Here is a 56616-nt window from a genome sequence, read left to right on the forward strand (position 1 = left end):
CCGCACTCCGCGCGCCCCGGTGTGCGCGGCGCGGCATGTGCGGGTCTCCCCGCGACGCGCGACTACGCGATACCGTGGCGTTCCTTTTCCCCACATGATCCTCGTGGCCGCCCTGGAGGTTCCGTGGTACAGGCGTACATCCTGATCCAGACGGAGGTCGGCAAAGCGTCGACCGTCGCCGACACGATCAGCAAGATCCCTGGGGTCATCCAGGCCGAGGACGTGACGGGCCCCTATGACGTCATCGTCCGCGCCCAGGCCGACACCGTGGATGATCTCGGCCGGCTGGTGGTCGCCAAAGTCCAGCAAGTGGACGGCATCACCCGCACGCTGACCTGCCCGGTCGTGCACCTGTAGCCCCCGTCTGCCCTCGGCCGGTGTGCTCCTCGCGGCACCGGCGCTCCGTTGTGTCGGGCTGCCCGTCCCGGTCGTGTCGTTGATCGCCGTGGCGGGCTGCTCCTCAGCAGACGACGGCGGATCAGCGGCGGTTCCCGGCCCGGGCGCGACCGTCACGAAGCCGTGCCGGAACCTGGACGGGGCGCCGCGGAAGGTGGACGGTCCCGGCTGCCGGGACCCCGAGCCCGCCCCGCCGCCGACGGCGGGCCGGGCAGCCCGGCGATCATACTGCGCTGCGGTGTTCACCGGCCGCCCTGGACGGCGCACCCGCGATCAAGGGGGCGACCCCCCTGGGGGGTCGCCCCCTTGGGGGTGCCGTGCGCGTCAGCGAAGGCCGGTCGGCCTGCGCAGTGCCGCCTGGATCAGGCGGTCCACCAGCTCCGGGTACGCGATGCCGCTCGCCTGCCACATCGCCGGGTACATCGAGATCGGCGTGAATCCGGGGAGGGTGTTGATCTCGTTGATGACGAAGTGGCCGTCCTCCGTGAGGAAGAAGTCCGCGCGGACCAGGCCCTCGCAGGAGGCGGCCTCGAAGGCGTCGACGGCGAGACGCCGGACCTCTGCGGTCTCCTCCTCCGTCAGCGGCGCCGGGACGATACCCGGCGTCGAGTCGATGTACTTGGCCTCGAAGTCGTAGTACGCGTGCGTCTCGGGCGGCGGGATCTCGGCGGGCACGGAGGCGCGGGGGCCGTCCTCGAACTCCAGCACGCCGCACTCGATCTCGCGGCCCCGCAGCGCGGCCTCGACGAGGATCTTCGGGTCGTGGCTCTGGGCCTCGGCGATCGCCTCGTCCAGGCCGGTCAGGTCGTCGACCTTGGTGATGCCGATGGAGGAGCCCGCGCGGGCCGGCTTCACGAAGAGCGGCCAGCCGTGCTCACCGGCGAAGTCGATGATCTTCTTGCGGGCGGCGGGCTCGTCGAGCTGCCACTCGCGCGGCCGGATCACCACGTACGGGCCGACCCGCAGCCCGAAGGAGGTGAACACCCGCTTCATGTACTCCTTGTCCTGGCCGACGGCCGAGGCGAGGACGCCCGAGCCGACGTACGGGACGCCGGACAGCTCCAGCAGACCCTGGAGGGTGCCGTCCTCGCCGTACGGGCCGTGCAGGACGGGGAAGACGACGTCGACCTCGCCGAGCGCCTTGGGCACCGAACCGGGCTCGCTGTAGACGACCTCGCGGTTGGCCGGGTCGACGGGGAGCACCACGCCGCCCTCCTGGGACTCGGCGAGTTCCTCGACGGTCGGCGTGCGACGGTCGGTGATCGCCATGCGCTCCGGCTCGTCGGCGGTGAGCGCCCAACGGCCGTCCCGGGTGATGCCGATCGGCAGGACGTCGTACTTCGTCCGGTCGATGGCACGCAGGACGGCGCCGGCCGTGACCACGGAGATCCCGTGTTCCGAGCTGCGGCCGCCGAAGACGACGGCCACGCGCGGCTTGCGGGACGGCTGCTCAGGGCTCTGGGGGAGGTTCTCGGTGCTCATATCGCGATGAGAGTACCCGTTGGTAGTGCGGCCGTCAGCGCCCGCACGGCCGGTATCGCTCAGCGTCGCTCGGACTTGGCGGAGCGCGACATCAGCTCCTTGAGGGCGACCACGGGCGGCTTGCCCTCGTGCACGATGTCGACGACCGTCTCCGTGATCGGCATGTCGACGCCGTGCCGACGCGCCAAGTCCGCAACGGACTCACAGGACTTGACGCCCTCGGCGGTCTGCTTGGTGACCGCGATGGTCTCCTGGAGGGTCATGCCCTTGCCGAGGTTGGTGCCGAAGGTGTGGTTGCGGGAGAGCGGCGAGGAGCAGGTCGCCACCAGGTCGCCGAGGCCCGCGAGCCCGGAGAAGGTGAGCGGATCGGCGCCCATGGCCAGGCCCAGTCGGGTGGTCTCGGCGAGGCCGCGGGTGATGAGCGAGCCCTTGGCGTTGTCGCCGAGGCCCATGCCGTCCGCGATGCCGACAGCGAGGCCGATGACGTTCTTGACGGCACCGCCCAGTTCGCAGCCGACGACGTCGGTGTTGGTGTACGGGCGGAAGTACGGGGTGTGGCAGGCGGCCTGGAGCCGCTGGGCGACGGCCTCGTCGGTGCAGGCGACCACGGAGGCGGCCGGCATGCGGGAAGCGATCTCCCGTGCCAGATTGGGGCCGGTGACGACGGCGATCCGGTCCTGCCCGACCTTGGCGACGTCATCGATGACCTCGCTCATCCGCATGGCGGAACCGAGTTCGACGCCCTTCATGAGCGAGACGAGGACGGTGTCGGGGGCCAGCAGCGGCACCCATTCGGCGAGGTTGGCGCGCAGCGTCTGGGAGGGGACGGAGAGCACGGTGAAGTCGGCGTCGGCGGCGGCCTCGGCGGGGTCCGTGGTGGCGCGCACGTTCCGCGGGAGCTCCAGGCCCGGCAGATAGTCCACGTTGGTCCGGGTGGAGTTGATGGCGTCCGCGACCTCCGGGCGGCGCGCCCACAGCGTGACCTCGCACCCCGCGTCGGCGAGCACCATGCCGAAGGCCGTGCCCCATGAACCGGCGCTGAACACGGCCGCCTTGACCGGCTTGCTCACTTGCCCTGCCCCTCTTCCTGTGGTTCCTGTTCCCGCAGGGCTCCATTGTGCTGACCGGGCAGCTGGTGCTCGACCGCCGCCGCGGTCCTGCGCCGCTGCTCGATGCGCTCCCGCTTCGGGTCGTAGGGCGTCTCGGGCGCCTTCTCGCCGCGGATCTCCTCCAGCTGGCGCGTGATGGCGGCCATGATGACCTCCGTGGCGTCCTTCAGCAGGTCGGGGGTCATCTCCTTGTCGTAGAAGCGGGAGAGGTCGACGGGCGGCCCCGCGAGCACATGGTGCGTCTTGCGCGGCAGGACGTGGGGCTTCTTGGCGTACGGCGGCAGCAGCTCGTTGGCGCCCCACTGCGCCACGGGGATCACCGGGCACTTGGTCTGGAGGGCGACCCGCGCGGCGCCGGTCTTGCCGGTCATGGGCCACTGGTCGGGGTCCCGGGTGATGGTGCCCTCCGGGTAGAAGGCGACGCACTCGCCCCGCTCCACGGCGTCGATCGCGGCGCGGAAGGCGCTCAGCGCGTCCGTGGTCTCGCGGTAGACGGGGATCTGTCCGGTGCCGCGCATCGCGGCGCCCACGAATCCCTTCTTGAAAAGACCGCTCTTCGCGAGGAATCGCGGAACGCGGCCGCTGTTGTACTGAAAGTGCGCGTACGCGAAGGGGTCCGCGTGCGAATTGTGGTTCACCGCGGTGATAAATCCGCCGTCGGCAGGAATGTTCTCCATTCCGCGCCAGTCCCGCTTGATCAGAATCACCAGCGGCGGTTTGCACAGGACCGCGGCGAAGCGGTACCAGAAGCCGATTCTGCGGCGGGACACTCGGACACCTTCCTCTAGGGGGCCAGGGGGGGCCAGGGGGCTCCTCGCCCGGGGAGCCGCACAAGTGTCGCCCCGGACCGCCGGTCTGTCGAGAACACCGTACGCCCCACCCTGCGGACTTCCGTTGCCCCCAGGTGACAATGGCGGCGACAAGAGAGGGACGGAACACCCGTGCAGTGGACCCTGGCCGTACCCCTGAAACCCTTGGCGCGGGCCAAGAGCAGGCTCGCGGACACCGCCGACGACGGCGTGCGCCCCGGCCTGGCCCTCGCCTTCGCGCAGGACACGGTGGCCGCGGCGCTGGCCTGTACGGCGGTGCACGATGTGGTGGTCGTCACGGACGATCCGCTGGCCGGGCGTGAGCTGGCGGCGCTCGGCGCCCGGATCGTCCCCGACGATCCCGCGGCCGACCCGGCCACCGACCCGGCCGACGGCCTGAACGCGGCGCTGCGGCACGCGGCGACCCTCGCACGCACCGCCCGGCCGTACGCCCCGGTGGCCACGCTGAACGCCGATCTGCCGGCGCTGCGCCCGGACGAACTCGCCCGCGTCCTCGACGCCGCCGCCGCGTTCCCGCGGGCGTTCCTCGCGGACGCCGCCGGCACCGGGACCACGCTGCTCGCCGCCGCTCCCGGCCGGGCGCTGCGCCCGGCGTTCGGCCCCGGCTCCCGGCTCGCCCACCGCCGCTCCGGCGCCGTGGAACTCGTGCTCGACGATGTCGACTCGGTACGCCAGGACGTCGACACCGGGGACGACCTGCGTGCCGCCCTCTGTCTCGGTGTGGGCCCCCGTACGGCCGCCGCGGCCGCGCGCCTGCTGATACCCGGCCAGTAGGCTGCGTCCATGCAGGCCACCGCGTACACCTACGACGCCGCCACCCGCTCCGGCCAGGTCCTCCTGGACGACGGCACCCCCGTGCCCTTCGACGCCCCGGCCTTCGACGCGGGGGGCCTGCGCCTCCTCCGCCCCGGCCAGCGCGTCCGCATCGAGACGGAGGGCACGGGCGACGCCCTCCGCGTCACGTTGATCACGTTGCAGACCTTCTGAGGCGGGCCGGTCGGACGCTCCGCCGAAGGGGCACGGGGGAACCGGGAATTCTCAACGAACCCTTACCCCGAGAACGCCGCGGGCCGGGCTCCGACTAGGAGCCCGGCCCGGCGCGTGTGAGTATCCAGCGCCCCCTGCTAGCGAGCGGCAGTCTTCTTCGCCGTGGTCTTTCGAGCCGACGACTTCTTGGCCGGGGCCTTCTTCGCGGTGGCCTTCTTGGCGGGGGCCTTCGCCGCGGTGGTCTTCTTCGCCGCGGTCGACTTCGCGGCCGTGGTCTTCTTCGCCGCGGTCGACTTCGCCGCCGTGGTCTTCTTCGCGGTGGTCTTCTTCGCCGTCGTCTTCTTCGCCGCCGCCGTGGTCTTCTTGGCGGGCGTCGTCTTACGGGCCGTGGTGGCCTTCTTCGCGGTCGTCGTCTTCTTCGCGGCCGCCTTCTTGACCGTCGCCGAGGCGCCGCCGCTCAGGCTGCCCTTGGGGGCCTTCTTGACGGCGACCTCGCCGCCGCGGGGCAGCTTCTTGGAGCCGCTCACCAGGTCCTTGAAGCCCTGACCTGCGCGGAAGCGGGGCACGGAGGTCTTCTTGACCCGAACCCGCTCACCCGTCTGCGGGTTGCGGGCGTAACGGGCGGGACGCTCGACCTTCTCGAACGAACCGAAGCCGGTGACCGAGACCCTCTCACCCGCGACCGTCGCCCGGACGATGGCGTCCAGGACGGCGTCGACCGCGTCGGCGGCCTGCTGACGGCCACCGAGCTTGTCCGCAATCGCTTCTACGAGCTGCGCCTTGTTCACGTCTTCCCCTTCGGAGACATCGCCAGAACGAAAGTGTTCAAGCTTTTCGCACGTTAGGCAGATATATACCGCAAATCAAACACGAAACGGGCTTATCACCCTTGTGCCGCAACGGACTCGGCTGTCACGGAGTGGCTTCAGCGTTCCCCGGTGGGCATTCGCCCCTCGTCGAGGTCCACCGTGAAGCTCTCCAGACGCCTTGCCGCGTCGGCGAGATCGTGCTTGGCCACGGCCGTAATGACCAGCAGCTTCCGGGTCAGCGCCATCCGTACGCCCTCCGGGACTTGCAGTGCGCGCACCCTTGCGTGCGCTTCCTTGAGTTGGCCCGCGACCGCCGCATAGAGCTCGAGTTGGCCGTCGTGTTCCATGCACAGATTGTGCCATCTGGGGCGAGTTGTCGCCTGCCCAGGGGGCAACTGCCGTCTCCCGGGGGCCTGTAGAGCACCCCCATCCAATGCCGCACGATGATGCGCGTACCCCGGTAATCACCTTTGTAACTAGGGGAGTTGAAACCTTTCTGCACCCCACTTCCAAGGTGCTGTACTCCAAACATGGCTGTACCCCCAACCGTGCACGATTGGGGGTACAGAGGGGTGTGGCGGTGGCTGGAATCCGTCTTGCGCGGGCCTGCCCGGGGGTGGTCCGCGCGGTGGATCAGACCGGAAGCGTCCGCGGCTTGTACGACGGCCGCTTGGCCTCGTACGCGGCGATGTCGGCCTCGTTCTGGAGGGTGATGGAGATGTCGTCCAGCCCGTTCAGCAGCCGCCAGCGGGAGTTCTCGTCCAGCTCGAAGGAGGCGGTGATGCCCTCGGCACGCACCTGTCGGGTCTCCAGGTCGACCGTCACCTCGGCCTGGGGGTCCTTCTCGGTGAGCTCCCACAGCGCGTCCACGATCTTCTGCTCCAGCACGACCGTGAGCAGGCCGTTCTTGAGCGAGTTGCCGCGGAAGATGTCGGCGAACCGGGAGGAGATCACGGCCTTGAAGCCGTAGTTCTGCAGCGCCCACACCGCGTGCTCACGGGAGGAGCCGGTGCCGAAGTCGGGGCCGGCGACCAGGACCGTGGCGCCCTCGCGCTCCGGCTGGTTGAGGATGAAGGTCTCGTCCTTGCGCCAGGCCTCGAACAGCCCGTCCTCGAAGCCGTCCCTGGTCACCTTCTTGAGCCAGTGGGCGGGGATGATCTGGTCGGTGTCGACGTTGCTGCGGCGCAGCGGGACGGCCCGGCCGGTGTGCGTGGTGAATGCTTCCATGACTCTCAGACTCCAGCGGGCGCGGGGGCGTCGGACAGGTCGGCGGGCGAGGCCAGGTGGCCCAGCACGGCGGTCGCGGCGGCGACCTGCGGCGAGACCAGGTGCGTACGTCCGCCCTTGCCCTGCCGGCCCTCGAAGTTGCGGTTGGAGGTGGACGCGGAGCGCTCACCGGGGGCCAGCTGGTCCGGGTTCATGCCCAGGCACATGGAGCAGCCGGCGTGCCGCCACTCGGCGCCGGCCTCCTTGAAGACGACGTCGAGGCCCTCGGAGACGGCCTGGAGACCGACCCGCGCCGAGCCGGGGACGACCAGCATCCGTACGCCGTCGGCGACTTTGCGGCCCTTGACCAGCTCGGCGGCGGCGCGCAGGTCCTCGATGCGGCCGTTGGTGCAGGAACCTACGAAGACGGTGTCCACCTTGATGGAGCGCAGCGGCTGCCCGGCCTCCAACCCCATGTACTCCAGGGCCTTTTCGGCGGCCAGGCGCTCCGAAGCGTCTTCGTACGAAGCCGGATCGGGGACGTCCGCCGAAAGCGGCGCACCCTGGCCGGGGTTGGTGCCCCAGGTGACGAACGGCGACAGCTCGGCGGCGTCGATCACGACCTCGGCGTCGAACTCGGCGTCGTCGTCCGTCCTGAGGGTCTTCCAGTACGCGACGGCCGCGTCCCAGTCCTCGCCCTTGGGGGCGTGCGGACGGCCCTCCAGGTAGTCGAACGTGGTCTGGTCGGGGGCGATCATGCCCGCGCGGGCACCGGCCTCGATCGACATGTTGCAGATGGTCATGCGGGCCTCCATCGAGAGCTTCTCGATGGCGGAGCCCCGGTACTCCAGGACGTAGCCCTGGCCGCCGCCCGTGCCGATCCTGGCGATGATCGCGAGGATCAGGTCCTTGGCGGTGACGCCGTCGGGCAGCTCGCCGTCGACCGTGATGGCCATGGTCTTCGGGCGGGCCATGGGCAGCGTCTGGGTGGCCAGCACATGCTCCACCTGGGAGGTGCCGATGCCGAACGCCAGACCGCCGAAGGCGCCGTGCGTGGAGGTGTGGGAGTCGCCGCAGACGACCGTCATCCCGGGCTGGGTCAGACCCAGCTGCGGGCCCACGACGTGGACGACACCCTGCTCGACGTCGCCCAGCGGGTGCAGCCGCACGCCGAACTCGGCGGCGTTGTTCCGCAGCGTCTCCAGCTGCACGCGGGAGACGGGGTCCGCGATGGGCTTGTCGATGTCGAGGGTGGGGGTGTTGTGGTCCTCGGTCGCGATGGTCAGGTCGAGCCGGCGGACCTTCCGCCCGCTCTTGCGGAGACCGTCGAAGGCCTGGGGGCTGGTCACCTCGTGCAGCAGGTGCAAGTCGATGAAGAGGAGGTCGGGCTCGCCCTCGGCGCGCCGGACGACGTGGTCGTCCCAGACCTTCTCCGCGAGTGTCCTACCCATCGCTTTCCCTCCGGCCGACGCCTCAGCGCGTCGACCCAACTAGATCTCGGAGGTGGCGAGCGTGTGCGCATCCCCTCGTCGCACGCGCCTGCCGCCGGGCTCGTCGGTCCGCGAGCCTCTGTTGTTCTGCTTCCAGAGTGGCAAGGTCCACGTGAAATTGAACTTGCGTTTCACAGAGTGAGACGCGAGTATCGTTGCATGGACAACAGTAGCGGCGTCGGCGTTCTGGACAAGGCGGCCCTGGTCCTGAGCGCTCTGGAGTCCGGTCCGGCCACCCTCGCGGGTCTGGTCGGGGCCACCGGACTCGCACGGCCCACGGCCCACCGCCTGGCCGTGGCTCTGGAACACCACCGCATGGTGGCACGGGACATGCAGGGCCGTTTCATCCTCGGCCCGAGGCTGGCCGAGCTGGCCGCGGCCGCCGGTGAGGACCGCCTCCTCGCCACGGCGGGCCCGGTGCTCACGCATCTCAGGGATGTGACGGGCGAGAGCGCCCAGCTCTATCGCCGCCAGGGCGACATGCGCATCTGCGTCGCCGCGGCGGAGCGGCTGTCCGGCCTGCGGGACACGGTGCCGGTCGGTTCGACGCTCACGATGAAGGCCGGCTCCTCGGCGCAGATCCTCATGGCCTGGGAGGAGCCCGAGCGCCTCCACCGCGGCCTCCAGGGCGCCCGTTTCACCGCGACCGCCCTGTCCGGGGTGCGCCGCCGTGGCTGGGCCCAGTCGATCGGCGAGCGCGAGCCGGGCGTGGCCTCGGTCTCGGCCCCGGTCCGCGGCCCCTCCAACCGCGTGGTCGCCGCGGTCTCGGTCTCCGGGCCGATCGAGCGCCTGACCCGCCACCCCGGCCGTATGCACGCCCAAGCGGTGATCGACGCCGCGTCCCGACTCTCCGAAGCCCTGCGCCGCTCGGGCTGACCCTCCCCCCTGCCGTACGACCACGAAAAAGGCCTGCCTCAACGCCGCGGCAGGCCTTTTCTCGTGCGGCCGACCCCCTCGGGCGTCGACCGTGGTGCGCCCCTCGTCAGGCGTCCACCCGCCGGTGGGCGAACCGCTCCTTCGCGGACCGGCCCCGCTTCTCGATCGGCAGTACCCCCGTGGCCGCCGCGAGACCGAAGGCCGGCATGTCCGCGTAGATCGACTCGTACGACCCCTCCGGCACCACGTACGTCTCGTGCCAGAGCCCCACGTGTCCGCGGCCCTTCCCCTTGCGCTCCTTGCGGTTCATCGCCGCCCACGCCACGCGGTGGAACGCGTCGGGCGCGTGCGCGTAGCCGTAGAGCTTCTCCTTGGACTCCCAGTACTGGACGACGTAGTACGTCCGCGGCGAGGCCGTGAGCAGGACGGCGTTCAGGAGCCCCCGGCCCGGGTCCTCGCGCAGTTCGCGCAGCATCCGGGGCATCGCGGCCAGCACCGGCATCCAGTGGTGGACGGCCCAGAAGTGGTTGATGCGCACGCCGATGAGCAGGACCACCACATCGCCCTCGGCGGCAGCGGTGGTCCGTCCGGCGACGACCGTCTTTCCCGACATGACTCCCCCTCGTTGGCGAGCGGCACTATCCGACCGCCCATGCTTGGATAGTGGCACTTCCCAAGAAGGGGTGCAAGAGAGATGCGGCTGTCGGAGTTGAGCGCACGCAGCGGGGTGTCCACCGCGACGATCAAGTACTACCTGCGCGAAGGGCTGTTGGCGCCGGGTCGGCAGCTGAACGCGACGACGGCGGAGTACGACGAGACGCATCTGCGCCGATTGCGGCTGGTGCGGGCGTTGATCCAGGTGGGGCGGGTGCCGGTGGCGAGCGCCAGGGAGGTGCTCAAGCACGTCGACGACGAGTCACTGGGCCGCACCATCCGCCTCGGCGCGGCACTGTGGGCGCTCCCCCAGGCCCCCGACCCGGACGAGGAGGACCCGGCCACGGCCGCCGCGACGGCGGAGGTGGACCGGCTGCTGCGGACGCTGGGCTGGGACGCGGCGCGGGAGATCGGCGCGCTCTCCCCCGTGCACCGTTCCCTGGTGGCGCTGGTGGCCACGCAGATCCGGCTGGGGTATCCGTGCGACGCCGAAACCATGGCTCCGTACGCCGAGTTGATGCGTCAGGCGGCGGCACGGGACCTGGACCGCATGGAGACGTACGAGTCCGACACGGAGATGGTCGAGTCGGCGGTGTCCTCGGCGGTGCTGTTCGAGCCGGTGCTGCGGGCGCTGCACCGGCTGGCACAGGAGGAGGAGTCGGCCCGACGGTACGGCCTCGAGTGAGCGGGCCCCGGGCGGGCGGAGGCGGCGTCCCGCCGGCTCCGCCGCTCCGGAGGCGGGCACGACGAAGGCCCTCCGCCGAAGCGAAGGGCCTTCTGTGGTGTACCCCCGACCGGATTCGAACCGGCGCTACCGCCTTGAGAGGGCGGCGTGCTAGGCCGCTACACAACGGGGGCGTGGAGCCTGCTGGCGTTCAGTACTACACCGCCGCAGGTCCGAGCTGGTCTACCTGGACTCGAACCAAGACTAACTGAACCAGAATCAGTCGTGCTGCCAATTACACCATAGACCAATGTGGTTTAGACCAGTCAGTACCCCCGACCGGATTCGAACCGGCGCTACCGCCTTGAGAGGGCGGCGTGCTAGGCCGCTACACAACGGGGGCCCTAGCGATCCTGCATCGAAGTGAGCGGGTGCGACCCGAACTCTCCTCGCGGGAAGGATCTGTACCCCCGACCGGATTCGAACCGGCGCTACTGCCTTGAGAGGGCAGCGTGCTAGGCCGCTACACAACGGGGGCTTGCGGATGTGATCCGCTGGCGCAGATAAGCTCTGCGAGCTGGCCTACCTGGACTCGAACCAAGACTAACTGAACCAGAATCAGTCGTGCTGCCAATTACACCATAGGCCACTGGAACGCAAGCCCCTGAGGGATCTTGTTCTAGTTTGCGCTTCCGGTTCCGGCCTTTCGGCCCGCTCCCCGGCGGCGCAGAAAGAACATTACCCGAAGGTGGACGGCGCTCCAAAACGAGTATCGGAGCCGAGGATCGCGGGGAGTTCGGCGAGGGTGGCGATGCGGTGCGGTCCGACCGGTGGGTCGACGGTCGCGTAGAGGCCGCCGCGATCGATCCAGACCGACAGCAGGCCCGCCTCGGCGGCGCCCTGTCCGTCGATCTCCGGGTGGTCGCCGACGTACGCGACCTCGCCCGGCGGCAGGTCCAGGGACTCGCAGGCGGCGTGGAAGGCCTCGGCGGCCGGCTTGTGGACACCCAGCTGCTCGGCGCACAGGACCGTCTCGAAGCGGTCCCACACCCCGAGGGCGCGCAGCTTGCGCTCCTGCACGGGGAGGCTGGAGTTGGAGAGCACCGCGTGCCGGTGGGTCGAGGCGAGCGCGTCCAGGACGGGCAGGACATCGGGGAAGAGCGCCCAGGCCCGCTCGTAGTGGACGATGTAGCGCTCGAACCAGGCGTCGGCCTCGGCGTCGGTGAGCGGTCGGCCGTGGAAGTCGCGCACCCGGTCGCGCCGGGTGGCCTCCCAGTCGCCCTCGCCCGCCGCGTACCGCCGCCAGTGCAGGCTCGTGAGTTCGCGCCAGCGGTCGAGGGCCTCCTCGACGGAGCCGTAACGGCGCAGCTCCTCGGCCGCCAGATGCGCCCGCATCCCGGTGCGGTCGGCCGTGGTGTAGTCGAAGAGAGTGTCGTCGACGTCCCAGACCACGGCCTTGATGTTCATGGTCCGACGGTAGCCCGAGGCCGGCCGTCCTGTCCGGCGGATGACGAAGGGGCGGCACCCGGAACTCCGGGTGCCGCCCCTCGCGTACGGGCGTTACGCGGCCAGCTTGGCCAGGGCCGCGTCGATGCGGGCGAGGGTCTTCTCCTTGCCCAGGATCTCCAGGGACTCGAAGAGGGGCAGGCCGACCGTGCGGCCCGTGACGGCCACGCGGACGGGGGCCTGGGCCTTGCCGAGCTTGAGGCCGTGGGCCTCGCCGGCGGCCAGGACGGCCTCCTTGAGGGACTCGGCCGAGGTCCAGTCGGCGGACTCCAGCTTCTCCCTCGCGGTGCGCAGCAGCGCGTCGGAGCCCTCCTTCATCGCCTTCTGCCAGGACGCCTCGTCCTCGACCGGCTCCGGCAGGAACAGGAAGTCGACGTTGTCGGTGATCTCCGAGAGGACCTTCAGCCGGGTCTGCGCGTGCGGGGCGACGGCCTGCCACTTGGCCTCGTCGAAGTCCTCCGGGGCCCAGGGCGCGAAGGGGGCCTTCAGCCAGGGGGCGCAGCGCTCGGTGAAGTCCGTCACGCTCAGCATGCGGATGTGGTCCGCGTTGATCGCCTCGGCCTTCTTCAGGTCGAAGCGGGCCGGGTTGGGGTTCACGTCGGCGACGTCGAAGGCGGCGACCATCTCCTCGATCGTGAAGATGTCCTTGTCCGCGGAGAGCGACCAGCCGAGGAGGGAGAGGTAGTTCAGCAGGCCCTCGGGGAGGAAGCCGCGCTCCCGGTAGAGGTTCAGGCTGGACTGCGGGTCGCGCTTGGAGAGCTTCTTGTTGCCCTCGCCCATCACGTAGGGCAGGTGGCCGAAGGAGGGGATCTCCTTGGCGACGCCCAGGTCGATCAACGCCTTGTAGAGCGCGATCTGACGCGGCGTCGAGGAGAGCAGGTCCTCGCCGCGCAGGACGTGGGTGATCTCCATCAGGGCGTCGTCGACCGGGTTGACCAGCGTGTACAGCGGGGCGCCGTTCGCGCGGACGATGCCGTAGTCCGGGACGTTCTCCGGGGTGAAGGTCAGCTCGCCGCGGACCAGGTCGGTGAAGGTGATCGTCTCGTCGGGCATCCGGAAGCGGACGATCGGCTCACGGCCCTCCGCCTCGTACCGGGCCTTCTGCTCGGGGGTGACCTCGCGGCACTTGCCGTCGTAGCCGGAGGGCCGGCCCGCGGCGCGGGCGGCGTCACGGCGCTCCTCCAGCTCGGAGGCGGTGCAGTAGCAGTGGTAGGCGTGACCGGCGTCCTGGAGCTTCCTGGCGATCTCCGTGTACGTCTCCATGCGCTGCGACTGGCGGTACGGCGCGTGCGGGCCGCCGACCTCGGGGCCCTCGTCCCAGGTGAAGCCCAGCCAGCGCAGCGAGTCCAGGAGCTGCTCGTAGGACTCCTCGGAGTCGCGGGCCGCGTCGGTGTCCTCGATGCGGAAGACGAACGTGCCGCCGGTGTGGCGGGCGAACGCCCAGTTGAACAGGGCCGTGCGGACCAGACCCACATGGGGGTTGCCGGTCGGGGACGGACAGAAACGTACGCGGACGGAGCCGTTAGCCACGCTTGATCACCTTGTTGGTGAGAGTGCCGATGCCTTCGATGGTGACGGCGACCTCGTCGCCGACGTTGAGGGGGCCGACCCCTGCCGGGGTGCCCGTGAGGATGACGTCGCCCGGGAGCAGCGTCATGGCCTCGGTGATGTTGACGATCAGGTCCTCGATGGAGTGGATCATCTCGCTCGTGCGGCCGAGCTGGCGCTGGCCGCCGTTGACCGTGAGCTGGATGGTCAGGTCCGAGGGGTCCAGTTCGGTCTCGACCCAGGGGCCGAGCGGGCAGGACGTGTCGAAGCCCTTGGCCCGGGCCCACTGCTTCTCGCGCCGTTGGACGTCACGGGCGGTGATGTCGTTGGCGCAGGTGTAGCCGAAGATCACGTCCTTGACGCGTTCGCGCGGGACCTCGCGGCACATCCGGCCGATGACCACGGCGAGCTCGGCCTCGTGGTGGAGTTCCTGCGAGAAGGACGGGTACTGGATCTCGTCGCCGGGGCCGATCACCGAGGTGGCCGGCTTGAAGAAGGCGAACGGGGCGTCGGGGACCTCGTTGCCGAGTTCCCGGGCGTGCTCGGCGTAGTTGCGGCCGAAGGCGACGACCTTGTTGGGGAGCACCGGCGGCAGCAGCCTGACCCGTGTCCTCGAATCAGGGGTCAGCGGGACCTTCGTGCCGGAGAGCTCGAAGTCCGTGAACGGGATGCCCTTGATGATGTCGAGGACGAGTTCGTCCGGCTTGTCGCCCTCGACCGCTCCGAAGGCTACGTTCCCGTCGATGGAGAACCTGGCGATGCGCACGGGATCCTCGTGCCCCTTTGACTGAGCTGGCTGGAGTCTGACGCTCCAGGCTAACGCGGCAGGGGAGGCCGGCCTCGCGCATTGACGGGCGCGGTCGGCCGTATCCACGGGAAAGGGCGCCCTGGTCGTGGTGCCGGGCGCCCTTTGTCCGCGTACCTGAAGCAGCGGTCTTCCTTTTTCGCGGGATTCACGGGATCCGTCCTGAGCACATGGCGGATTCCCTGCGTACTTGAGCCTGCAACTACTCTGCGGACTGGACGGGAACCTTCATGAGGACCGTCCGACGGGGATTCGCGGTCTGGGAGGGGAGGTCGACGGAGTGCTCCTGCTCCGGCGTGCGCAGGTCCTCGGCGTCGGCGAGGTGGGCCAGCGTGGTGCGCCGGGGGTTGGCTATCGTGCGGAACATCATCGTCGTCTTCACTGTTGTCCAAGACCTCGTCGTGAGCGGGCGCCGGGCCGGACCGCATGGGCCGCCCCACGGGCGCGGGTTGTCGGATTCGCCATCCCTGTAAAGCGTCAGGCTAAACATCCGATTCCCGGGCCAGGGCGTGATGAAGACATGATCACCGTGTGAGTTTGCTCACCTACTCATGGGCAAATCAGGCAATCCGGATTCTCCCTCCACCCTGACAAACCGGACATCAGCCAACTGAATCAGGCATTCCGCTCCTGATCATGGCGACTGGGACACCCCCCGTGCACCCCGGTATCGCGGGAGTTTGCCCGCTTTGCTGTGAATCGGCCTCCACATCCGGTGACGCACTCCTCACGCGCTGTCACTGTGAACAGACCGTTATCCGTTGGCCTTGTTGCAGATCCGGCACTGTGCTGGAATTCCACGAACCGCCGCAGGATCGTGCCGGTGCGCAGGGGCGCAAAGCAGCGCCGGGCGGCGGCGGAAGGGGGAGCCAGCGCCGGTCACTCACGACCACAAACAGGGGACGTAATTCAGGGCGCCCCCAAGACGCCGACACCGTCCCGCCGTTCATTCGGCGGGGCGCCTGGTCCAGAGGTTGCGAAGCTAGTGCAGGGACGTTTCAAGAGGGATGGCAGCGCTTCGGCGGAGCCGGAGCCACACAACGGAACCGGTAACGGTTCCTCCCCCCAGCACGCCCAGAACCCGGGTCCGGCGGAGATCGGCGACGGCGGTGAGCGCTCCGGGCGCACCGGCGCGTCCGCTCCTCCCACGCCCGGCAAGCCCAAGGGCGACACGGCCGGCGTGACCGGCCCCGGATCACGAGTAGCCCTGCGCAACTGGCGCATCTCCACTCGTCTCGTCTCGCTGCTCGCCCTCCCCGTGGTGGCGGCGACCTCGCTGGGCGCACTGCGCATCGGCGACAACGTGGACGACATCCAGCAGCTCGACAACATGCGGCTGCTGACCGACATGACCAAGCAGGCGACCGAGCTCGCCGACGCGCTGCAGAACGAGCGCGACCTCTCCGCCGGTCCCCTCGCGCGGGGTCTCGACGCCAGCGACTTCACGGTCAAGGGCGCCCGCCAGAAGACGGACCAGGCCCGCGTCCAGTTCGCCGACGCGACCCAGGAGGCCGACAGCTCGAGCACCGCCCAGAACCTCCCCGGTGTCCGCGAGAGCCTCGTCCGCGTCACGCGAGCGCTGAACGACCTCAACACCGTCCGCAACAAGGCCTACGCCGACCCGAAGAACTCCACGCAGACGGTCGAGGCGTACCACCGTCTGATCATCCAGCTGCTGGAACTCTCCCAGGACATGGCGGAGGCCACCAGCAACCCGGACATGATCAAGCGCACCCGCGCCCTGGCCGCGTTCTCCTCGGCCAAGGAGTACGCGTCCGTGCAGCGCGCGATCATCGCCGCGGCCCTGCCCTCGAACAGGGACACCTTCGGCAACCTCTCCGAGAACGACCGGCTCTACGCGAAGTCGGCGCTGGACAACGAGGAGTCCGACCGCACCACCTTCTCCGACATCTACGGTGACGGCGCCGAGGAGCTCACCAAGCCGATCGACGACGCCAGCCCCACCATCGAGGCGTCCGACCTCTACGCGGACCGGGTGCTCGCCAGCTCCGGCGGTCTGCGCGGCCAGGACAAGCGCTCGTACAAGGACTGGACCGACGACTCCGGCACCAAGATCGAGCGGATGGAGAAGATCGAGGGCTCGCTCCTCGAGGAGATGGAGCAGGCCGCCCGCGCGCTCCGTGCGGACGCCGAGCAAGAGGCGATCATCTCCGGTGCGCTCATCCTGCTCGTCCTCGGTGTCTCCCTGGTCGGCGCGTTCGTCGTGGCCCGCTCCATGATCCGCTCGCTGCGCAGGCTCCAGGACACGGCGACCAAGGTCGCCCAGGACCGCCTGCCCGAGCTGGTCAAGCAGCTGTCGGAGTCGGACCCGCAGGACGTCGACACCTCCGTGGAGTCCGTCGGTGTGCACTCACGGGACGAGATCGGCCAGGTGGCCGCGGCCTTCGACGACGTGCACCGCGAGGCGGTCCGCCTCGCCGCCGAGCAGGCCCTCCTCCGGGGCAACGTCAACGCGATGTTCACCAACCTCTCGCGTCGCTCCCAGGGCCTCATCCAGCGTCAGCTCTCGCTCATCTCCGAACTGGAGTCCCGCGAGGCCGACCCGGACCAGCTGTCCTCCCTGTTCAAGCTCGACCACCTCGCCACCCGCATGCGCCGTAACGGTGAGAACCTCCTCGTCCTCGCCGGTGAGGAGCCCGGCCGCCGGTGGACCCGCCCGGTCCCGCTGGTCGACGTGCTCCGTGCCGCCGCCTCCGAGGTGGAGCAGTACGAGCGCATCGAGCTGGCCGCCGTGCCGACCACCGAAGTGGCCGGCCGCGTGGTCAACGACCTCGTGCACCTCCTCGCCGAGCTGCTCGAGAACGCGACCTCGTTCTCCTCGCCGCAGACCAAGGTCAAGGTCACCGGTCACGCGCTGCCCGACGGGCGGGTGCTGATCGAGATCCACGACACCGGTATCGGCCTCTCCCCCGAGGACCTGGCGGCGATCAACGAGCGCCTCGCCTCGCCGCCCACCGTGGACGTGTCGGTCTCCCGCCGCATGGGTCTGTTCGTGGTCGGTCGTCTGTCGCAGCGCCACGGCATACGCATCCAGCTCCGTCCGTCCGACTCGGGCGGCACGACCGCGCTGGTCATGCTTCCCGTGGACGTCGCGCAGGGCAACAAGAAGCCGACCCCCGGCAAGCCCGGCCAGGGTGCCCCCTCCACCGGTGGCCCCGCCGCCGCGCAGGCCGCGGCCGGTGCCGCCGCCGCGCGTCGCCAGGCCGGCCAGTCGGGTCCGCAGCTCGGCGGTGGCCCCTCCGGTGGGGGTCTGCTCGGCGGCGCCCCGCAGCGCGGCCAGGTCGGCGCCGGTCAGGGTCCGCGCGCGGCACTGCCCGGCAACCCCAGCGGACCGGGCAACCCCGGTGGTCAGCGTGGGCCGCAGGGTGGTCCGCCGATGCCTCCGCAGGGTGGCCGGCCGGCTCCGGCGGGCGCCGGTGCCGGTGCGTTCGGCGGCGGTCAGGCGCCGGGTGCCCCGCAGGGCCTCCAGGCCGCCGGGACCGGTGGTCCCGACACCAGGAACTTCGAGAACTTCAACGACTCCGGTCGCCAGGGCGGCTTCGCCGGCGGCGGCTCGGGTCTGCGTCCGGGCGGCAGCTTCGGTGACGGCGGTGCGCCGCGTCAGGGCGGCGCCGGTGACAGCGGTCCCGCCGCCGTGCCCCCGAAGCAGGGCAAGGAGCGTTCCGGCAGGCGCCGGCCGCAGCTGCCCGGCCGTGGTGGCCCGCGCGCCGAGCTGCCCGGCGGCAACGCCCCGCGCACGCCGAGCTGGAGCGACGAGAACGCCCAGCCGCCGGCGCCGCGCGCCTCGCTGGACGCCCCGCGCGGCCACGACGAGCAGCCGGACGTGACGGCACCGATGCCGCGGGTCGACCCGAACCAGGGTCCGGCCTCGACCTCGCAGTTCCCGCGCCCCGACTACGACGCCCCGGCCGCCGGGCAGAACGGCACCGGATCCTTCGTGCGTCCCGACGTGTTCGGCGGGGCCGGCGCCCCGCCCGCGTCGGGCGGTCCGTCCCGCGGCGGCGCCGAGGACCCCGCGTCCACCGGCCGGTTCGCCACGGCGGGCTACGACGGCTCCGGCACGGGCCAGTTCCCCGTCCCCGGCCGCCCGAACCCGCAGAACAACGGCCAGTACGGCGCCCCGGACCGGGCGAACGGCCAGGACACCGGCCAGTTCGGCGTCCTCGGACGGCACAACGGCCAGGGCCCCGGGCAGTACGACCCGTCCGGTCGGCAGAACCCGCAGGACACCGGTCAGTTCGAGCGTCCGCAGGTCAACGGCGAGAACTTCGGCGGGCCCCGCCAGCCACAGCGTCCCCCGATGCCCCAGCAGCGCCCCGCGCGCCAGGAGCCGGAGGCGCTGCCGCCGGCCGCGGGCCCCGGTGACGGCCGTACCCCGCTGTACGACACGCTGGAGACCAACTGGTTCCACGGTCAGGGCGGCCAGAGCGGACAGCACGGCCAGGGTGGGCAGCAGCCGCAGCGGCAGCCGGGCAACGGCGTCGCCCCGCAGCGCCCCGTCCAGGCCCCCGAGCCCCCGGCCGCTCCGCAGCGGTCGGCGGCCCCCGCCGCGCCGGCGTCCAGCGCCTGGCGCAACACCCCCAATGACGACCTGGTACGCCAGGCCGAACGCGTCCGTCAGCCGTCGGCGGGCGGGGTCACCACCTCCGGCCTGCCTCGTCGAGTCCCGCGCGCGAACCTCGTGCCGGGCACGGCTCAGCAGCAACAGCACCAAAGCGGTCCGCAGGTCTCGCGTGCGCCTGACGACGTACGCGGCCGACTGACCAATCTCCGTCGGGGTATCGCGCAGGGTCGTCAGGTCGGCAACGGCCAGACCGGCAGCTTCCCGAACCCCACTCACCAGCAGGAGCGTTAGTTGAGCCAGATGAGCCAGGCGGCACAGAACCTCAACTGGTTGATCACCAACTTCGTGGACAACACCCCCGGGGTGTCCCACACCGTCGTCGTGTCCGCCGACGGTCTCCTCCTGGCGATGTCGGAAGGGTTCCCGCGCGATCGCGCCGACCAGCTCGCCGCCGTCGCCTCCGGGCTCACGTCACTCACGGCCGGGGCGTCCCGGATCTTCGAGGGCGGGAACGTGGCCCAGACGGTCGTGGAGATGGAGCGCGGCTTCCTCTTCCTCATGTCCGTCTCGGACGGCTCGTCCTTGGCCGTCCTGGCCCACCCCGAGTGCGACATCGGCCTCGTCGGCTACGAGATGGCGCTGCTCGTCGACCGTGCGGGCGCGGTGCTCACACCCGACCTGCGCGCCGAACTCCAAGGCAGTCTGCTCCACTGACGCCTGCGGATCCACAGAACTCACCACATCACCGTCCGGCCGCCACAGTCCCCCCACCGGCCCCCGTCAGACGGCACGACTGACCGACTTGCTGTCCCGCTCGGAGGATCAATGACCCCGCCCACCGCTCCTCACGATCCGTACGCAGAGCCGTACGGAGACGAGGGCGACCAGCCGCTGGTTCGGCCGTACGCCATGACCGGTGGCCGGACGCGGCCGCGTTACCAGCTCGCCCTTGAGGCGCTGATCAGCACGACGGCAGACCCCGCGCACCTGATGGGGCTGCTTCCCGAGCACCAGCGGATCTGCCACCTGTGCCACGAGGTCAAGTCGGTGGCCGAGGTGTCGGCCCTGCTGTCCATGCCGCTCGGTGTGGCACGGATCCTCGTCGCGGACCTCGCGGAGGCCGGACTCGTCGCGATCCACCAGCCCGGTGGCGACGAGAACGCCGGTGGCGCGCCGGACGTGACTCTGCTGGAAAGGGTGCTCAGTGGACTTCGCAAGCTCTGAACAGGGTCGGGCCACCACCTCCGCGAAGATCGTGGTGGCCGGTGGCTTCGGCGTCGGCAAGACCACGTTCGTGGGTGCCGTCTCCGAGATCAACCCGCTGCGCACCGAGGCCGTGATGACCTCCGCGTCCGCGGGTATCGACGATCTGACCCACACCGGGGACAAGACCACCACCACGGTGGCCATGGACTTCGGACGTATCACGCTCGACCAGGACCTGATCCTGTACCTGTTCGGCACGCCGGGCCAGGACCGTTTCTGGTTCATGTGGGACGACCTGGTCCGCGGTGCCATCGGCGCCGTGGTCCTGGTGGACACCCGCCGTCTCGCCGACTGCTTCCCCGCGGTCGACTACTTCGAGAACAGCGGGCTGCCGTTCGTCATCGCGCTCAACGGATTCGACGGTCAGCAGCCGTACACCCCGGACGAGGTGCGCGAGGCGCTGCAGATCGGACCCGACACCCCGATCATCACGACCGACGCCCGGCACCGCGCGGACGCCAAGAGTGCGCTGATCACGCTGGTCGAGCACGCCCTCATGGCGCGTCTGCGCTAGCGACACGGCGCCGAAAACACCACACCCGGGCGCAAAATACTGATCAAGTCCACAACTTCATACGGCAGTTGTCGTAGATACACCGATGCCGACTGTGTCGTTTGACACGGTCGGCGTCGGTGTTCATAACGTTTCGACAGAGAAATAGGGTGGTACGACCACGCGTCGCGGTCGATCGGTACCGCTGCGCTCACAATGGCCCCGCTTTTTGCCGGGGCTCGCTCTGTATGACCGTTTTATCTGGGACTTACATCACGCGGAATCGTTGCCTCCCAGTGTTTGGAAGTGCGCAACGTGACGTGCTGGAATGCCTGAACTGCCCAATAGTCAAAGACGTACTAGGGCGTGGAGTCACCCGCGGCACGACGTAGGTGCCGGCGCCGAGAGGTTGTTGGTCGAGTGAGGCGAAGCAAGAAAGGTCCCGAGCCGTCGGCGCGGGGCAACTTCACCCCGCCGCCGCGCGGAGCGGCCCCCGCACAAGTGACCGGACCGGAGCCGACGGCAGCTCCCGCGCCCAGCGGAAGTCGTCTCTCCCCTCGCAACTGGCGGGTACCCACCCGTCTGAACGCGATCCTGCTCATCCCCGTGCTGGTCGGCCTCGTCATGGGCGGCTTCCAGGTCAAGGGATCGATCAACACGTGGCAGGAGGCCCGCGACGCCGAGAAGGTGGCCAAGATCGTGGCCGCCGCCGGCGCGTACGCCGAGGCCCTGCTCAATGAGCGCGACCTCTCCGCCGAGCCGCTGCTCCAGGGCAAGCGGGACAGCGACATCGTCAAGGACGCCCGCGCCTTCACCGACGAGAAGGCCGACGCCTTCCACACCGAGGTCGTGGGGATGCCCGACGGCCAGGGCCTGGAGCGCCGCCTCCGCCTGGTCGAGGAGGCCGAGCCGCAGCTCGACAAGATCCGGCAGACCGCGTTCACCCGCGCCGCCGACCCCGTGCAGACCGAAGAGGGCTACGTCGCCGTCGAGCACCTGCTGATGGAGTTCTCCAACGAGCTCGGCCTCGGCACCGGCAACGTCACCGCCTACGGCCGTTCGGTCTACGCGATCGCCCTCGCCAAGGGCGCCGCCTCGCTGCAGCGCGCGATCGGCATGCACCTGCTGATCCGCCCCAGCGAGGACGAGACGACCTTCCGCCGGCAGGTCACCGCGTTCACCTCGTACGCCTACCTCGAGAACGTCGCCATCCAGGAGTACGTCTCCGGTGGTACCGAGGCGGACGCCGCCCGACTCCAGCAGGTCCTCGAGCAGAAGGAGGAGGAGGGCAAGAAGCAGGTCACCGACGCCGCGGCCGCGGCCAAGGCCAAGGGGCAGAACTTCACCCCGCCGCCCTCCTCCATGCTGAAGATGATCGAGGCGATAGGCAGCGGGCGGAAGCCCGACGAGCTGAAGGCCATCGGCGTCACCCCGGCCACCTGGATGGCCGCCTCCACCCTGAAGTTCGAGGGGTACAGCGAGGTCGAGACCGAGCTGATCAACCGCGCGGTGGACGAGGCCGGCACGATCGCCTCCGACGCCCAGCGCGACGCCTACATCAACGGCGCGATCGTCGTGGTCGCCCTGCTCGCCGCGTTCATCATCGCCGGGATCATGGCCCGCCAGATGAGCCGCTCGATGCGCCAGCTGCGCAACGCCGCCTTCGGCATCGCCGAGCAGCGCCTGCCGATGCTGGTCGACCAGCTCTCGCGCACCGACCCCGGTCGGGTGGACACCCGGGTGGCGCCGATCCCGATCACCACCACGGACGAGATCGGCGAGGTCGCCCGCGCGTTCGACCAGGTCCACCGCGAGGCCGTCCGGCTCGCCGCCGAGCAGGCCCTGCTGCGGGGCAACATCAACGCGATCTTCACCAACCTCTCGCGCCGCAACCAGTCGCTGATCGAGGGCCAGCTGACCCTCATCACCGACCTGGAGAACAACGAGGCCGACCCCGACCAGCTGGAGAACCTCTTCAAGCTGGACCACCTGGCCACCCGTATGCGCCGCAACGGCGAGAACCTCCTGGTCCTCGCCGGCGAGGAACCCGGCCGCCGCTGGGACCAGCCCGTCCCCCTCATCGACGTCCTGCGCGCCGCCTCCTCCGAGGTGGAGCAGTACGAGCGCATCGAACTGTCCGGTGTCCCCGAGGCCGAGATCCACGGCCGCGCCGTCACCGACCTCGTGCACCTGCTGGCCGAGCTGCTGGAGAACGCCACCACGTTCTCCTCCCCGCAGACCAAGGTCCGCGTCACCGCGACCCGTCTCCCCGACGGCCGCGTGATGATCGAGATCCACGACAAGGGCATCGGCCTCACCGCCGAGGACTTCGCGGACATCAACCACAAGCTGGCCAACCCGCCGACCGTGGACGCCGCGATCTCCCAGCGCATGGGCCTGTTCGTGGTCGGCCGCCTCTCCGACCGCCACGGCATCCGCGTCCAGCTCCGCCCCTCCGGCGAGCAGGCGGGCACGACCTCCCTGGTCATGCTCCCGGACGTCATCACCCACGGTGGCGGTGGCGAGCAGCAGCCGCAGGTGGACCAGTTCACGGTCTCCCAGATCATCCCGGAGCAGCACACGTTCCAGCAGCAGCAGAGCGCCCCGATGCGCACCGCTGCGGAGCTGGGCTTCGACGACAGCCGCTACGAGATACCCAACGACATCCGCGAGCTGGACCCGGTGGGCCGCTCCCTGATGCGTGAGGAGCGCCGTGCGGCCCTGGAGGCCCAGACGCACGGTCAGAACCCGGCCATCGAGCCGCCGCGCTACGGCGACGACTTCCAGGCACCCGAGCCGTCCTACGACAACGGCGCGACGGCCTATGTGGACCAGCAGCGGGCCTACGACCAGCAGACGGCGTACGAGGAGCCTCAGCAGCCGTCGTACGACGAGGCGTACTTCGGTCAGGGCGGCGCCGTACAGAACGGCAACGGCCGGCTGCCGGGCGGGAACGACCCGTTCTCCGCGACCGGCGGTTACCCGGAGCCCGCCTATGCGGAGCCCGCGCAGGAGGAGCAGGCCCCGGCGACCCCGGAGACCTACTCGGGCTTCGAAGAGTCGTCCTATCAGGACGACTGGCCGCAGCAGCAGGACTACCAGAGCTCCTACCGCTCCGAGTACGCTCCGGAACCGGAATCTTCGCAGGCCGCTGACGTGAAGGAGCCGGACCGCGTAGGCTTCGACCGTCCGGGATCCACTCCCTCCGCCGGCCACGCGCTGACCGACGCCGGCCTCCCCCGCCGCGGGTCCACCGCGAGCATGGGCGGCACGAGCGCGGGCGCCGTGAACGGACGACAGGATGTGTCCCAGGACCAGCCGACGACCGGGGGGCCGAACGGCGACTGGCGCTCGGCCAACGACGAGCGCTGGCAGCAGGCGTCCCAGTTGAAGAAGCCGAAGGCGGGCGGGGTCACCTCCTCCGGCCTGCCGCGGCGGGTACCCAAGGCCAATCTGGTCGAGGGGGCCGCCACGGCGACCCCGCAGGGAGGTCCACAGATCTCCCGCGCCCCCGAGGACGTCCGGGGCAGGCTGAGCAACCTGCGCCGGGGTGTCCAGCGAGGACGCAACGCAGGCAGTGAAACGAACGGCCAGGGCTTCGGTCCTGACAGCACCTACAACCAGGAGCGTTAGTGTGAGCCCGATGAGCCAGGCGGCACAGAACCTGAACTGGTTGATCACCAACTTCGTGGACAACACCCCCGGGGTGTCCCACACGGTGGTGGTCTCCGCCGACGGACTCCTTCTGGCGATGTCCGAAGGGTTTCCGCGCGACCGAGCCGACCAGCTGGCGGCCGTCGCGTCGGGTCTGACCTCTCTGACCGCGGGTGCCTCCCGCATTTTCGAAGGTGGCAGCGTCAATCAGACGGTTGTGGAGATGGAGCGGGGATTCCTGTTCATCATGTCCATTTCCGACGGTTCCTCGCTCGCCGTTCTCGCACATCCGGAAGCCGACATCGGCCTCATCGGGTACGAGATGGCCCTTCTGGTGGACCGTGCCGGCACGGTCCTGACGCCCGATCTTCGTGCGGAGCTCCAGGGCAGCCTGCTCAACTAACAGTGAGACGGTGCGTTTTGGCGTCCCGGGGCCGTAAGGTTTCGGGACGCGGCTTCCAATGAGCCATGGATGCCAGCACAGTCGGAGGAGGAGAGAACGTGGCAACACCCCCAGGCGGTTCATCGTCGGGCAACTGGTCCTACCCTGGCCAGGGGCCGGGCCAGGGTGACCAGAATCGGTACAACTTCCCCTCCGCACCGAGCCGCCAGCAGCCGTACGCACCGCAGGGCCCCGGCCCTTCGCCGTACGACCAGCCTCCGGCGCCGCGCATCCAGCCGGTACAGCCGCAGCGCCGCGGCCCCGAGCCGTCTCCCGCGGGAGGGGCGAGCAACCCCCTGGTGCGCCCGTACGCCATGACGGGCGGCCGCACCAGGCCGCGCTACCAGCTCGCCATCGAGGCGCTGGTGCACACCACCGCGCAGCCGCACCAGATGCAGGGCCAGCTGCCCGAGCATCAGCGGATCTGCAACCTCTGCCGGGAGATCAAGTCGGTGGCCGAGATCTCGGCCCTGCTGACGATCCCTCTCGGCGTGGCCAGGATCCTCGTCGCCGACTTGGCGGAGGCGGGCCTGGTCGCCATCCATCAGCCCGGCGGCGACGAGAACGCCGGCGGCCAGCCAGACGTGACACTGCTCGAAAGGGTGCTCAGTGGACTTCGCAAGCTCTAGCGGCGGTCCTTCCCGCTCCACCACCTCAGCGAAGATCGTGGTGGCGGGTGGCTTCGGCGTGGGCAAGACCACGTTCGTCGGGGCCGTCTCGGAGATCAACCCGCTGCGTACCGAGGCCGTGATGACGTCCGCTTCCGCGGGCATCGACGACCTCACCCACACCGGAGACAAGACGACGACCACCGTCGCCATGGACTTCGGCCGTATCACCCTGGACCAGGACCTGATCCTGTACCTGTTCGGCACGCCCGGCCAGGACCGTTTCTGGTTCATGTGGGACGACCTGGTCCGTGGCGCCATCGGCGCGATCGTGCTCGTCGACACCCGGCGGCTGGCCGACTGCTTCCCGGCGGTCGACTACTTCGAGAACAGCGGGCTGCCGTTCGTCATCGCCCTGAACGGCTTCGACGGTCAGCAGCCGTACAACCCGGACGAGGTCCGTGAGGCGCTGCAGATCGGGCCCGACACGCCGATCATCACGACCGACGCGCGGCACCGGGCCGACGCGAAGTCGGCGCTGATCACTCTGGTCGAGCATGCGCTGATGGCGCGCCTGCGGTAGGTCTGCGACGCTCAGCCGTACGAAGGGGTCCCTCTTTCGAGAGGGGCCCTTTCGTGTTGCCAGGGTCCCGCCCGTCGCCGTGGGGGTGGATCAGGTCGGGGACCGCGGGCTCGTCGTGCTGGGTCGCGCGGTTCCCCGCGCCCCTTGGTGGTGCTGGGCGGCGGCTGTGAGGATCTCCCTGAGCGAGCCCGTGCCGTGGCGGTTCTCCGTGCTGGAGAGGGCTGCCACCTCCAGCAGGAGGGGACGCAGGTCCACTCCGGCCTCGGCGGCCCGCCGGCTCAGGTCGTGCAGGGTGACCAGCTCGTCCCTCGTGTCGTGGCCGTGGTCCCGGGCGGAGAGGAGGAGCAGTTCGCGGCGGAACGACTCCGGGGTGCGGGCGGGCGGCAGGCTCGTGGCCCAGGTGAAGGAGGCGTAGCGGCGCAGGAGGGCGCGGACGGCGGCGCGGACCGGCTCGTCGCTGTGTTCGTACAGGTCGAGGAGGTCGCAGAGCGCCGTCTCCGCCTGTTCGCGGACGTTCGCCTCGTCGAGGGGGCGCGGCCCTTCTCGTAGCCGCGTCTGCCAGGTGGGGTCGGTGAGGTCCACGGGGCGGTGGGCGATCGGCTTCAGCAGCGCGTCGGCTCGCGCCACGGTCTTCTCCAGCTCGGACGGTACGCCCATGCCCTCTCCCCCTGGCCGTTCGGTCCGGGTCACCTTACGTACGCGAAGGCCCCGGTCGCTCCCCTTGTCGGGGGCGCCGGGGCCTTCGGACGGCTGGGTGCCGTGAGGTCACCGCCAGCTGTGCGGGGCGCGGAAGCCGGGCTCGCGCTCCAGGCGGCGCCAGCCGGCGCGGGCGCGGCCGCGGTGGGCCGGGGTCTCGGCGGGCCTGGCGGCCGCGCGGGCGAGGAGCAGCGCGGTGATCGCGGCCACTTCCTCGGGTTCGGCGTGGCCCTTCTCGACGCGAATATCAGGAAGCTTCATGGAAGTCAGTCTCCGTGGATGAGGTTTCCGCAGGGGTACGGTGAGGGAACCGGCGGATTACTGCGGCGGGTTGCCGTGCTTGCGGGAGGGCAGGTCGGCGTGCTTCGTGTGGAGCATCGCCAGGGAGCGGATGAGCACGGAGCGGGTGTCCGCGGGGTCGATGACGTCGTCCACGAGGCCACGCTCGGCCGCGTAGTACGGGTGCATCAGCTCGGCCTTGTACTCCTTGACCATGCGGACGCGCATCGCCTCGGGGTCCTCGGCGTCGGCGATCTGCCGGCGGAAGATGACGTTGGCGGCACCCTCGGCGCCCATCACCGCGATCTCGTTGGTGGGCCACGCGTAGGTGAGGTCGGCACCGATGGACTGGCTGTCCATGACGATGTACGCACCTCCGTAGGCCTTCCGAAGGATCAGGGAGATCCTCGGCACGGTCGCGTTGCAGTAGGCGTACAGGAGCTTCGCGCCGTGGCGGATGATTCCACCGTGCTCCTGGTCTACACCAGGCAGGAAGCCGGGGACGTCCAGAAGAGTGACGATCGGGATGTTGAAGGCGTCGCACATCTGCACGAAGCGCGCGGCCTTCTCGCTGGCCTCGATGTCGAGGACACCCGCGAGGGTCTGCGGCTGGTTGGCGACGATGCCGACCACCTGGCCGTCGAGCCGGCCGAGGGCGCAGATGATGTTGCGGGCCCAGCGCTCGTGGACCTCCAGGTAGTCGCCGTCGTCGACGATCTCCTCGATGACCTTGGCCATGTCGTAGGGCCGGTTGCCGTCCGCGGGGACCAGGTCGAGGAGGACGTCGCTGCGGCGGTCCACCGGGTCGGTGGCCTCCACACGCGGGGGGTTCTCACGGTTGTTCTGCGGGAGCATCGCCAGGAGGTAGCGCACCTCGGCGATGCAGGTCTCCTCGTCGTCGTACGCGAAGTGCGCGACACCGCTGGTCTCGGCGTGCACGTCCGCGCCGCCGAGGCCGTTCTGGGTGATCTCCTCGCCGGTGACGGCCTTGACGACGTCCGGGCCGGTGATGAACATCTGCGAGGTCTCACGGACCATGAACACGAAGTCGGTCAGGGCGGGGCTGTAGGCCGCGCCGCCCGCGCAGGGGCCGAGCATCACGCTGATCTGCGGGATGACACCGGAGGCCTTGGTGTTGCGCTGGAAGATGCCGCCGTAGCCGGCGAGGGCGGAGACGCCCTCCTGGATACGGGCGCCGGCGCCGTCGTTGAGGGAGACCAGCGGGGCGCCGGCCGCGATGGCCATGTCCATGATCTTGTGGATCTTGGTGGCGTGGGCCTCGCCGAGGGCGCCGCCGAAGATACGGAAGTCATGGGCGTAGACGAAGACCGTGCGGCCCTCCACCGTGCCCCAGCCGGTGACGACACCGTCGGTGTACGGCTTCTTGGCCTCCAGACCGAAGCCCGAGGCCCGGTGCCGACGCAGCTGCTCGACCTCGTTGAAGGAGCCCGGGTCGAGCAGCAGCTCGATGCGCTCCCGGGAGGTCAGCTTGCCCTTGGCGTGCTGCGCCTCGGTCGCCTTCTCGCTCGGGCCGGCGATCGCCTGCGCACGAATCTCGTGCAGTTCGGCCACTCGCCCACGCGCGTCCGTCGGCTCACCCAGCGCCTCATCCAAAACGGTCATGTAGCGACCTTACGAAGCCGAACAAGAAAACCGGGCCGTTGACTCCGTACAGTCTCCGGCGCGTTTTCCTGGTACCCCTGAACAGAACAGTTCCGGCATGCAGCCGACCCGACTGCTCAGGGGGTGTGCGGCTTGTCGGGGTCTCACAAAGGCGGGTGGTCGCCTCAGGCGAGAGTCACCTCACAGGTGTGGGTGGCGCAGGCGGTGCCGGGGCTCACGCGAAGCCGTACGCGGCGCTCCGCCGTCTCCAGCACCTCGACGCCGGCGTCGGTCCGGGCCACCGAGCGGACCGGGCCGTTCCAGGTGATCTCGACCGGCTCGCCGGTGCGCGGCGGTTCGCTCACGCAGAGGGTAGCGGTGCGGCCCCGGCGGCGGACGAGGACGCTCGCGCCGGCCGAGGCGGTGAGCGGTCCGGCCCGGCCGGCCGTCCAGAAGTTCGCCGCCGTCACCCCGAGCGGGGCGACGTGGACCGCCTGGCACGCGCTGTCGTTGGCGAGGACCGACAACCACCGCCGGTCGACGGCACGGGCGGCGACGGCGCTGCGGGACGCCCCGGGCATGAGGACGTAGACGTAGCCCGCGTCGGTGGGGTCGGTGCCGTGGTCCAGCCACAGGGTCTGCCAGCGTCGGGTGCGGCGTTCGGTGGTGCCGCCGGTGTTGATGTCGGACCAGGCGCCGGTGCGGTCCTCGCGGAGGGTGCGCAGGTCCGCCCGGGTGCGGCCGGGCAGGACCCAGCCGCCGTGGCCCGCCAGGTGGGCCCAGCCCGGGCCCTGGACGAAGGGGTGGCGCCCGCCGGCGCTGTCATCGGGGTGGCCCAGGTTGCGGTTGTCGACGACGGTCTCGACCGGGACGCCGTCCGCGCAGCTGATCCCCGCGCCGAGGCAGATGACGCAGTCGTCGACGCAGAACCACGACTTGTGGGCCTGGAGGGTGGAGCCCAGCCCTTTGAGGTGCTGGCCGATCGCCGCGTACGTGCCGTCCGTGGTGCCGCCGACCCACCGTACGGCGGGCTTCGGTGCGCCCCACTCGCCGCCCTCCTTGTCGGCGAGGCGCTTGGTGGAGACGGTCGTGCCGGGGAGCCGGTACCAGTCGACGGTCGGCCAGAACCAGTCGGTGTACTGATCGGATCGGGTGCGGCGCCCCGTGGGCCACCACAGGGTCATCCCGGCTCCGGTGTGCCAGCCGCGTGGGTTCTCGCCGTTGCCGCACTCGTAGTGGGCGATGCGGTCGGAGGCCATGGCGAGGGCGGCCACGAAGCCGGGGCGGCGGTGGACGGCGCGGTCCATGGCGGCGAAGAGGGTGTGCCCGACGGGGTCGGGGGCGGGCGGCACCGGGGACGCCGCGACGGCGTGGAGCCGGGCCAGATCGGCGACGCCGAACTGGGGGGCGGTGAGGAACGGGCTCACCGTATCGCGTTCGATCCACCCCTTGACCCGCCCGTGCCACCGCTCGCGCTCGGCCGCGCCGGCGCCCAGCGCGAGAAGGGTGATCGCCGCGATGAGCGCCCCTCCATGGAAGTGGTCGCCCCGCAGGACGTGCCGGTCGTCGCTCTTGAGGTGTCCGCGGCTGATGGCCCGTCCGTTGACGGTGTCCATGGCCAGGCCGTCATGGATGAGCGGGGCGTACGCCCGTTCGACGCTGTCGAGGACGATCTGCCGGCCCGGGTCGGTGACCTGCCAGGAGGACCCGGCCAGCAGGGCGAACAGCCGGCCCAGTCCATCGAGCATCACCTGCCCGTACGTCCCCGAGTAGGCGACCCAGGTGTGCTGCACGAAGGAGCCGTCGGCGTAGAGCCCGTCCCCCTGGGTGACGTACGGGAAGACCGGTGAGAGTGCGTCCCGGGCGAGAGCGATCTTCCCGGGGGCCCGGCCGAGGATGCCGCGCAGGGCGACGCAGCGGCAGAGGTCGACCCGGTTGGCGCCCGTGGAGGTGCCGGTGTACTCGCGCAGCATCGTGTCGGGGACGAAGTGGTCGACCGCCGCGCAGGCGGCGTCCCGCCGGGCGGGCGTCAGCTCGTCGTGGAGGGCCGCGACGATGTCCGTCAGGAGGCGGGGGCTGCCGATCTGCCACTCCCACCAGTTGCCGTAGCGGGTGGTCGAGGGGTTGTAGACGGTCTCCAAGAGGTGGTCGAGGCCTCGGGTGATGTCCGCGAGAAGGGTGGCGTCGCCGGCCGAGCCGGTGCCCGGCTGGACGTACGCCTGGGTCATCGTCCACAGCCGCGCGTAGCTCTGGGTGATGCCGGCGGGCGGGTCGAACGGGCGGTCGGGCCACAGGGAGCGGGGGGCGGGCGCCATGGTCGTCCGGAAGCCCCGGGCCAGCTCACCGGTCTCCCGGAGGCGGGAGGCGTAGGGCTCGGCGGTGGGGTCGTAGCCGGCGCCCAGCGCGATGGCGAGCCAGCGGTGGCGGAGCGCCTCGAACTCGTCGGCGGAGGAGAGTGCGGCGTGCGCGAGAGTAGGGGTGGGGGCCGCCGCCAGGGTCGCGGCGAGCAGGAACGTACGACGCGTGGGGGCCATGCCCATGCCGTATCACCTCCGGGAACGCGGATCAACGCTGCGTAACCCGGTGATCACCCACTCGACAAGGTTGAAAGTTGAACGGAATAGGCCTACGGTGGGCCTTGTTCAGTTAGTTGAACATTGAACGAGCCACCACCAAGGAGTACGTCATGAGCATCTTCGGCCGCAAGAACGACACCGCCGCCTCCGAGACGGCCGTGGCGACCGCCTCCCCGGTGAACCCCGAGTCGGCCGCGCTGACCGGCGACTACACGATCGACCCGTCCCACACCACGCTCGGCTTCGTCGCCCGGCACGCCATGGTCACCAACGTCAAGGGCGGCTTCCTCGACTTCTCGGGCTCCCTGCACCTCGACGGCACGGACCCGTCCCGCTCGACCGCCTCTCTCGACGTCACGATGGACAGCATCGACACCGGCAACGCCGACCGGGACGGCCACCTCAAGAGCGCGGACTTCTTCAAGACGGACGAGTTCCCGACGATGACCTTCCGCTCGACGTCCGCGGAGGCGCTCGGCGGCGACGACTACCGCATCACCGGCGACCTCTCCATCCTCGGCACCACCAAGCCGCTCACCATCGACCTGGAGTTCAACGGCGCCGCCAAGGACCCCTTCGGCAACGAGCGCGTCGGGTTCGAGGGCAAGGCGGAGATCCTGCGCTCCGAGTGGGGCCTCACCTGGAACGCCGCGCTGGAGACGGGCGGCGTACTGGTCTCCGACAAGATCAAGCTGCGCTTCGACATCTCGGCGATCCGCGACGCCGCGTGACCCGGGCCGCGGGAAGCGGGACGGACCGGCCGGCGACCCACCGAGGACCGGCCGGCCACCTGTCGGGGAGCGGCCGGCCACCTGGCGGGGAGCGGCCCGTCCTCACTCCGGCAGGCCCGACTCCAGCCTCTCCAGTGCCGCCCCCAGCCGGGCGGCACGCGTCCGGGGCGTACGAGCCTTGAGCAGGGCCAGCACGAGGAGATACCGGTCGGTCCTCCCGAGCCGGTCGAACGCCTGTCGGGCCCGAGGTCGGTCCGCGAGGGCCGCTTCCAGATCCTCCGGTACGGCCGCCTCCTTCTGTGACGCGTACGCCGACGCCCAGCGCCCGTCCGCCTTCGCGGCGTCGACCTCCGCGAGACCGCCGGGGCGCATCCGGCCCTCGGCGGTCAGTTCCTCGACCCTGCGCACGTTCACCATCGACCAGTCGCTGCGCGGCCTGCGCGGTGTGATCCGCTGCAGATAGCGGGTCTCGTCGAACCGGCGCCGGTGCCCGGTGATCCAGCCGTGGCAGAGGGCGACGTCATTGACCTCCCCGGCGCCGACGGACGGGATCCCGCTCCCCTTCTTGGCGACCTTCACCCACAGGCCGGGGTGCGGCGCGGGATGGGCGCCCAGCCATGCGTCGAGCCGGTCGGCGTCCTCGAACGCCAGCGCGTCCTCGGGCACGTGGGTTTCGTCGGACGCGGGGGCCCCGGTGCTGTCGTGAGTGACCATAAGGCCACGCTAGACGGCTTGTAGGACAGTTCCTGTCCTAGAGGCGGACACAACGGGAAACCAGGTGGCTGGTTCGAACCTCTTGTGTGAGGGGTTGCGGCGTTCTCATAATCCAGCAACAGAAATTGATTTGAGCATGCCAGCATGCGGCGCTCCCCGGCGCCGTCTGATTTGGCATGCTCTCGTCAAGTCTGGGTTCGGTTGCACGAGTCCCGCATGCTCGACCCCCCACGGAAGGCATCACCTTGAAGCGACTCATCACCGCCCTGAAGAGATGCGCCGCCGTCGGCGCCGCCGCGCTCGCCATCGCCAGCCTCCAGCCGGTCTCGGCGGCCCAGGCCGCCCCGTCACCGGTCGTCGGCGGCACACGCGCGGCGCAGGGCGAGTTCCCGTTCATGGTCCGGTTGTCGATGGGCTGTGGCGGCGCGCTGTACACGCAGCAGATCGTCCTCACCGCCGCGCACTGTGTCGGCGCGACCGGGAACAACACGAGCATCACGGCCACCGCCGGTGTGGTGGACCTCCAGAGCACCAGCGGGCGGGTCCAGGTCCGCTCCACGAAGGTGTACCGCGCCCCCGGCTACAACGGCACCGGCAAGGACTGGGCCCTCATCAAGCTCGCCCAGCCGATCAACCTGCCGACCCTGAAGATCGCCACCAACACCCAGTACAACACCGGTGACTTCACCATCGCCGGCTGGGGAGCGGCCCGCGAGGGCGGCGCCCAGCAGCGCTACATGCTCAAGGCGACGGTCCCGTTCATCAGTGACGCGACCTGCCGCAACTACGGCGGCCTCTACAGCGACCTCGTCGCCGGCGAGGAGATCTGCGCCGGCTTCGCCTCGGGCGGTGTCGACACCTGCCAGGGCGACTCGGGCGGCCCGATGTTCCGCCGCGACAACGCCGGCGCCTGGATCCAGGTCGGCATCGTCAGCTGGGGCGAGGGCTGCGCCCGGCCCAACGCCCCGGGTGTCTACTCCGAGGTCTCGACCTTCGCCTCCCAGATAGCGTCGGCCGCCGCCACGCTCTGACCGGCGTCCCGGCGCCCCCGGCACCACTCCGTACGACGCCCACGGGCCCGGCGCTCGGCGCGCCGGGCCCGTGCCCGTACTCGTCACCCGTCCCTCGTCACTCGTCCGTGCTCAGAAGCCGCCGCCGAAGTCCCCTCCACCGAAGTCGCCGCCCCCTCCGAAGTCGCCGCCGCCGAAGCCGCCGGAGAAGTCGTCCGTGTTGAAGTCGCCGCCGGAGACGTCACCGCCGCCGTAGCCGCCGCCGTAGCCTCCGTCCGCGCCGAAGTCTCCGTAGCCGGCGCCGTAGACGGCCGCGTAGGAGGGGGTGGCCATCATGCTGCCGAGCATCGTGCCGACGAGGAGGCCGGGGAGGATGCCGCCGCCGAAGTAGCCGCCCGCCCAGGGGCCGTAGGCGGGGCCCGCGTCCCAGTAGGGGCGGCGGGTGCCGGAGACCGTCTCCACCTCGCGGACCATGGGCTCCTGGCCGTCCGCCAGCCGGGCCTCGTCCGCCGCGCACACCGGGACCTCGCGGGACGCGCCGCCGAGCGGCGGGGTCCACAGGACGTCGGCGACCGACGGGCCGTGGCGGGGGTCGAAGAAGCAGGGCGCACGGCGTTCGGGCAGCGGACGGCCCTCCCGGCGGGCGGCCAGCAGGGCGAGGGAGAAGCGGCCGTCCTCCAGGGCCTGGGTGACCGCGCGCACGTCCTCGGGGCGGGTGGCCGCCGCCATCAGCGATTTCGCCTGCTCGTAGGCGTCGAGGCCCCGCTCGTAGTCGGCGCGCATCGCGTCGTCCGCGCCCGCCTCGGCGGGGTGGAAGTCCAGCCGGTCGAGTTCCTCGCCGAAGGCGGTGATGTCCTCGTCGACCACCACGCGCAGCTTCTCCAGGGCCGCGCGGCGCTCCGCCTCCTCCCGGCGGCGCCGCCGGCGGACCAGGGCGTACGCGCCGACACCGCCCGCAGCCACCACCGCGCCGGCGGCGGCCAGGGCGCCGACGTCCACACCGGCGCCCCCGCCCCCGCCACCGCTCCAGCTGGACGGGGCCGTGCCGCCCGGGTTGCTGCGCAGGGCGTCGTCCACGAAGTCGTTGAGCTGGGCCTTGGCGTCACCCGCGCCCTGTGCCGCGGCGACCAGGTTGGACACGGTCCGCGGGCTCAGGACGCTCGCGTCGGCCCTCGCGTCGAAGCGGTCGCCGAGGCGGATGGCGTACAGGCCGGTGATGCCGGTCTCCGTGCGGAGGTTGCGGAAGAGGTCCTGGGTGGGGTAGCCGGCCGGGAGGACCGCCACGAAGACCGGCTCGTCCGCGTCGACGATCTTGTCCGCGAGCGTTTCGGCGTCCGACGCGGCGAGCAGACCGGAGGCGGCCGGGTCGACGTAGACGGGGCTCTCACGCAGGGCGGCGGCCACCGTCGAGAGGTCCGTGGCCGCGCGGGCGCCCGGCGCACCGACCGCCAGCACCGCCAGGGCGGCGGCGATGAGCGGCACGATCAGGAGACGGGTCAGAGGCCGGACCGGTGCGCCCTTCATACCTTCGAAGCTACCTCGGTCACCGACAAAACGGACGATCGGACCGCCCGGAACCGGAACCGGGAGGCGGCTCCGGCCGCGGCGCCGGGCGCCGTGTCGCCGACAGGGATTCCGCCGGCGTGGGACGGACACAGGCCGCGCCCCGGCCCCGCCTGCGCGCGGAACGGACGAGGCCGCGCCCCGTTCCCCGGCGCGCGGCCCATCGGCCTGGCCGGTGGTCACTCCGCGGGTTCGACCCCGGCCCGGAGCAGGCCGTACGTGTAGGCGTCCTCCAGGGCCTGCCAGGAGGCGGCGATGACGTTCTCGGCGACGCCCACCGTGGACCACTCGCCGGCGCCGTCGGTGGTGGAGATCAGTACGCGGGTCGTGGAGTTGGTGCCGTGCTTGCCCTCCAGGATGCGGACCTTGTAGTCGACCAGCTCCATCTTGGCGAGCTGGGGGTAGATCCGCTCCAGGGCGACGCGCAGGGCGCGGTCGAGGGCGTTGACCGGGCCGTTGCCCTCGGCGGTGGCGACGATGCGCTCGCTCTTGGCCCACAGTTTGACGGTGGCCTCGTTGGCGTGGCTGCCGTCGGGGCGGTCCTCGACGATCGCGCGCCAGGACTCGGTGCTGAAGTAGCGCAGCGGCTTGCCGGCCACCTCCTCGCGCAGCAGCAGCTCGAACGACGCGTCCGCCGCCTCGTAGGTGTAGCCCTTGAGTTCGCGCTCCTTGACCCGCTCGACGACCCGGCCGATCAGCTCCCGGTCGCCGCCGAGGTCGACGCCCAGCTCCTTGCCCTTGAGCTCGATGGAGGCGCGGCCCGCCATGTCGGAGACCAGCATCCGCATGGTGTTGCCGACCTGCTCGGGGTCGATGTGCTGGTACAGGTCGGGGTCGACCTTGATGGCGGAGGCGTGCAGGCCCGCCTTGTGCGCGAAGGCGGAGACACCCACGTACGGCTGATGCGTGGAGGGCGTCAGGTTGACGACCTCGGCGATCGCGTGGGAGATGCGGGTCATCTCGCGCAGGGCGCCGTCGGGGAGGACCTTCTTGCCGTACTTCAGCTCCAGGGCCGCGACGACCGGGAAGAGGTTGGAGTTGCCGACGCGTTCGCCGTAGCCGTTGGCCGTGCACTGGACGTGGGTGGCGCCCGCGTCGACGGCGGAGAGGGTGTTGGCGACCGCGCAACCGGTGTCGTCCTGGGCGTGGATGCCGAGCCGGGCGCCGGTGTCGGCGAGGACGGTGGAGACGACGGCCTGGACCTGGGCGGGGAGCATCCCGCCGTTGGTGTCGCAGAGGATCACGACGTCGGCGCCGGCGTCGGCGGCGGCGCGGACGACGGACTTGGCGTACTCGGGGTTGGCGCGGTAGCCGTCGAAGAAGTGCTCGCAGTCGACGAAGACCCGGCGGCCCTGCTCCCGGAGGTGGGAGACGGTGTCGCGGACCATCTCCAGGTTCTCCTCCAGGGTGGTGCGCAGCGCCAGCTCCACATGGCGGTCGTGGGACTTGGCGACGAGGGTGATCACCGGGGCGCCGGAGTCGAGGAGCGCCTTGACCTGCGGGTCCTCGCTCGCTCTGCCACCGGCGCGGCGGGTGGCGCCGAAGGCGACGAGCTGGGCGTGCTTGAAGTCGATCTCCTTCAGGGCGCGGGCGAAGAACTCGGTGTCCCTCGGGTTGGCGCCCGGCCAGCCGCCCTCGATGAAGCCCACTCCGAAGTCGTCCAGGTGCCGAGCGATGGCCAGCTTGTCGGCGACGGTGAGGTTGATGCCCTCACGCTGGGCGCCGTCTCGCAGGGTGGTGTCGAAGACGTGGAACGAGTCGTCGAGCTCGCTGGTTTCCGTCATGGTGTTCGGCTCCTGATGTCGGATCTCGGTCTGTACCGGAATGACCGGCTCCACCGTCCTCCCATCATCCCGCGCGCTGCGTTCCCGGCTGGGGGTGGGCCAGAAAAGCGAAAAACCTCTCGCGGGTGCGAGAGGTCTGCGCGCGGGTCGAGGACGACGGTGTCCGCCCGTACGTGGTCGTACGTGGCGGTCACTGCGGACCGGCGCGCCTGCTGCCAATAATCATGGCGAACGAGAGCACGGGGGCAGTCTGGCACAGACCGTCCCGGCGCTCACCGTCCGTCTCAGGATGCGAACAGCGCGCTGTGCGCGGGCGCGCGCCGCGCTCACCCCAGGGACTCGTCCAGGAACTCCCTTACGTGGGACAGGATCCGGTCGCGGTCGGCCCCGCGCAGCCCGATGGCCACGTTGATGGAGAAGCCGTCGAGCAGGGCGCGCAGCCGGGTGGCGAACCGGTCGGGGTCGACGGTGCGGAACTCGCCGCGCGACATGCCCTCGGCGAGCAGCGCCACCAGGTCGCGGTGCCAGGCGCCCTCGATGGCGGCCTGCCGGTCGCGGGCCTCGTCGTCGGCGTTCTGCGAGCGGTTCCAGACCTCCAGCCAGAGCGTCCAGTGGGGGTCGCGGTGGCCGTCGGGCACGTACAGGTCGACGTAGGCGTCCAGGCGTTCGCGGGCCGGGGCGGTCCGGGTGAGGAGCCGGGCGCGCTCGGCGCCGAGCCGTCCCTCGCTCCACTCCAGGGTCCGCAGCAGCAGCTCGTCCTTGGAATGGAAGTAGTAGAGGAGATGACCGCTGCTCATGCCGACCTCGCGGCCGAGCGCCGCCATGGTGAGCTTCTCCAGACCCCGCTCGGCGATCATGGCCATGGCGGCGCCGAGGACCTCCTCGCGGGGCGGGGCTGTGTTGCGGCGGCGGGTCATGGGGCGGCCACGCGGACGGCGTCGGGCAGGAAGTGGGTCTCGTAGGGGCCGGTGCAGCCGGCGAACAGCGTCGCGACGACCGCGCCGCACCCTCCGCACAGCTCGTTGGGCCCCGCGCGTCCCACCTCGCAGCATCCGAACTCCTGCACGGCCGGGTCGGGGGACAGGTACCACCGGGTGTCCTCGGGGTGCACGACCAGGGTGTCGCGCGGCCCTGCGGACACCAGGCATCCCGGCCCGTCGGGGTCCAGCCGCACGGTGTTGCCGGGACGGGCGACGTCCATCCACTCGGGATCGGGGTGCGGAACGTACGGTGCCCCGCACGGCAGCGGATCCACCGCGTATGTCCCGCGCGGCATCGTCGACGGGACGTCCCGCGAGCCGTCGGCGTTCTTCTGCCCGGTGTACCGCGGACATTCGGGCACGTCGGGCACCAGACGCAGCGGCTCCGTGAGGGGCCGGTCGCAGGCGGCGCAGCGCAGGACGCGCACGGGTGCGCTCGGTGGTGTGGTCATCCGTACGTTTCTACCGGACGTCGGCCCGGGGCTGCTGCTGGGTGATGCAGTGGATGCCGCCCCCGCCGGCGAAGATGGTGCGGGCGTCGACCAGGGTGACCATGCGGTCGGGGAACAGCCGGCGGAAGATCGCGGCGGCTTCCTCGTCGCGGGGGTCGTCGAAGGCGCACAGGACGACTCCTCCGTTGCACAGGTAGTGGTTGATGTAGGAGTGGTCGGCCCAGCGGCCGTCGGCCTCCAGCTCGGTCGGCGCGGGGACCTCGACGACCTCCAGGGGCCGGCCGTGCGCGTCGGTCCGGGCCCGCAGCAGTCCGATGATCTCCTCGGTGATCTCGTGGTCGGGGTGGGCGGGGTCGGGCTGGGAGTGGGCGACGACCACGCCGGGGCGGGCGAACGCGGCGACGATGTCGACATGGCCCAGGGTGCCGAAGCCACCGGGCGGGTAGTCGCCGGTGAGGCCGCGCGGCAGCCAGATCGCCTTGCGGGTGCCGAGCTGGGCGTGGATCTCCGCCTCGACCTCGTCGCGGGTCCAGCCGGGGTTGCGTTCGGGCCCGAGCTGCACGGTCTCGGTGAGCAGGACGGTGCCCTCGCCGTCGACGTGGATCGCGCCTCCCTCGTTGACGAGGGTCGAGGCGTACGTCCGTGCCCCGGCGAGGTCCGCCACGGACGCGGCGATCCTCGCGTCGTGCTCCCAGCGGGCCCAGGGCTGCGCGCCCCAGCCGTTGAACCGCCAGTCCACGGCGGCCAGCCGGCCCCGGTCGTCGGTGAGGAAGGTGGGGCCGATGTCGCGCATCCAGGCGTCGTCCAGGTCGCGTTCGACGGTGTCGATGCCGGGGCCGAGGAGGGCGGTGGCCTCGGCGGCCTGTCCCGGTCCGCACACCACGGTCACCGGTTCGAAGCGGCGGACTGCGTGGGCGACGGACGCCCAGGCGGCGCGGGCGGCGGCGACGTCGTCGGGGCCGTCGAAGGTGGGGTTGGGACCGGGCCACGCCATCCAGGTGCGCTCGTGCGGGGCCCATTCGGCGGGCATGCGGAAGCCGTCGGCGGCAGCGGACATCGGGGGGCCTCTCAGAGGAAGTACAGCCGGTTGAGGGAGACGGAGTCGGCCGGCTCGGAGCGGAGCGGCTCCCCGTCGAGGGTGACCAGGCCGGTGCGCGGGTCCACGTCGACCGAGCCGGTGCGGGAGTTGTGGATCAGGTCTGCGGGACCGATGCCCCGGGTGCCGCGCACGGCGACCCGGCGGCGGCGGGTCGGCAGCAGGTCGGCGCCCGCGTCGAGCGCGGCGCGCGCCACGAACGCGACGGAGAGGTCGGCGGCCGTGGCCCCGTGCGCCCCGAACTGGGGGCCCAGCACGAGGGGTTCGCAGGCGTCAGTGGCCGCGTTGGGATCGCCGACGACGCCGTAGGCCGGGAAGCCGGACTTCAGCACCAGCTGGGGTTTGGCGCCGAAGTACTCGGGGCGCCAGAGCACGATGTCGGCGAGCTTGCCGACCTCCAGGGAGCCGATCTCGTGGGCGAGGCCGTGCGCGATGGCCGGGTTGACGGTGAGCTTGGCGATGTAGCGCAGGACGCGCTCGTTGTCGTGGTCGTCCGGGGCGCCCGACTCGGCCTTCATCTTCCCGGCCATGGCGAAGGTCCGGCGCACGGTCTCCCCCGCGCGTCCCATGCCCTGCGCGTCGGAGGAGGTGATGCCGATGGCGCCCAGGTCGTGCAGCACGTCCTCGGCGCCCATCGTCCCGGCGCGGATGCGCTCGCGGGCCAGGGCGGCGTCGCCGGGCAGGTCCGTCTTGAGGCCGTGGGCGGAGACGATCATCCCGAAGTGTTCGGCGACGGCGTCCCGGCCGAAGGGCAGGGTCGGGTTGGTGGAGGAACCGATGACGTTCGGCACCCCGGCCATCTTCAGCACGTTGGGCACATGGCCGCCGCCGCAGCCCTCGATGTGGAAGGCGTGGATCGTCCGGCCCTCCAGCACACGCAGGGTGTCCTCGACCGACAGGCACTCGTTCAACCCGTCGCTGTGCAGGGCCACCTGGACGTCGTGCTCCTCGGCGACCCGCAACGCCGTGTCCAGCGCCCGGGTGTGGGCGCCCATGTCCTCGTGCACCTTGAACCCGGAGGCGCCGCCCTCGGCGAGGGCCTCGACCAGCGGGGCCTCGTGCGACGACGAACCCCGGCCGAGGAAGCCGATGTTGACCGGCCAGGCGTCGAACGCGGCGAACGCGTGCCGCAGCGCCCACGGCGAGTTGACCCCGACGCCCCACACCGGCCCGAACTCCTGCCCGATGATCGTGGTCACCCCGGAGGCCAGCGAGGCCTCCATGATCCGCGGCGACAGCAGATGGACATGTGTGTCCACGGCCCCCGCGGTGGCGATGAGGCCCTCGCCGGACACGATGGACGTGCCCGTGCCGACCACGACGTCGACCCCGTCGAGGGTGTCCGGGTTCCCGGCCCGCCCGACGGCGTGGATGCGCCCTTCCCGGATGCCGATCGACACCTTCCGGATGCCCAGCACCGCGTCGATCACCACGACGTTGCTGATGACCACGTCGCAGGTCTCGCCGACGGCCGCCGCCTTGAGGTGCAGCCCGTCCCGCGCGGTCTTGCCGAAGCCGGCGAGGAACTCGTCGCCGTACCGCTGGGCGTCGGACTCGACCCGGATCACGAGGCCCGAGTCGCCGAGCCGGAGCCGGTCCCCCGCGCGGGGGCCGTGGGTGGCGGCGTACGCGTACGGGTCGATCGAGGGGGCCGCCGGGCGGTGCGCCGGGTCGCCGGTGGAGGGGTTCATCGCGCGGCTCCCAGGTATCCGCAGGCGGCGGCCCTGCGCAGGGCCTCTTCCTTCGCTCCGGGGGCGTCGAGGGGCCCGTCGACGAGCCCCGCGAAGCCGATCGCGATCCGCTCGCCCCCGACGGGCAGCAGCCCCACGTCCACCCTCTCCCCCGGCCCGAACCGCACCGAGGACCCGGCGGGCACGGCCAGCCGCATCCCGTACGCCTCGGCCCGCGCGAAGTCCAGGCGCGGGTTGGCCTCGAAGAAGTGGAAGTGGGAGGTGACCGAGACGGGCACGGTGGCCGTGTTGGTCACCGTCAGCCGCACGACCGCCTCGGGGTCCCGGTGCGCGGGCCCCGGCAGCAGCGCGCCCGGCGCCCGCTCGCCGAGGCCGCCGCCGATCGGGTCCTCGACCACGGCGAGCCGGGAGCCGTCGTCGAAGACGGCCTCGACCTGCACCTCGGTGACGACGTCCGCGACACCGGGCAGGACGTCGTCCGGCCCGAGCACCGACCGCGCCCGTGCGATCGCCTCGTCGAGCCTCGCTCCGTCCCGCGCGGCCTCGCAGACGGTGTCCGCGACGAGGGCGGTCGCCTCGGGCACGTTCAGCCGCAGACCGCGCGCCCGCCGGGCCCGTGCCAGCTCCGCGGCGCCGAACAGCAGCAGGCGGTCGCGCTCGGTGGGGGTGAGTCGCATGGGCGGCACCTCCTGGGGCCGGAAGAGTTAGAGCGTCACTCTAAACTCAGCGCACAGGAGGAGGGAAGACCGAGGAGCGGAGTGGTGGCGACTGTTTGAGTGTTGCTCAAAAAAGGATCGGCATACGGAAGGGGCCGCCGCGGACGCGTGGTCCGCGGCGGCCCCTGGGCCGAGCCGGTGTGGGTGTCAGGCCAGGACGTGCATCCAGCCGTGCTTGTCCTCGACCGTGCCGCGCTGGATGTCCAGCAGGGCCTCACGGAGCTTGAGGGTGACGGGGCCGGGCTCGCCGCCGGACTGCTGCCAGGCGGCGGCGGTGCGCTTGACCGTGCCGACGGGCGTGATGACCGCGGCGGTGCCGCAGGCGAAGACCTCGGTGAGGGCGCCGCTCTCGGCGTCGGCCTGCCACTGGTCGATGGAGATGCGGCCCTCCTCGGCGGGGTGGCCGAGGTCGGCGGCGACGGTCAGCAGGGAGTCACGGGTGACGCCCTCCAGGATCGAGCCGGTGAGGGACGGGGTGACGATGCGGTCGCCGTACACGAAGTACAGGTTCATGCCGCCGAGTTCCTCGACCCACTTCCGCTCGACCGCGTCGAGGTAGCAGACCTGGGCGCAGCCCTCGGCGGCGGCCTCGGCCTGGGCCAGCAGGGACGCGGCGTAGTTGCCGCCGGTCTTGGCGTCGCCCATGCCGCCGGGGACGGCGCGGACGTGGTCCTCGGAGACCCAGATGGAGACGGGCTTGACGCCACCGGGGAAGTAGGCGCCGGCCGGGGAGGCGATGACCAGGAAGAGGTACTCGTTGGCCGGCTTCACGCCCAGGCCGACCTCGGTGGCGATCATGAAGGGGCGCAGGTAGAGGGACTCCTCCCCGCCGTGCGCGGGCACCCATGCCTGGTCCTGCTGGACCAGCAGGTCGCACGCCTCGATGAAGGTCTCCACCGGCAGCTCGGGCATCGCGAGGCGCCGGGCGGACTTCTGGAAGCGCAGGGCGTTCATCTCCGGGCGGAACGTGGCCACGGAGCCGTCGGGCCGGCGGTACGCCTTGAGGCCCTCGAAGATCTCCTGCGCGTAGTGCAGGGTCATGTTCGCGGGGTCGAGGGAGAGCGGGCCGTACGGCACGAGCTGCCCGTCGTGCCAGCCACGGCCCTCGGTCCACTTGATCGTCACCATGTGGTCGGTGAAGTGGCGGCCGAAGCCGGGGTTGGCCAGGATCGCCTCGCGCTCGGCATCCGAGAGCGGATGGGCGGACGGCTTCAGCTCGATCGTGGGCGTCGTCATGAGTGATGTCCTTCACCGGTTGTGTGTGACGGGCCGCGCTCACGCCCCGCCACTGCCAGTGGCCAGTGTTTGGACGTCCGAGCATTCCCTCATTCCGCGGCACCTCGTTCGATTATCGCCCGGCGGGGGGCGTGGACGAAACGTGGATGACCGTGGACGAAAACGGTGCGATGCGGCCCAGGGGATGATGGTGACACCCGACGGGAGCATGCGGAAGCCGCCGGGTGCGATGCGACCCGGCGGCTTTCGAAGGGCTCCCCCTCGGTGGACCGGGGCCGCGGGGCTCCGGGTCCGGGGGAGTTCTCGAGTGCTCGGCGGGTCAGCCGGCTACTCGTACGGCGAGGGCGTCGCCGATCTCGTTCGTCGAACGGGCGGGCTTGCCGACGCGCTCCGCGAGATCGGCGGAGACGGCCTCCTCGATACGCGCGGCCTCGGCCTCGTAGCCGAGGTGGCGCAGGAGCAGGGCGACGGACAGGACCGTGGCGGACGGGTCGGCCTTGCCCTGGCCGGCGATGTCCGGGGCCGAGCCGTGGACGGGCTCGAACATGGACGGGAACTCGCCGGACGGGTTGATGTTCCCGGAGGCCGCGACGCCGATGCCGCCGGAGACGGCCGCGGCGAGGTCGGTGATGATGTCGCCGAAGAGGTTGTCGGTGACGATCACGTCGAAGCGGCCGGGGTCGGTGACCAGGTAGATGGTCGCGGCGTCGACGTGGATGTAGTCGGTGGTGACCTCGGGGAACTCCTCGGCCACCTTGGTGAAGATGTTGGTCCACAGGTGGCCCGCGAAGGTCAGCACGTTGTTCTTGTGGACCAGCGTGAGCTTCTTGCGGGGGCGGGCCTGGGCACGGGCGAAGGCGTCGCGGACGACACGCTCGACACCGAAGGCCGTGTTCACGGAGACCTCGGTGGCGACCTCCTGCGGGGTGCCCTTGCGGATGGTGCCGCCGTTGCCGGTGTACGGGCCCTCGGTGCCCTCGCGGACCACGACGAAGTCGATCTCCGGCTGGCCGGCGAGCGGGGTGGCGACACCCGGCAGCAGCTTCGACGGACGCAGGTTCACATGGTGGTCGAAGGCGAAGCGCAGCTTGAGCAGGAAGCCGCGCTCCAGGACGCCGGAGGGGACGCTCGGGTCGCCGATCGCGCCCAGCAGGATGGCGTCGTGCCGCTTCAGCGCGTCGAGGTCGGCGTCGGTGAGGGTCTCACCGGTGGCGTGGTAGCGCTGGGCGCCGAAGTCGTACTCCTTGGTCTCCAGCTTCACATCCTGCGGAAGGACGGCGGAGAGGACCTTGAGACCCTGGGCCACGACTTCCTGACCGATGCCGTCACCGGGGATCACTGCGAGATTGAGGCTGCGAGACATGTGCGGCACCGTACTCCTTGTCCCACGGGATGACACGCGCTGTCCGCGATATGGACGCGCGGGGGTGGCGTCGGCACCGATCCGTTGACCGGCGTTCACCCGTGTGTTTGCCGGGAGTTGGCATCTGCTGGGAAGTTGCCCAGCATGACTGCGCCATCCAGGGGGACGCCCCCCGGACTCCCCGTCCCCGACGTCGGCATCCCCGAGCAGCTGGCCCGCCGTCTCAGCATGCCGGAACAGTACGAGTACCTGCGCACCAAGCTGACGCGGCGGCGCACGCTGGTGACCGCCGGGGCGGTGGCCGGCGGGCTGCTGACCGGCTGTTCCGGGTCGGGCACGACGACCGGGCGGTCCCCCTCGCCCTCCGTCACGGCCACGGAACGGGTGCCCGCCTCGGCCGTGGTGCCCTTCGGCCGCCATCTCGCCTTCGGCGCCGACCCGAAGACACAGATGCGGATCTCCTGGCAGCTGCCGGCGGCCGTCAAGAAGCCCTTCGTGCGGGTGGGGCTGCGCCCCGAGGAGCTGAGCCGGCGCGTCGACGCCGAGATCCGCGACCTGTACACCCCCGAACTCCAGGGCGTGCGCCCGGCGTTCGAGCAGTACTACGTGCACGCGGCCCTGGACGGCCTGAAGCCCGGCACGACGTACTACTACGGCGTGGGCCACGAGGGCTTCGACCCGGCCGCGCCGGCCCACCGCGGGACGATCACCGCCTTCCGTACGGCGCCCGCGCGTCCGGAACGGTTCGTGTTCACCGCCTTCGGCGACCAGGGCGTCAGCAAGGACGCGCTCGCCAACGACCATGTGCTGCTGCGGGAGAGCCCCGCCTTCCATCTCCACGCGGGCGACATCTGCTACGCGGACACCACCGGCCACGGCGAGAAGTCGGACTCCTACGACCCCGGCTTCTGGGACCTGTTCCTCAAGCAGAACGAGCTGGTGGCGAAGTCGGTGCCCTGGATGGTGACGACCGGCAACCACGACATGGAGGCCTGGTACTCACCGGACGGCTACGGCGGCCAAGTGGCCCGCTGGTCGCTCCCGGACAGCGGCTTCGACCCGCGCGGGGCGCCGGGCGTGTACTCGTTCGTCTACGGCAACGTCGGCGTGGTCGCGCTCGACGCGAACGACGTGTCGTACGAGATCCCGGCCAATCTGGGCCACACGGACGGCAGACAGACCAAGTGGCTCGACATGCGGCTTCGCGAGCTACGGGCCGACAAGTCGGTGGACTTCATCGTGGTCTATTTCCACCACTGCGCGTACTCCACCTCACGCCACGCGTCCGACGGGGGTGTGCGCGCCGAGTGGGTTCCGCTGTTCGCCAAGCACCAAGTGGACCTGGTGATCAACGGGCACAACCACGCGTACGAGCGGACCGACGCCATCAAGAACGGCGAGGTCGGCAGGCCGGTGCCGATCGGCGGGTCGACCGACCCGACACGGGACGGCATCGTGTACGTCACCGCGGGCGGGGGCGGCAAGGAGCTGTACGCGTTCCCCCCGGGCGTGAAGGACAGCTACGAGGGCAAGGTCCATGACCTCGACTCGATCGAGTCCTTCCGGTGGACGAAGTCCAAGGACCGGAAGACGGAGGTCGTGCAGTGGTCCCGCGTCCGCTACACCGGCTTCTCGTTCCTGTCGGTGGAGGCGGAGACGGGGCCGAGGCCCCGGCTCAAGGTGTCGGCGCTCGCCCAGGACGGCAGGCGCATCGACCACTTCGAGGTGCGGCGCGGCGCGTGAGCCGATGCCCCACGGCCGTGCCGCACCCCGAACGGGTGCGGCTCCCGGCTGGTGGGGCGGCTCAGTGCCCGGTGGAGCCGCCGTTGTCCCTGCGGTCGAGGGCGCGCTGGAGGGCGGCGGCGGCGTTCTTGCGGTCGGACTCGGTGGTCCGGGAAACGTGGCGGACTCGGCGGCGGACAGTCGTCTCGGCCATGGGGAATCGACTCCTTCGAGGCATTCCGGAGTACAGGAGCGGAGGGCTGTGAGACTCCCCCACTGCCCAAAGGGCGTGCTAAAGGGCGTGGGAGGTGCCCCCGGATGGGCCGGGGAGCGGGGCCGCAGGGGTTGCCTGCCTAGGGCCTCCGGCTCACGACCGCCATTCGCTGGGTCGAGCGAGACGTTCGGCTCCTACAAAGCTAAGCGAGGCCGGGGCATCTGTCTCCACAATTAATCGGACTTCCTACTATCTGAGACGGCGGATTGGGTCACACCCCTCTGACCTGCGCGTTCTTCCGTGCCCCGATTCCCCGGACGGCGCCGGATCAGAGCACGTCGCCGTCCCGCCAGTCGAAGACCAGCTCGGCCCCGGGATCGTCCACGGCGGCGGGCGCGGGCCACACGTACACGGAGCCCTCCTCCTCGGGCAGCCGGACCACCCCGTCGGGGCCGAGCGCGCTGATCCTTCCGGCCCACACCCGCCAGCCGCGGCCGGTGTACAGCTGGGCGCCCTCGTCGCTCGCGGAGAGCGCGCCGAGGTCGTAGGCGCGGATGACGACGCCTTCCAGGGCGGCCATGATCCGGGCGCCGATCCCGGTCCGCCGCACGTCCCGGCGTACGGCGACCCCCTCGACGTAGCCGACGCGCAGCCACCGCGCCCCGTGCCGGGCCCGCCGCATGACGACCGCGCCGTGTCCGGCGAGTCCCCGCTCGTCGTGGACGAGCGCGTGCACGCCGCCCAGGGTGTGGTCCCAGTCCTCCGGCGAGAAGTCGGCGTCGAAGGCGTCGTACAACAGCCCTCGAACGGCGCCGAGTTCGGCGGGGGTGAGGTCGGCGGTGTGCGCGGTGCGGACTCCGGGTGCGGTCATCACCTCATTGTCGCGGCGGCCGGGCGGGCGAGGGCCGCCGGGCCGGTCGCGGGGACGCGGAGACACGACAGCGGGCCGGATCGAGGAGGATCCGGCCCGCTGTCGGCACCTCGGGGTCAGCCCATGTGCGGGTAGGCGTAGTCGGTCGGCGGGACCAGCGTCTCCTTGATCGCGCGGGTCAGGGTCCAGCGCATCAGGTTCTGCGGGGCGCCCGCCTTGTCGTTGGTACCGGAGGCGCGACCGCCGCCGAACGGCTGCTGGCCGACGACCGCGCCGGTGGACTTGTCGTTGATGTAGAAGTTGCCCGCGGCGTAGCGGAGCTTGTCCATCGTGTACGCGGCGGCCGCGCGGTCACCGGCGATGACCGAGCCCGTGAGGGCGTAGTCGGACACCGACTCCATCTGGGTCAGCATCTCCTCGTACGTGTCGTCCTCGTAGACGTACACCGCGAGGAACGGCCCGAAGTACTCGGTGGTGAACACGTCGTGCTCCGGGTCGGCGCACTCGACGACGGTCGGACGGACGAACCAGCCGACGGAGTCGTCGTAGGAGCCGCCCGCGACGATCGTGCACGCCGGGTCGGCCTTCGCGCCGTCGATGGCGGCCTTGACCTTGGCGAAGGCGCGCTCGTCGATGACGGCGCCGATGAAGTTCGACAGGTCGGTGACGTCACCCATGGTGAGGTAGTCGACCTCGGCGGCGAACTCCTCCTTGAAGCCGTCGTTCCAGATGGACGCCGGGATGTAGGCGCGGGAGGTCGCCGAGCACTTCTGGCCCTGGTACTCGAAGGCGCCCCGGGTGAGGGCCGTCTTCAGCACCGCGCGGTCGGCGCTCGGGTGGGCGACGACGAAGTCCTTGCCGCCGGTCTCGCCGACCAGACGCGGGTAGGAGCGGTACTTCTCGATGTTGGCGCCGACCGTCTTCCACAGGTACTGGAAGGTCTTCGTGGAGCCGGTGAAGTGGATGCCGGCGAGGTCGCGGTGGACCAGGGCGACCTTCGAGACCTCGATGCCGTCCCCGGTGACGAGGTTGATGACGCCCTTCGGCAGGCCCGCCTCCTCCAGCAGCCGCATGAGCAGCACGGCGGCGTGCGTCTGGGTCGGGCTCGGCTTCCACACGACCACGTTGCCCATGAGGGCGGGCGCGGTGGGCAGGTTGCCGGCGATCGCCGTGAAGTTGAACGGGGTGATCGCGTAGACGAAACCCTCGAGCGGGCGGTGGTCGAGGCGGTTCCAGACGCCCGGGGAGTTCGCCGGGGGCTGCTCGGCGAGCAGGTCGCGGGCGTACTTGACGTTGAAGCGCCAGAAGTCGACCAGCTCGCAGGGGGTGTCGATCTCGGCCTGCTGGGCGGTCTTGGACTGGCCGAGCATGGTGGAGGCGGCCAGCGTCTCGCGCCAGGGGCCGGCGAGCAGCTCGGCCGCGCGCAGGATGATCGCGGCACGGTCGTCGAAGGACATCGCGCGCCAGGCGGGCGCGGCGGCGAGGGCCGCGTCGATCGCGTCCTGGGCGTCCTGCTGGGTGGCGTTGGCGTAGGTGCCGAGGCGGGCCTTGTGGTTGTGGGGCTGGACGACGTCGAAGCGGTCGCCGCCGCCCATCCGCCGCTCGCCGCCGATGGTGCAGGGCAGGTCGATCGGGTTCTCGGCCAGCTCCTTCAGCCTGGCCTCCAGCCGGGCCCGCTCGGGCGAGCCGGGGGCGTAGCCGTGCACCGGCTCGTTGACGGGGGTGGGGACCTGGGTCACAGCGTCCATGAGTTCCGTAACTCCTTACTGAGCGGGCGGTTTTCGGGCTCAGCCCTTGCTGATCATCGAGCGGACGAAGAAGCGCAGGTTGGCCGGCTTCTCGGCCAGGCGACGCATGAAGTAGCCGTACCAGTCGGTGCCGTAGGCGGTGTAGACCCGCATGCGGTGGCCCTCGGCGGCGAGCCGGTGGTGCTCGTCGGTACGGATGCCGTACAGCATCTGGAACTCGTACTCGTCGAGCTTGCGCCCGGCGCGGTGGGCGAGTTCCTGGGCGATGGAGATGAGGCGGGGGTCGTGGGATCCGATCATCGGGTACCCCTCGCCGTCCATGAGGGTCTTCAGGGTGCGGACGTACGCCTTGTCGATCTCGGTCTTCTGCTGATGGGCGACGGAGGCGGGCTCCTTGTAGGCGCCCTTCACCAGGCGTACCCGGCTGCCGTTCGCGGCGAGGCGGCGGGCGTCGGCCTCGGTGCGGAAGAGGTAGGCCTGGATGACGCAGCCGGTCTGCGGGAAGTCGCGGCGCAGCTCCTCGTGGATGGCGAACATCGAGTCGAGGGTGGTGTGGTCCTCCGCGTCGAGGGTGACGGTCGTGCCGATCGCGGCGGCGGCCTCGACGACGGGGCGGACGTTCGCGAGGGCCAGCTCGTGGCCGCCCTCCAGCGCCTGACCGAACAGGGACAGCTTGACCGACATCTCGGCGCGTTCGCCCAGCTCCAGCGCGCCGAGCCGGTCGATCAGCTCCAGGTAGGCGTCACGGGCGGCGGTGGCCTGCTCGGGCCGGGTGATGTCCTCGCCGACGACGTCCATCGTCACTTCGAGGCCCGCGGCGGTGAGGTCCTCGACGACGGGGACGATGTCGTCGACGCCCTCCCCGGGGATGAAGCGGTCGACGACCTGCTTGGTCACGGGCGCGGCCGAGATCAGGCGTCGCATCCGGTCGCTGCGCGACGCGGCGAGAATCACGGGACCCAGCACGGGGCACCTCCACAAACCAGCAGATAGAACCACCGTGAAACCTAAGGATCCCCCCGTTCGCCGACCATCGACAGCTGTCACGCATCCGTGCCGCAGATCTCAGACAGATGTATGAAGGGTGCCGTGGGATGGGGGAGAATGCCCTCGTGACGCCGGACGCCGCATCGTTCCACCACGTGGGTGACTACCAGGAGCTCGTCGACGAGATCTCGGCGCTGCTCGGCGCCCCGGCGACGCTGGAGAACCGTGACTTCGAGCTGATCGCGTTCGGCGCGTACGACAGCGAGGGCGATCTCGACCCGTCGGCCCTGGACCCGGTCCGGACCCGCTCGATCCTGACCCGCCGCTCGACGGCGGCCGTGCGGGAGTGGTTCGAGGGCTTCGGGATCACCCGGGCGACCGCCCCCGTCCGTATCCCCCCGACCCCAGAGGCGGGCGTGCTGCGGGGCCGCGTCTGCCTCCCCGTACGCCACCGGGGTGTGGTCCTCGGCTACGTCTGGCTGCTGGACGGTGATCCGGGTCCCACCGACGCCCAGTTGTCCGCCGCCATGGCGGTCGCGTCCCGCATCGGCGCGCTCCTCGCGGACGAGGCGCAGGCGGGCGCGGACCTCACCCGGGAGCTGCGGGCGGTGCTCACGGCCGGGCCCGGCTGGGAGCGGGACATGGCGGTGGCGGAACTGCGCGCCGCCCTCGGCCCGCGCGGCGACGGTGTCCACACGGTGGTGTGCGTGGCCCCGTGGCCGTCGGCGGACCCGGACGACGTCCCGTCCTTCCGTACCGTGCCGGGGGCGACGGCGCTGTGCACGGTGCCGTGGGGGGCGGCCGGGCAGAGCCTCGCCCTGCTGGTGCGGCTACGCTCGGCGGACGTCCCGGCGCCCGCGCTCACGGCGGCCGGCCGGCTGCTGGAGCGGGCGGGCGCGCGGGCGGCGGCGGGGGTGGCGGGCGCCCGGACGGGGCTCGGCGAGCTGGGCACCGCGTGGCGCGAGGCGTCGTCGGCGGCCCGCGCGGCGCTGGCGGAGCCCCGCCTCGGCCCGGTCGCCGAGTGGCGTTCGATCGGGCCGTACCGCCTGCTGACGTCCCTGCCTCCCCAGGTCCCGCAGGACCCCGCCGTCAGGACACTCCTGTCCCCCGCCCACCACGAACTGGCCCGCACCGCCGAGACGTTCCTCGACTGCGCGGGCCAGGCGGGCCGCACGGCGGCGGAGCTGGGCATCCACCGCCAGACCCTCTACTACCGCCTCTCCCGCGTCGAACAACTGACAGGCCTGGACCTGGACGACGGCGAGGACCGGCTCTTGCTGCACATGGCCCTGAAGGGGGCACGGCTCTGAGGACCTCATGACGGTGGCGCGAAACGGCGCTTCTGAAAATGATTGTCATCATGCTACGGTCATGGCGCGTTCAACCTTTGACCACGCCTTTACTCGGAGTGTCCCGTGCGCGTCCCCGTCCGTCTTGTTCCCCTGACCGCGGTCACCGCGGCCTCCGCCCTGCTCACGGGCTGCTTCTCCGCGACGGGGGCCGACGGGGCCGCCGACGAGGGCAAGCGGATCCGGGTCGCGCACATGCTGCCGCCCCGTTCGGGCCTGTCGCCGCTGTCCGACGACGCGTTCAAGCTGTCGCGCTGGTCGACCGCCGAGACCCTGGTGAAGCTGAACCCGGAGGGCGACGCGAAGCCCGCGCTCGCCACCGAGTGGAAGCGGTCGGGCAAGAGCTGGACGTTCACGATCCGGGAGGGCGTGACCTTCCACGACGGCACGAAGCTCACCGGCGACGCCGTCGTCAACTCCCTCACCCGCGCGGCCACGGCCTCCCCCAAGCCCCGCATCCTCGACGGCGTGGAGCTGACCGCGAAGGCCGACGGCGACACCGTCACCGTCACCACCGCCGTGGAGGACCCCCTGGTCCCCCAGCGCCTCAGCTCGCCCCAGCTGTCGATCCTCGCCGCGAAGGCGTACCGGGGGAAGACGGTGAACCCGGTCGGCGCGGGCACCGGCCCCTTCGAACTCACCAAGGTCAACGGCACCTCCTCCGCCGCCCTCGACCGCTACGACGCCTACTGGGGCGACAAGGCCAAGGCACCCGGCATCGACGTGACGTTCGTACCGGACGGCACCGCCCGCGCCGCCGCCCTGCGCACCGGCGAGGCCGACATCGTCGAGGCGATCCCCGTCTCCCAGGCCGCCGTGCTCGACCCGGACCTGATCACCGAGGTCCCCATGCCGCGCACCAACACCCTCTACCTGAACACCGGGAAGGGAGTCTTCAAGGACGCCTCGCTGCGCGCCGCCGCCCGCGAGGCCGTCGACGCCGAGTCGATCGTCAAGGGTGTCTACGAGGGGCGTGCCGACGTGGCCGAGGGTCTGCTGGGGCCCGCGCTGCCCTGGGCCGCCGAACTGCGGTCGACCGTGAAGCGCGCCAAGGCCGGTGACCCGTCCGGGAAGTCGATCACCATCGGCACCTTCACCGACCGCGCCGAACTGCCCGAGGTCGCCGCCACGCTCCAGCAGCAGCTCCAGAAGGCCGGGTTCAAGGTGAAGCTCGACGTCCGCGAGTACGCCAACATCGAATCCGACGCGCTGGCGGGCGAGTTCGACGCGTTCATCCTCTCCCGGGCAACCGTCCTCGACTCGGGTGATCCGGCCGCGTACCTCTACAGCGACTTCGCCTCCGACGGCTCCTTCAACATCGCCCAGCTGGCGGACGACAAGGTCGACGCCGCTCTGAAGAAGGCGTCCGACACCGCCGCCGGCGACGCCCGCCGCAAGGCCGTCATCGAGGCCGAGGCCGCCGTCCTCGGCACCGACGCCGCCGTGCCGATGCTCCACGAGCGCGTCATCCAGGGCGACGCGGCCGGTGTCGTGGGCGCGGCGCACGACCCGCGGGAACGCGAGCTGGTCACCACCGCCACCTACGTCAAGTGAGGCACACCGTACGGAAGTCGGTCGGCCCCGCGGGGCTGACCCGCTTCGTGTGCCTGCTCGCCGTCCTGGCCGCCGTGGGTCTGCTGCCCTGGCTCTCCGGCAGGGACCCGGCGCTGACCGTGCTGCGCGCCCGGTCCGCCGAGCAGGAGGCGACCGGCGAGGCGCTGACCGCGATCCGCGAGGACCTGGGCCTGGAGGCCGGCCCCCTGTCCCTGCTGGGCCGGTGGGCGTCCGGGCTGCTCCGCGGCGACCTCGGCACGTCCTGGGTGTCGGGCACCGAGGTGCTCCCCTCGGTGGTCTCCGGGCTCCAGGTCTCCCTCGGTCTCATGGGCGCCGCCTTCGCCGTCGCCGTGCTGCTGGCCGGCGCGCTGGTCGCCCCGGTGCTCGTGCGGGGCCGGGGGACGGCCGGCGCGTTCGCCGCGATGCTCGCCGCCGTCCCCGAGTTCCTGCTGGCCACGGTGGCGCTGCTGGTGTGCGGGGTGTGGCTGGGCCTGCTGCCGACCTCCGGCTGGGCGGGCCCCGAGTATCTGGTCCTGCCCGCGGTCGCCCTCGGTGTCCCGGCGGGCGGACTGCTCGGCCGGCTGGTCGCGGACGCGCTGCCCGCCGTGCTCGACGAACGCTGGGTGGAACTGTGGCGGGGGGCGGGCGTCAGCCGGGCGCGGGTCTCGGCGGCGGCGCTGCGGCGGGTCCTGCCGCCCCTGGTCCCCCAGTTCGGCATGGTCGCCGTCGGTCTGACCGGCGGCGCTGTCGCCGTGGAGACGGTGTTCGCGGTGCCCGGCATCGGCCGTACGGCCCTCGGCGCGGCCAAGTCCCAGGATCTCCCCCTCCTCCAGGGCTCGATCCTCGCGCTCCTCGCTCTGGGCCTGGTCGCGGGCGCCCTCGCCGCCCTCGCCCGGCGCCGGCTCCTCGGCCCCGCCCTGCGCGACGCGGGCCTCACCCTCCCGGCCGCCCGCCCGGTCCGCACCCACCCGGCGGTGCCGCTGACCCTCGCGGTGCTCCTGCTGGTCGCGGTCGGCTGGGGGCTGCTGCGGGACCCGTACGGCGTGGACACCACCGCCCGGCTGCTGCCGCCGTCCTGGGCGCACCCGCTCGGCACGGACGGGCTCGGCCGTGACGTCCTGGCCCGCCTCGGCCACGGCGCCGCCTCCACCGTCGGCACGGCGGCGGCCGTCTGCGCCCTGAGCCTGCTCGCCGCGCTGGCGCTCGGCTTCCTGCCCCGCGTGGCCGAGGGCGCGTCCGACATCGCCAACGCGCTGCCCCCGGTGATCGCCGGCATCCTGGTCGCCGCCGCGGCGGGCCCCGGCACACGGGGCGCGGCCCTCGCCGTGGCCCTGATCTCCTGGCCCCCGCTGACCGCGCACGCGGCGGCCCTGGTCCAGGAGGTGCGGGCGTCCACCTTCCTCACCGCCCAGCGCGCGATCGGCGCGAGCCCGTGGTGGATCCTCACCCGGCACGTCCTGCCCTCGGTGGCCGCCCCGGTCACCCGGCACGCGATCCTCCGCCTCCCCGGCATCGCCCTCGCCCTCGCCTCGCTCGGCTTCCTCGGCCTGGGCGCCCAGCCGCCCACCCCGGAGTGGGGCCTGCTGCTCGACGAGTCCCGCGCCTACGTGGAACGCGCCCCGTGGGCGGCCCTCGCCCCGGCGGTCGCCCTGGCCCTGCTGGCGGGCCTCGCGGTGTCGGGCGCGGCGTACACCCAGGGGCGCGCGCGACGGCGCGGCAGCCGGAGGGCCGACCCTCCCCGGAGGAACGAGCAGGACCGGCCCCGGTCCCCGAAGGCCCCCACGGACGGACGGGACGGGACCGACGAGACCCTGGCGGGAGCCCGACATGCCTGACGCACCCCTCGCGGCCCCCGCACCCGGCCCGCGCCCCGACCCCCGGATGCCCCTCTCACCCTCCGCACCACGTGGACCATCTGCGCAGCCCGCACAGCCCACGCAGTCTGAGCCCGCACCGACGGTGCCCGACGAGCCGGCCGCGCCCGACGCCCTGCTCTCGGTGCGTGACCTGCGGGTCGCCTTCGGCGCCCTGGAGGTCGTGCGCGGGCTCTCCTTCGACGTCCGCCCCCGCGAGGTGCTCGCCCTGGTCGGCGAGTCCGGCGCGGGCAAGTCCCTCACCGCGCGGGCCCTGCTGGGCATGCTGCCGCGGGGCACGACGACGAGCGGGAGCGTACGGCTGAGGCAGGAGCCGGGGTCGTACGCCGAGCTGGTGGGCGCCACCCGCCCGGCGCTCACCGCCCTGCGCGGCCGCCGGATCGCCCTCGTCCCCCAGGACGCCCTGTCCGCCCTGTCCCCCGTGCACCGCGTCGGCGACCAACTCGCCGCGGCCGTACGGTCGGTGGGGGGCGTCTCCCGCTCCGAGGCCCGTACCCGGGCGGTCGCCGCCCTTGACCGGGTCGGCATCCCCGACGCCGCGCGCAAGGCACGGGCGTACCCCCACGAGTACTCCGGCGGGATGCGGCAGCGGGCCGTGATCGCCATGGCGACGATCAACGAACCGGACGTCGTCGTCGCCGACGAGCCCACCACCGCGCTCGACGCCGAGCTCCAGGACCAGGTGCTACGGGTCCTCGGCGAGCAGCGCGAGGCGGTCGGCGCCGCGCTCGTGCTGGTCACGCACGACCTGGGCGTGGTCCGCGACCACACCGACCGCGTCCTGGTCATGTACGCCGGCCGCCAGGTCGAACAGGGCCCGACGCACCGGGTGCTGGACCGCCCTCGGGCCCCGTACACGGCGGGACTGCTGGCCTCGCTGCCACCGGCGGACGGCGAGGACGGCCCCGGGGGCGGCACCGCGCGGCGCGGCGGCTCCGGTCGGCGCCGTCGGCTGCCCGCCATCCCCGGCTCCCCGCCCGCGCCCGACGCGCTGCCGCCCGGCTGCGCCTTCGCGCCCCGCTGCCCCCTCGCCGAGGACCGCTGCCGCCGGGAGCGACCCGGCCCGTGGACGGTCGCCGACGGTCATGAGGTCTCCTGCCACCGCTGGGACGAAGTGCCGTACCCGGCGACCGAGTTGTTCCTGGAGCGGCCCGCGTGAACCAGCCCACCGCCCTGCTCGACGTACGCGATCTGGTCGTCCGCTACGGCGCGGTCACCGCCGTCGACCATGTCTCCTTCAGCGTGGACGCGGGCGAGACCCTCGCCCTGAACGGCCCCTCCGGCTGCGGCAAGTCCTCCACGGTGGCCGCCGTGCTCCGGCTGCGCCGCCCCGACGGCGGCCGGGTCCGTTTCGAGGGCCGGGAGCTGACGACGCTCAGCGAGCGCGAACTGCGCCCGCTGCGGCCCCGGATGCAGCCGGTCTTCCAGGACCCGTACGGCTCGCTCAGCCCCCGCCATCGCATCCGGGACGCGGTCGCGGAGCCGCTGCGTGTCCAGGGCCGCTGGGACGCGACGGGCCCCGCGCGGGTCGCCGCGCTCCTCGACCGTGTCGGTCTCGCCCCGGCCTACGGCGACCGCTTCCCGCACGAGCTGTCCGGCGGCCAGTGCCAGCGCGCCGGCATCGCCCGCGCCCTGGCCTCCGAGCCCCGGCTGCTCGTCCTCGACGAACCGGTCTCCGCCCTCGACCCGTCCGTCCGGGCCGGCGTCCTCAATCTCCTCGCCGGCCTCCAGGACGACCTGGGGCTGGCGTATCTGTTCATCTGTCACGATCGCGCAGTTGTACGGCACTTCGCGGACCGGGTGGTCGAGATGCGC

Annotated in this window: 51 protein-coding genes and 5 tRNA genes (1 of these 56 only partly in view); 21 read left to right on the forward strand and 35 right to left on the reverse strand. The window is 71.4% G+C overall.

Annotated elements, in window-relative coordinates; genetic code table 11:
• Positions 1 to 123 precede the first annotated feature (123 nt).
• Positions 124 to 357, forward strand: a complete 234-nt coding sequence (locus SMA5143A_RS21855) for an Lrp/AsnC family transcriptional regulator (protein WP_055512560.1) — start codon at positions 124 to 126, stop codon at positions 355 to 357.
• A 363-nt stretch (positions 358 to 720) separates the two neighbouring features.
• On the opposite strand, the gene SMA5143A_RS21865 is transcribed toward SMA5143A_RS21855, so the two are convergent.
• The 3 genes from SMA5143A_RS21865 to SMA5143A_RS21875 are packed head-to-tail and all read right to left on the reverse strand — an operon-like array spanning position 721 to position 3757.
• The gene (locus SMA5143A_RS21865) at positions 721 to 1878 is read right to left on the reverse strand and encodes a D-alanine--D-alanine ligase family protein (protein WP_107464585.1); all 1158 of its coding nucleotides are present in this window, start codon (positions 1876 to 1878) and stop codon (positions 721 to 723) included.
• A 59-nt stretch (positions 1879 to 1937) separates the two neighbouring features.
• Positions 1938 to 2948: an NAD(P)H-dependent glycerol-3-phosphate dehydrogenase gene (locus SMA5143A_RS21870; protein ID WP_107464586.1), complete on the reverse strand. Its 1011-nt coding sequence runs from the start codon at positions 2946 to 2948 to the stop codon at positions 1938 to 1940.
• The gene (locus SMA5143A_RS21875) at positions 2945 to 3757 is read right to left on the reverse strand and encodes a lysophospholipid acyltransferase family protein (protein ID WP_107464587.1); all 813 of its coding nucleotides are present in this window, start codon (positions 3755 to 3757) and stop codon (positions 2945 to 2947) included. Before SMA5143A_RS21875 ends, SMA5143A_RS21870 begins: the two co-directional genes overlap by 4 nt.
• A 171-nt stretch (positions 3758 to 3928) precedes the next feature.
• Between SMA5143A_RS21875 and cofC the strand changes: the two genes are divergently transcribed.
• Both cofC and SMA5143A_RS21885 read left to right on the forward strand, forming a co-directional pair.
• On the forward strand, positions 3929 to 4591 hold the full coding sequence (gene cofC / locus SMA5143A_RS21880; protein WP_107464588.1) for a 2-phospho-L-lactate guanylyltransferase: 663 nt from the start codon (positions 3929 to 3931) through the stop codon (positions 4589 to 4591).
• 9 nt (positions 4592 to 4600) lie between these two features.
• Positions 4601 to 4804: a hypothetical protein gene (locus SMA5143A_RS21885; RefSeq protein ID WP_055512549.1), complete on the forward strand. Its 204-nt coding sequence runs from the start codon at positions 4601 to 4603 to the stop codon at positions 4802 to 4804.
• A 137-nt stretch (positions 4805 to 4941) separates the two neighbouring features.
• Here SMA5143A_RS21885 and SMA5143A_RS21890 read toward each other — a convergent pair whose 3' ends face one another.
• From SMA5143A_RS21890 to leuC, 4 genes are all read right to left on the reverse strand, one after another.
• Positions 4942 to 5592, reverse strand: a complete 651-nt coding sequence (locus SMA5143A_RS21890) for an HU family DNA-binding protein (protein ID WP_107464589.1) — start codon at positions 5590 to 5592, stop codon at positions 4942 to 4944.
• A 137-nt stretch (positions 5593 to 5729) separates the two neighbouring features.
• Complete coding sequence (locus SMA5143A_RS21895; protein WP_055512544.1) at positions 5730 to 5960, reverse strand: hypothetical protein; 231 nt, start codon at positions 5958 to 5960, stop codon at positions 5730 to 5732.
• A 286-nt stretch (positions 5961 to 6246) separates the two neighbouring features.
• A complete protein-coding gene (gene leuD, locus SMA5143A_RS21900; protein ID WP_107464590.1) occupies positions 6247 to 6840 on the reverse strand; it encodes a 3-isopropylmalate dehydratase small subunit in 594 nt (197 codons plus the stop codon).
• A 5-nt stretch (positions 6841 to 6845) separates the two neighbouring features.
• The gene (leuC, locus tag SMA5143A_RS21905; protein WP_055541731.1) at positions 6846 to 8270 is read right to left on the reverse strand and encodes a 3-isopropylmalate dehydratase large subunit; all 1425 of its coding nucleotides are present in this window, start codon (positions 8268 to 8270) and stop codon (positions 6846 to 6848) included.
• 198 nt (positions 8271 to 8468) lie between these two features.
• Here leuC and ndgR point away from each other — a divergent pair, with 198 nt between their 5' ends.
• Positions 8469 to 9185: an IclR family transcriptional regulator NdgR gene (gene ndgR, locus SMA5143A_RS21910; protein ID WP_107464591.1), complete on the forward strand. Its 717-nt coding sequence runs from the start codon at positions 8469 to 8471 to the stop codon at positions 9183 to 9185.
• A gap of 106 nt (positions 9186 to 9291) precedes the next feature.
• On the opposite strand, the gene SMA5143A_RS21915 is transcribed toward ndgR, so the two are convergent.
• Positions 9292 to 9798: a DUF4188 domain-containing protein gene (locus SMA5143A_RS21915; RefSeq protein ID WP_107464592.1), complete on the reverse strand. Its 507-nt coding sequence runs from the start codon at positions 9796 to 9798 to the stop codon at positions 9292 to 9294.
• Positions 9799 to 9879: 81 nt separating this feature from the next.
• On the opposite strand from SMA5143A_RS21915, the gene SMA5143A_RS21920 reads away from it, so the two are divergent.
• Positions 9880 to 10524, forward strand: coding sequence for a MerR family transcriptional regulator (locus tag SMA5143A_RS21920; RefSeq protein WP_107464593.1), 645 nt, complete (start codon positions 9880 to 9882; stop codon positions 10522 to 10524).
• Between the two features lie 100 nt (positions 10525 to 10624).
• On the opposite strand, the gene SMA5143A_RS21925 is transcribed toward SMA5143A_RS21920, so the two are convergent.
• From SMA5143A_RS21925 to SMA5143A_RS21965, 9 genes are all read right to left on the reverse strand, one after another.
• Positions 10625 to 10697: transfer RNA gene (locus SMA5143A_RS21925), tRNA-Glu, on the reverse strand.
• Between the two features lie 44 nt (positions 10698 to 10741).
• Positions 10742 to 10813 (reverse strand) — tRNA-Gln (locus tag SMA5143A_RS21930).
• Between the two features lie 20 nt (positions 10814 to 10833).
• A tRNA-Glu gene (locus SMA5143A_RS21935) sits at positions 10834 to 10906 on the reverse strand.
• Positions 10907 to 10968: 62 nt separating this feature from the next.
• Positions 10969 to 11041 (reverse strand) — tRNA-Glu (locus SMA5143A_RS21940).
• Positions 11042 to 11080: 39 nt separating this feature from the next.
• Positions 11081 to 11152, reverse strand: a tRNA-Gln gene (locus tag SMA5143A_RS21945).
• A gap of 89 nt (positions 11153 to 11241) precedes the next feature.
• Entirely contained in the window at positions 11242 to 11970 is a 729-nt protein-coding gene (locus SMA5143A_RS21950) for an HAD family hydrolase (protein WP_107464594.1), read from the reverse strand.
• Positions 11971 to 12063: 93 nt separating this feature from the next.
• The gene (gene gltX, locus SMA5143A_RS21955; protein ID WP_107464595.1) at positions 12064 to 13539 is read right to left on the reverse strand and encodes a glutamate--tRNA ligase; all 1476 of its coding nucleotides are present in this window, start codon (positions 13537 to 13539) and stop codon (positions 12064 to 12066) included.
• Entirely contained in the window at positions 13532 to 14323 is a 792-nt protein-coding gene (locus SMA5143A_RS21960) for a fumarylacetoacetate hydrolase family protein (RefSeq protein ID WP_107464596.1), read from the reverse strand. Before SMA5143A_RS21960 ends, gltX begins: the two co-directional genes overlap by 8 nt.
• Before the next feature lie 241 nt (positions 14324 to 14564).
• Positions 14565 to 14744 carry a hypothetical protein gene (locus SMA5143A_RS21965; RefSeq protein ID WP_107464597.1) on the reverse strand — a complete coding sequence of 60 codons (180 nt, stop codon included), beginning with the start codon at positions 14742 to 14744 and terminating at the stop codon, positions 14565 to 14567.
• Between the two features lie 603 nt (positions 14745 to 15347).
• Here SMA5143A_RS21965 and SMA5143A_RS21970 point away from each other — a divergent pair.
• From SMA5143A_RS21970 to SMA5143A_RS22005, 8 genes are all read left to right on the forward strand, one after another.
• On the forward strand, positions 15348 to 19238 hold the full coding sequence (locus SMA5143A_RS21970) for a sensor histidine kinase (protein ID WP_107464598.1): 3891 nt from the start codon (positions 15348 to 15350) through the stop codon (positions 19236 to 19238).
• 9 nt (positions 19239 to 19247) lie between these two features.
• Positions 19248 to 19661, forward strand: coding sequence for a roadblock/LC7 domain-containing protein (locus tag SMA5143A_RS21975; RefSeq protein WP_003973453.1), 414 nt, complete (start codon positions 19248 to 19250; stop codon positions 19659 to 19661).
• Between the two features lie 111 nt (positions 19662 to 19772).
• On the forward strand, positions 19773 to 20171 hold the full coding sequence (locus SMA5143A_RS21980) for a DUF742 domain-containing protein (protein WP_009314205.1): 399 nt from the start codon (positions 19773 to 19775) through the stop codon (positions 20169 to 20171).
• Positions 20152 to 20727, forward strand: a complete 576-nt coding sequence (locus SMA5143A_RS21985; protein WP_055714096.1) for a GTP-binding protein — start codon at positions 20152 to 20154, stop codon at positions 20725 to 20727. The genes SMA5143A_RS21980 and SMA5143A_RS21985 overlap by 20 nt, the downstream gene beginning before the upstream one ends.
• 399 nt (positions 20728 to 21126) lie before the next feature.
• Positions 21127 to 24339: a sensor histidine kinase gene (locus tag SMA5143A_RS21990; RefSeq protein WP_181361964.1), complete on the forward strand. Its 3213-nt coding sequence runs from the start codon at positions 21127 to 21129 to the stop codon at positions 24337 to 24339.
• 10 nt (positions 24340 to 24349) lie between these two features.
• Complete coding sequence (locus tag SMA5143A_RS21995; RefSeq protein ID WP_004983065.1) at positions 24350 to 24763, forward strand: roadblock/LC7 domain-containing protein; 414 nt, start codon at positions 24350 to 24352, stop codon at positions 24761 to 24763.
• Between the two features lie 98 nt (positions 24764 to 24861).
• A complete protein-coding gene (locus tag SMA5143A_RS22000) occupies positions 24862 to 25431 on the forward strand; it encodes a DUF742 domain-containing protein (RefSeq protein ID WP_107464599.1) in 570 nt (189 codons plus the stop codon).
• Positions 25412 to 25993 carry a GTP-binding protein gene (locus SMA5143A_RS22005; protein WP_009314218.1) on the forward strand — a complete coding sequence of 194 codons (582 nt, stop codon included), beginning with the start codon at positions 25412 to 25414 and terminating at the stop codon, positions 25991 to 25993. The genes SMA5143A_RS22000 and SMA5143A_RS22005 overlap by 20 nt, the downstream gene beginning before the upstream one ends.
• 90 nt (positions 25994 to 26083) lie before the next feature.
• On the opposite strand, the gene SMA5143A_RS22010 is transcribed toward SMA5143A_RS22005, so the two are convergent.
• The 4 genes from SMA5143A_RS22010 to SMA5143A_RS22025 form a co-directional block, all read right to left on the reverse strand.
• Entirely contained in the window at positions 26084 to 26650 is a 567-nt protein-coding gene (locus tag SMA5143A_RS22010) for a hypothetical protein (protein ID WP_107464600.1), read from the reverse strand.
• 108 nt (positions 26651 to 26758) lie between these two features.
• The gene (locus tag SMA5143A_RS22015) at positions 26759 to 26950 is read right to left on the reverse strand and encodes an acyl-CoA carboxylase epsilon subunit (protein ID WP_055713145.1); all 192 of its coding nucleotides are present in this window, start codon (positions 26948 to 26950) and stop codon (positions 26759 to 26761) included.
• 57 nt (positions 26951 to 27007) lie between these two features.
• A complete protein-coding gene (locus tag SMA5143A_RS22020; RefSeq protein ID WP_099970769.1) occupies positions 27008 to 28591 on the reverse strand; it encodes an acyl-CoA carboxylase subunit beta in 1584 nt (527 codons plus the stop codon).
• 164 nt (positions 28592 to 28755) lie between these two features.
• Complete coding sequence (locus SMA5143A_RS22025) at positions 28756 to 31110, reverse strand: polysaccharide lyase 8 family protein (RefSeq protein WP_107464601.1); 2355 nt, start codon at positions 31108 to 31110, stop codon at positions 28756 to 28758.
• A 146-nt stretch (positions 31111 to 31256) separates the two neighbouring features.
• Between SMA5143A_RS22025 and SMA5143A_RS22030 the strand changes: the two genes are divergently transcribed.
• On the forward strand, positions 31257 to 31877 hold the full coding sequence (locus SMA5143A_RS22030) for a YceI family protein (protein WP_107464602.1): 621 nt from the start codon (positions 31257 to 31259) through the stop codon (positions 31875 to 31877).
• A gap of 102 nt (positions 31878 to 31979) precedes the next feature.
• On the opposite strand, the gene SMA5143A_RS22035 is transcribed toward SMA5143A_RS22030, so the two are convergent.
• Positions 31980 to 32591: a YdeI/OmpD-associated family protein gene (locus tag SMA5143A_RS22035; RefSeq protein WP_107464603.1), complete on the reverse strand. Its 612-nt coding sequence runs from the start codon at positions 32589 to 32591 to the stop codon at positions 31980 to 31982.
• A gap of 245 nt (positions 32592 to 32836) precedes the next feature.
• Between SMA5143A_RS22035 and SMA5143A_RS22040 the strand changes: the two genes are divergently transcribed.
• The gene (locus tag SMA5143A_RS22040) at positions 32837 to 33622 is read left to right on the forward strand and encodes a S1 family peptidase (protein ID WP_107464604.1); all 786 of its coding nucleotides are present in this window, start codon (positions 32837 to 32839) and stop codon (positions 33620 to 33622) included.
• 111 nt (positions 33623 to 33733) lie between these two features.
• Here SMA5143A_RS22040 and SMA5143A_RS22045 read toward each other — a convergent pair whose 3' ends face one another.
• From SMA5143A_RS22045 to SMA5143A_RS22090, 9 genes are all read right to left on the reverse strand, one after another.
• Entirely contained in the window at positions 33734 to 35125 is a 1392-nt protein-coding gene (locus SMA5143A_RS22045) for a hypothetical protein (RefSeq protein WP_107464605.1), read from the reverse strand.
• 218 nt (positions 35126 to 35343) lie between these two features.
• Complete coding sequence (cimA, locus tag SMA5143A_RS22050; RefSeq protein ID WP_107464606.1) at positions 35344 to 36948, reverse strand: citramalate synthase; 1605 nt, start codon at positions 36946 to 36948, stop codon at positions 35344 to 35346.
• Positions 36949 to 37274: 326 nt separating this feature from the next.
• On the reverse strand, positions 37275 to 37865 hold the full coding sequence (locus SMA5143A_RS22060; RefSeq protein ID WP_055541927.1) for a TetR/AcrR family transcriptional regulator: 591 nt from the start codon (positions 37863 to 37865) through the stop codon (positions 37275 to 37277).
• Positions 37862 to 38380, reverse strand: coding sequence for a hypothetical protein (locus SMA5143A_RS22065; RefSeq protein WP_258193666.1), 519 nt, complete (start codon positions 38378 to 38380; stop codon positions 37862 to 37864). Before SMA5143A_RS22065 ends, SMA5143A_RS22060 begins: the two co-directional genes overlap by 4 nt.
• A 10-nt stretch (positions 38381 to 38390) precedes the next feature.
• The gene (locus SMA5143A_RS22070; RefSeq protein WP_107464608.1) at positions 38391 to 39437 is read right to left on the reverse strand and encodes an agmatine deiminase family protein; all 1047 of its coding nucleotides are present in this window, start codon (positions 39435 to 39437) and stop codon (positions 38391 to 38393) included.
• Between the two features lie 11 nt (positions 39438 to 39448).
• Complete coding sequence (locus SMA5143A_RS22075) at positions 39449 to 41167, reverse strand: urease subunit alpha (protein WP_107464609.1); 1719 nt, start codon at positions 41165 to 41167, stop codon at positions 39449 to 39451.
• Positions 41164 to 41844: an urease subunit gamma gene (ureA, locus tag SMA5143A_RS22080; RefSeq protein ID WP_107464610.1), complete on the reverse strand. Its 681-nt coding sequence runs from the start codon at positions 41842 to 41844 to the stop codon at positions 41164 to 41166. The genes SMA5143A_RS22075 and ureA overlap by 4 nt, the downstream gene beginning before the upstream one ends.
• 186 nt (positions 41845 to 42030) lie before the next feature.
• Positions 42031 to 43119, reverse strand: a complete 1089-nt coding sequence (locus SMA5143A_RS22085) for a branched-chain amino acid aminotransferase (protein WP_107464611.1) — start codon at positions 43117 to 43119, stop codon at positions 42031 to 42033.
• A 319-nt stretch (positions 43120 to 43438) separates the two neighbouring features.
• Positions 43439 to 44482, reverse strand: a complete 1044-nt coding sequence (locus tag SMA5143A_RS22090; protein WP_107464612.1) for a 3-isopropylmalate dehydrogenase — start codon at positions 44480 to 44482, stop codon at positions 43439 to 43441.
• 144 nt (positions 44483 to 44626) lie between these two features.
• On the opposite strand from SMA5143A_RS22090, the gene SMA5143A_RS22095 reads away from it, so the two are divergent.
• Positions 44627 to 46225 carry a purple acid phosphatase family protein gene (locus SMA5143A_RS22095; RefSeq protein ID WP_107464613.1) on the forward strand — a complete coding sequence of 533 codons (1599 nt, stop codon included), beginning with the start codon at positions 44627 to 44629 and terminating at the stop codon, positions 46223 to 46225.
• Positions 46226 to 46286: 61 nt separating this feature from the next.
• Here SMA5143A_RS22095 and SMA5143A_RS44020 read toward each other — a convergent pair whose 3' ends face one another.
• The 4 genes from SMA5143A_RS44020 to SMA5143A_RS22115 form a co-directional block, all read right to left on the reverse strand.
• Entirely contained in the window at positions 46287 to 46418 is a 132-nt protein-coding gene (locus tag SMA5143A_RS44020; RefSeq protein WP_005479955.1) for a hypothetical protein, read from the reverse strand.
• Between the two features lie 328 nt (positions 46419 to 46746).
• Positions 46747 to 47289, reverse strand: coding sequence for a GNAT family N-acetyltransferase (locus tag SMA5143A_RS22105; protein WP_107464614.1), 543 nt, complete (start codon positions 47287 to 47289; stop codon positions 46747 to 46749).
• 116 nt (positions 47290 to 47405) lie between these two features.
• Positions 47406 to 49037 (reverse strand): L-glutamate gamma-semialdehyde dehydrogenase, encoded by a 1632-nt coding sequence (pruA, locus tag SMA5143A_RS22110; protein WP_107464615.1) that lies wholly within the window; start codon positions 49035 to 49037, stop codon positions 47406 to 47408.
• 39 nt (positions 49038 to 49076) lie between these two features.
• Positions 49077 to 50003 (reverse strand): proline dehydrogenase family protein, encoded by a 927-nt coding sequence (locus tag SMA5143A_RS22115; RefSeq protein ID WP_107464616.1) that lies wholly within the window; start codon positions 50001 to 50003, stop codon positions 49077 to 49079.
• A gap of 128 nt (positions 50004 to 50131) precedes the next feature.
• Between SMA5143A_RS22115 and SMA5143A_RS22120 the strand changes: the two genes are divergently transcribed.
• The 5 genes from SMA5143A_RS22120 to SMA5143A_RS22140 all read left to right on the forward strand — a co-directional run.
• Positions 50132 to 51334: a PucR family transcriptional regulator gene (locus SMA5143A_RS22120; protein WP_258193667.1), complete on the forward strand. Its 1203-nt coding sequence runs from the start codon at positions 50132 to 50134 to the stop codon at positions 51332 to 51334.
• A gap of 105 nt (positions 51335 to 51439) precedes the next feature.
• On the forward strand, positions 51440 to 52927 hold the full coding sequence (locus SMA5143A_RS22125) for an ABC transporter substrate-binding protein (RefSeq protein WP_107464618.1): 1488 nt from the start codon (positions 51440 to 51442) through the stop codon (positions 52925 to 52927).
• Complete coding sequence (locus SMA5143A_RS22130) at positions 52924 to 54762, forward strand: ABC transporter permease subunit (protein WP_258193668.1); 1839 nt, start codon at positions 52924 to 52926, stop codon at positions 54760 to 54762. The genes SMA5143A_RS22125 and SMA5143A_RS22130 overlap by 4 nt, the downstream gene beginning before the upstream one ends.
• A 124-nt stretch (positions 54763 to 54886) precedes the next feature.
• Positions 54887 to 55960 (forward strand): ABC transporter ATP-binding protein, encoded by a 1074-nt coding sequence (locus tag SMA5143A_RS22135; protein ID WP_258193669.1) that lies wholly within the window; start codon positions 54887 to 54889, stop codon positions 55958 to 55960.
• On the forward strand, positions 55957 to 56616 hold the 5' portion of the coding sequence (locus SMA5143A_RS22140) for an ATP-binding cassette domain-containing protein (protein WP_107464620.1). It continues 24 nt past the right edge of the window; only the first 660 of its 684 coding nucleotides appear in the window; the start codon lies at positions 55957 to 55959; its stop codon lies off the right edge, out of view. Before SMA5143A_RS22135 ends, SMA5143A_RS22140 begins: the two co-directional genes overlap by 4 nt.

Origin of the sequence: Streptomyces sp. MA5143a, from assembly GCF_900290235.1 — a bacterium.
Taxonomy (GTDB): Bacteria; Actinomycetota; Actinomycetes; order Streptomycetales; family Streptomycetaceae; genus Streptomyces.

Coding starts and splice junctions, on each gene's coding strand:
- SMA5143A_RS21885 (WP_055512549.1), top strand. CDS start 4,601: ATGCAGGCCACCGCGTACACCTACGACGCCGCCACCCGCTCCGGCCAG.
- SMA5143A_RS22020 (WP_099970769.1), bottom strand. CDS start 28,591: ATGACCGTTTTGGATGAGGCGCTGGGTGAGCCGACGGACGCGCGTGGG.
- SMA5143A_RS22030 (WP_107464602.1), top strand. CDS start 31,257: ATGAGCATCTTCGGCCGCAAGAACGACACCGCCGCCTCCGAGACGGCC.
- leuC (WP_055541731.1), bottom strand. CDS start 8,270: ATGGGTAGGACACTCGCGGAGAAGGTCTGGGACGACCACGTCGTCCGG.
- ureA (WP_107464610.1), bottom strand. CDS start 41,844: ATGCGACTCACCCCCACCGAGCGCGACCGCCTGCTGCTGTTCGGCGCC.
- SMA5143A_RS21920 (WP_107464593.1), top strand. CDS start 9,880: ATGCGGCTGTCGGAGTTGAGCGCACGCAGCGGGGTGTCCACCGCGACG.
- SMA5143A_RS21975 (WP_003973453.1), top strand. CDS start 19,248: ATGAGCCAGGCGGCACAGAACCTCAACTGGTTGATCACCAACTTCGTG.
- SMA5143A_RS22105 (WP_107464614.1), bottom strand. CDS start 47,289: ATGACCGCACCCGGAGTCCGCACCGCGCACACCGCCGACCTCACCCCC.
- SMA5143A_RS21915 (WP_107464592.1), bottom strand. CDS start 9,798: ATGTCGGGAAAGACGGTCGTCGCCGGACGGACCACCGCTGCCGCCGAG.
- SMA5143A_RS22075 (WP_107464609.1), bottom strand. CDS start 41,167: ATGAACCCCTCCACCGGCGACCCGGCGCACCGCCCGGCGGCCCCCTCG.
- SMA5143A_RS21895 (WP_055512544.1), bottom strand. CDS start 5,960: ATGGAACACGACGGCCAACTCGAGCTCTATGCGGCGGTCGCGGGCCAA.
- SMA5143A_RS22095 (WP_107464613.1), top strand. CDS start 44,627: ATGACTGCGCCATCCAGGGGGACGCCCCCCGGACTCCCCGTCCCCGAC.
- SMA5143A_RS22070 (WP_107464608.1), bottom strand. CDS start 39,437: ATGTCCGCTGCCGCCGACGGCTTCCGCATGCCCGCCGAATGGGCCCCG.
- pruA (WP_107464615.1), bottom strand. CDS start 49,037: ATGGACGCTGTGACCCAGGTCCCCACCCCCGTCAACGAGCCGGTGCAC.
- SMA5143A_RS22045 (WP_107464605.1), bottom strand. CDS start 35,125: ATGAAGGGCGCACCGGTCCGGCCTCTGACCCGTCTCCTGATCGTGCCG.
- leuD (WP_107464590.1), bottom strand. CDS start 6,840: ATGGAAGCATTCACCACGCACACCGGCCGGGCCGTCCCGCTGCGCCGC.
- SMA5143A_RS22065 (WP_258193666.1), bottom strand. CDS start 38,380: ATGACCACACCACCGAGCGCACCCGTGCGCGTCCTGCGCTGCGCCGCC.
- cimA (WP_107464606.1), bottom strand. CDS start 36,948: ATGACGGAAACCAGCGAGCTCGACGACTCGTTCCACGTCTTCGACACC.
- SMA5143A_RS22085 (WP_107464611.1), bottom strand. CDS start 43,119: ATGACGACGCCCACGATCGAGCTGAAGCCGTCCGCCCATCCGCTCTCG.
- ndgR (WP_107464591.1), top strand. CDS start 8,469: ATGGACAACAGTAGCGGCGTCGGCGTTCTGGACAAGGCGGCCCTGGTC.
- SMA5143A_RS22010 (WP_107464600.1), bottom strand. CDS start 26,650: ATGGGCGTACCGTCCGAGCTGGAGAAGACCGTGGCGCGAGCCGACGCG.
- SMA5143A_RS22025 (WP_107464601.1), bottom strand. CDS start 31,110: ATGGGCATGGCCCCCACGCGTCGTACGTTCCTGCTCGCCGCGACCCTG.
- SMA5143A_RS22015 (WP_055713145.1), bottom strand. CDS start 26,950: ATGAAGCTTCCTGATATTCGCGTCGAGAAGGGCCACGCCGAACCCGAG.
- SMA5143A_RS21980 (WP_009314205.1), top strand. CDS start 19,773: ATGACCCCGCCCACCGCTCCTCACGATCCGTACGCAGAGCCGTACGGA.
- SMA5143A_RS21865 (WP_107464585.1), bottom strand. CDS start 1,878: ATGAGCACCGAGAACCTCCCCCAGAGCCCTGAGCAGCCGTCCCGCAAG.
- SMA5143A_RS44020 (WP_005479955.1), bottom strand. CDS start 46,418: ATGGCCGAGACGACTGTCCGCCGCCGAGTCCGCCACGTTTCCCGGACC.
- SMA5143A_RS21995 (WP_004983065.1), top strand. CDS start 24,350: ATGAGCCAGGCGGCACAGAACCTGAACTGGTTGATCACCAACTTCGTG.
- SMA5143A_RS22120 (WP_258193667.1), top strand. CDS start 50,132: ATGGGGGAGAATGCCCTCGTGACGCCGGACGCCGCATCGTTCCACCAC.
- SMA5143A_RS22060 (WP_055541927.1), bottom strand. CDS start 37,865: ATGACCCGCCGCCGCAACACAGCCCCGCCCCGCGAGGAGGTCCTCGGC.
- SMA5143A_RS22090 (WP_107464612.1), bottom strand. CDS start 44,482: ATGTCTCGCAGCCTCAATCTCGCAGTGATCCCCGGTGACGGCATCGGT.
- SMA5143A_RS21950 (WP_107464594.1), bottom strand. CDS start 11,970: ATGAACATCAAGGCCGTGGTCTGGGACGTCGACGACACTCTCTTCGAC.
- SMA5143A_RS22035 (WP_107464603.1), bottom strand. CDS start 32,591: ATGGTCACTCACGACAGCACCGGGGCCCCCGCGTCCGACGAAACCCAC.